This window comes from Vitreoscilla massiliensis (assembly GCF_001457815.1).
GTDB classification, from domain to species: Bacteria; Pseudomonadota; Gammaproteobacteria; order Burkholderiales; family Neisseriaceae; genus Vitreoscilla; species Vitreoscilla massiliensis.
On the sequence record NZ_LN898221.1, the window covers coordinates 568,057 to 625,727 of the forward strand.

Genomic DNA, 57,671 nt, shown 5'->3' on the forward strand with positions numbered 1-57,671 from the left:
TGCGCGTTTGGAGTTTCCGCACAATGATTTGCCCGGCAGCCAATACGTGCCTTTAATCCATCAAACCTACCAGCGCGACACCCAAACCTTGGGCTACGAATACGCACCGGGCAATGATTGGATAGACTTATCGGCCAAAATCTACCGCAGCAAAACCATGTTGGACAATGGCAAAGACCATGCGCGCTTTGTCAACAATCAGTGGCTAAACTGGTTGGCCAAATTGGAAATTGAAACCGTCGGTGCCACCTTGAAGAACACCTCTCATTTCGATACCGGTCGCGCCAACCACGCATTGAACATAGGCTATGAATTTTACGATACTGACAATAGCAAAACCGATGCGCGCACCGGCCAATACAGCCAAGGCGAAAGCGGTCGTCTGCACTCACTGTATGTAGAAGACAAAATTGCCGTCGGCAATTTCAGCCTTACCCCAGGTCTTCGCTACGACCATTACACCTTAGAAAACCCCAGCACAGGCGAAAAAACCTACGACCGCTACAGCAAAGCCTTGGAAGCGGCCTACCAATTCGACAGCGGCTTCAAAGCCTATGTGGCTTACGCCGATTTGTTCCGCGCGCCCGACACCATGAACGCGATGTTCTTGTCTTATGCCAATAACACCAATTTGAATGACTTGCAGCCAGAAACCGGCCATACCAGCGAAATCGGCTTGAGCTATAACCGCAGCGGCTTATTGGGCGACGATGAATTGAACTTGCAAACCAAGTTATTCCGCAGCGATTACGACAATATTATTGCCGTGTCTGGCCCGCAAAACCGCTTGAGCCGCAAAAACATCGGTTCAGGCCGCATAGATGGTTTTGAAGCCAGCGCGCAATATCGCTATCAAAATTTGCGTGCAAACGTGGGCTTTAGTAAATCAGACATTGATTTATATGATATTGACCCTGCTAACAAAGAACCAGGTAACAACACCGCTATTGGCCGTAATATGGGCGCAAAATGGAATCTGTCTTTGGCTTATGATTGGACCGGCACCGGCATCAGCGCGCAATGGGACAGCGTGTTCCAACGCCGCTACACCAGCCACAATGTGGAAAAACCCGGCTATGGCGTCAGCGACATCAGTGTGCACTGGAAACCGCAATCGGGCAGTTTGAAAGGTTTGAAAACCAGTTTCGGTGTTTACAATGTGTTTGACAAATTCTATGTTTCTCAAAGCGCGCGCCAACAAAGTCTTCAAGTACCTATTCCAGATTATGAAATGGGTCGCAATGTCAAAGCGACGGTGGCTTACCGTTTCTAAGCCCTTGTTTGGCAGTTGATTTAGCACAATACAGGCCGCATCAACGCGGCCTGTACTCATTTTAACGCCGATTTTATCTAGGCTAGGTGCATAAGCTGAGTTATAATGATAACGATTATTAATTAGTCACGCTTGCCCTAGCTGGTGGGTGTGGCTCAACGAGCACAAGACATGACAACACTGGGACTGCCCCAATGGTTTTTGTGGGCCAGCGCTTCCGCCGTATTTGCCGCCCTCACCGCCATTTTTGCCAAACTGGGCCTGAAAAACATCGATTCTGATTACGCTACCTTTATCCGCACCGTGGTGATTTTGGTTGCTTTGGCGTGTTTCTTAAGCTATACCGGCAAATGGCAAGATCCCAGTGCCTTATCCGCGCAAAACTGGACGTTTTTGGTGTTGTCCGGTTTGGCCACCGGCGCGTCTTGGTTGGCCTACTTCAAGGCTTTGCAAATCGGCGATGCCTCACAAGTGGCACCGGTCGACAAATTCAGCGTGGTCTTGGTCACGGTGTTTGCGGTGTTGTTCTTAGCTGAGCGCCCGTCTATGCGCGAATGGTTGGGCATAGGTTTGATTTCGCTGGGCGTGCTCACGCTGGCATGGCGACGCTGAGGTACGGGCGCATCATGTTAAAACTGCGTTTTCTGTTTCCGCTTACCCTCATCTTGGCAGTGGTATCCATTTTCATCGGCGTTGGCAATGTCAGCTTGGCTGGCTTGCTCGCTGGTCGCAGCGAAGATTGGCTGCTGTTGGCCAACAGCCGTTTGCCACGCTTGATTTCCATTGTCATCGCCGGCGCCAGCCTCAGCATTTGCGGGCTGATTTTACAATGCTTAAGCCGCAACCGCTTTGTCTCTCCTACCACCGCGGGTTTGGAAGATTCGGCGCGCTTTGGGGTGTTATTGGCCTTGATACTGTTGCCCGCGAGCACAGGCTGGGTGCAAACCTCGTTTGCGGCGCTGACCACGTTTGCCGGCGCCATGTGTTTTATGGCCATACTCAACACCTTAAAACACCGTGATACCGTGTTTGTGCCCCTCGTTGGCATGATGTTTGGCAACATCATCAATTCCATCACTGTGTTTTTTGCGCTGCAATTTGATTTGCTGCAAAACATCAATGCATGGTTGCAAGGCGATTTTTCCAGCGTGCTAAGCGGCCGTTATGAAACGCTGTTCATCAGCATCCCCGCGTTGATTTTGGCCTATGTGTATGCGCAGCGCTTTGTGCTGGCAGGCATGGGCGAAGACTTTGCGGTGAATTTGGGCGTCAATTACAAACGCACCATGGCGCTGGGTTTGGTGTTGGTCGCCATCGTCACCGCCGTGGTCATCGTCACCGTGGGCTCGATTCCGTTTTTAGGCTTAATCGTGCCGAATTTGGTGGCGCTGTATTTGGGCGACAATTTAAAACTCACGCTGCCACACACTGCCGTGGTCGGTGCCTTATTGGTATTGATTTGCGACATTACAGGCCGCATGGTGTTGTATCCGTATGAAATTTCGGTCAGCTTGATCATGGGCATCATCGGCAGTGTGGTGTTCTTAAGCATGTTATTAAAGAGGTACCGTCATGGCTGAGAGCAAGCGCTTGTGGCTGATGTTGGCCGTGACTTTGGCTTTGGTTGGCGTGTATTTTGTGTGGGACAACAGCCAATTCACGCCGTTTGTGAACCTGTTGCGACTCAAGACTTTGGGGGCAATTTTTGTCACCGCCATGGCTTTGGGCAGTGCCACGCTGTTGTTTCATGCCATCTCCAATAACCGCATTGTGACCCCGTCCTCATTGGGACTGGAATTCTTGTATGTGCTCGCCAAAACCAGTTTTGTGTTTTTCTTTGGCAGCGCCGCCTTGATGCACATGAATGTGGTGTGGCAATTTGTGTTTGGCTGCGCCATCTTAATCGGCTTTGCCTTGTTGCTGTACCGCATGTTTTTCCAAAGCGGGCGCGAGAATGTGTTTTATCTGCTGCTCATCGGCATGATATGCATGTCTTTGTTCATGACCACCAACACCTTCTTGGGCATGTTGATGAACCCGAACGAGTTTCAAATCGCCCAAGACGCCGGCTTTGCCACCTTTAACCAAGTCGATGCCACGGTGCTGACTTTAGCGGCCTGTATCGTTATCCCGCTCACGCTGTACAGCTTCAGCCTGTCGCGTCAATTGGATGTGCTCGGTTTGGGGCGCGAAACCGCGATTAATTTGGGCATAGATTACGAGCGCTTTGGCAAACGGGTGATGGTGATTGTGGCGGTATTGATGGCCACCGCCACTTCTTTGGCAGGACCGATGTTTTTCTTTGGCCTGTTGATTCTGAATGTGACGCTGCAATGGCTGCCGACCTTCCGCCACCGTTTGCTGTTTCCCGCCATCATCTTGGTCAGCACCATGGTTCTGGTGCTGGGGCAAACCGTGGTCTTACACCTACTCAATTTTAAAACCGAATTGGACGTCATCATCAATTTTGTTGGTGGCCTGTACTTCTTCTGGTTGCTTTTAAAAGCGAACAAACAATGGCAATAGACATTTCGCATTTGCACAAACGCTATGACAACAAAACCGTGGTCGACGATGTCAGCCTCACCATTCCTAAAGGCCAAATCACCTCGTTTATCGGCCCCAATGGTGCGGGTAAATCGACGGTGCTGTCCATGATCAGCCGCTTATTGCCCATGGATGGCGGCAAAGTCTTGCTCGATGGCGACGACATCAGCGGACTGAAAAGCCGCGACATCGCCCGCCGTTTGGCGATATTAAAACAAAGCAACCATGTCGACTTGCGCTTGAGCGTGGAAGACTTGGTGGCGTTTGGACGCTTTCCGTATTCGCAAGGCGTGCTCACCGCTGAAGACAAACGCTTTATCGACGAAGCCATTGATTACATGGACTTGGGCGATTTGCGCCAACGTTATTTAAACCAATTATCTGGCGGCCAACGCCAACGCGCGTTTATCGCGATGGTATTGGCACAAGACACGGACTACGTGCTGCTGGACGAACCACTGAACAACCTCGACATGAAACATTCAGCACAAATCATGCGTGTGCTGCAGAAACTGTGTCATGACAAAAACAAAACCATCGTCATTGTCATCCACGACATCAATTTCGCCTCGGTCTATTCCGACCACATTTTTGCGATGCAAGATGGGCGTTTGGTGTTTTCTGGTTCACCGACAGACTTGATGCACAGCGAGCGATTGGAAAGCATTTTTGGCTTTCACATGCCGGTGGAGCAAGTCGGTGAACACCGTCTGGGTTTGTATTTTATTGCTTAATAAATGATATGGAGTAAGCACGTGAAAAAATGTCTTCCAACAATTTTGGCCGCCGCATTGGCCTTGGGTTTGGCCGCTTGTGGTCAACAAAGCGACAACAAAACCGCTGCCACCGCCGCCAGCAGCACTACCGCCAGCGCTGACCAAATCAGCAGCAAAGCCGGCAACATCAGCGTGCCGGCCGATTTGAGTAAAATTGCCGTTTTGGACTACACCTCACTCGACACCATCAATGCCTTGGGCGCCACCGACAAAGTCATCGGTTTGCCGTTGTCGTCTGCCGTGCCCACCAGCTTGGCCAGCTTCAAAAGCGACAAATACACCGATTTTGGCGCGGTTAACAATGTCAATTTGGAAAAACTCGCCGCTGCCCAACCACAATTGGTGATTGCCGCCGACCGTTTGCAAAAACAAATGGATGCCCTCAAACAAGTGGCACCTACTTACCACTACAGCATAGACACCGATAACTATTGGAAAAGCTTCCACGAACAAACCATGAATTTGGCCAAAATCGTCGGCAAAACCAGCGAAGCCGAGCAGAAATTAAAAACCTTGGATGAAGAAGCGGCCAAAGTCAGCGAGAAAACCAAGGGCAAATCGGCCTTAATCGTGCTCGTGAACAACGACAAATTGATGGCGTTTGGCCAACACTCGCGTTTTGGTTTAATCCATGACAAATTGGGCTTCACGCCGATAGATGCCAGCATCAAAGTCGGCACCCACGGCCAAAGCATTTCTTACGAATACATTGCCGAGAAAAACCCTGACTACCTGTTCATCATCGACCGTGCCTCTGCTGTCACTGGCAAATCAGGCGGTGCCGAAGCAGCGTTGAACAACGACATCATCAAACAAACCAAAGCCGCCAAAGAACAACACATCGTGTATTTGGATGCCAACAACTGGTATTTGATGAATGGTGGTTTAAATGCCATGCATGAAATGGTGGCTGAAGTGGGCAGTGCAATAAAATAATTTTTAACGCTTGTTTACCAAAACCCACTTATTTTAGTGGGTTTTTTTATTTGCGGCAGCACAAATATATGTCAATTAATTAGCAGTTAAGCCCAAGGGTTTAGAATTTAACCAAATTATTTATTGCATCGCCTGCCCCCTAGCGCGATAATTGTCCGTTTTTTCAAACAACGCAACATTTTATATCAAGAAGGTACACTCTGATGAATTTCGACACTGAAATGATGAACGAGCAACCACCACAGAAGAAGAAACAAAAATTCTACCAAATCCTGTACGTACAAGTGGTGTTCGCCATTGTCGTCGGTATTGTGTTAGGCCATTTCTTCCCTTCTGTCGGTGAAAGCATGAAACCACTGGGCGACGCTTTTATTAAGCTCGTCAAAATGATTATTGCTCCGGTGATATTCTTGACCGTGGTCACCGGTATTGCTGGCATGAGCAATATGAAAACCGTGGGCCGTGTTGCCGGTAAGGCGATGATTTACTTCATCACCTTCTCGACTTTGGCTTTGGTTATTGGTTTGTATGTGGCCAATTTCTTAAAACCGGGCGCCGGCATGAACATCGACCCTGCGACCTTGGACAACAGTAAAGTGGCCGAATACGTGAGCAAAGCGCACGATTCCACCATTACCGGCTTCTTGATGAACATCATTCCCGACACCGTGGTCAGCCCTTTGGTGAACGGCAATATCTTGCAAGTGTTGTTTGTGGCGATTATTTTCGGTATTGCCTTGGCATCCGTGGGCGACCGTGGCCGTCCGGTCTTGAATTTCTTACAAGAATTGTCAGCGCCCGTGTTCAAAATGGTCGCCATCTTGATGAAATTTGCGCCCATCGGTGCGTTTGGTGCGATGGCGTTTACCATTGGTAAATATGGCATCGGCTCGGTTGGCAATTTGATGTATTTGATTGTGTGCTTCTACATCACTGCCTTGTTGTTCGTGCTCATCGTATTGGGCGCAGTGGCCCGCTACAACGGCTTCTCCATCATCAAATTGATACGCTACATCAAAGACGAATTGTGGCTGGTATTGGGCACATCTTCTTCTGAAGCGGCCTTGCCCACTTTGATGAAAAAAATGGAAAAAGTCGGCTGCGAAAAATCCGTGGTCGGTTTGGTGATTCCGATGGGTTATTCGTTTAACTTGGACGGCACCAACATCTACATGACCATGGCGTCTATCTTTATTGCCCAAGCCTGTGGCATCGAATTGACCTTACAACAAGAAATCCTGCTCTTATTGGTGGCGATGATTTCATCCAAAGGTGCTGCTGGTGTGACCGGCGCGGGTTTCATCACCTTGGCCGCCACTTTATCGGTTGTGCCTACCGTACCGGTTGCCGGCATGGCATTGATTTTGGGCATAGACCGCTTTATGTCGGAATGCCGCGCCTTGACCAATTTGGTCGGCAATGCCTGCGCCACTTTGGTGGTTGCACGTTGGGAGAAAAAACTCGACACCGAAAAAATGCATGCCGTATTGGATGGTCACATCACGGTTGACATCGAAGACGACCACCATTAAGCATTAAAGCCTTACTATTGAATATGCGGCCTGTAACTATTTACAGGCCGTGTTTTTATGGATGATAAAAATGAGAAGACTTGGCATTGTTTAAAAACAAGCATTATTTGAACAGACAAACTCAACGCCCCAATGTTATCCGAAAAGATACATGTGGTTTTGAATAAACACATAGCTGTCTACATACACTGCCACAACCATCACAAGCTTAAATAACTTGGTATGCGGCCTGTAAACTGTTTACAGACCGCATTTATATTGGAATAGACAATGAAACCGCTTTGCATTGCTTAAAAACAGAGATTGCCTTGAACTGATACCCTGCAACTGTGCATTGACCTCTGTAGCTGCATGGAGTTTGAATGCCTGTATCGCCGCCGATATTTAAAGCGATAAATCATCATTAAGCAGTAAATGCCTTGATATGCGGCCTGTAAACACTTACAGGCTGCATCTTTTTCAGATTGGATAATAAGGTGGTCTTGAATGGCTTAAGAACAGGCATTATTTGAACAAACAAACTGAACACCTAAACATAGTCCTAAATAATGCATGGGGTTTTGAATCAACATATTGCTGATAACCTACACAACCGCAACCATCACCATGCCTTAAACACCTTGATATGCGGCCTGTAACTGTTTACAGGCCGTGTTTATCTGTGTTTTGATGCTGCATTACCCATCAGGATACATACCATGCCACTGCTTTGGACAGACACACTCAGCGATAGCGACCTTGATGATTTGGCGCATTTGCTGCTCGCCATCATCGCCAGTCCCGCTTCCATAGGCTTTTTGGCCGATACCGATTTCGCTACCGCACGTTCCTATTGGCAAAGCTTGGATTTGCGCCACAAGAAGCTCGCCATTGTGCGCGATGACAGCGGCCACATTGTTGCCACCGTGCAATTGAATTTGGCCACAGCCGGAAACAGCCGCCACCGAGGTGAAATCGCCAAGCTGATGGTGCACCCGCGTTGCCAAGGTCAAGGCTTGGCCACGACACTGCTCAACGCCGCCGTCACCAGCGCCCGTGCTGCCGGCCTGAGCCTGTTGGTGCTCGATACCTTAAGCGACTCCCCTGCCGCACGCCTGTACGCACACTTGGGCTGGCAAGCCGCAGGCAGCATCCCCAATTACGCCAGCATGCCCAATGGCGAATTGGCAGCGACGACGTATTACTATTTGGACATAGCGTAATGCAATCATCAGGACACCAAACATATAAAGCGGCCTGTAAACACTTACAGGCCGCTTTTAAATAATAACAAATCTAAACGCCATTTTTGAACTTATTGTAATTTGTCTCAAATGCATTAAACATAGTCAATGGCTGATTTATTGCATTTCCTAGCACTGGTACGTCAACTAAATCAGTTTCAATGTCACACTGAGCATCGACTCTGTCAACTTATATTAAATTTTGCTATATTACTCTAGCAATGCCATGCCCTCACACTCATCACCCATAACATCAAAATAATACATTAATGGCATTGTTTATTAAGGGAATGCAATGAACAAAATTTACAGATTAAAATGGAGCGAAACCCTTCAGTCTTGGGTATCGGTATCTGAAATAGCCCAAAGTAAAGGAAAGAAAAAAACCATTTTAGCTATGTGTTTATTGGGTCTTAGCCTCAGTTCCACATACGCACAAGCCGCCTCAACCGGTTTATCAATCAATGCAGATGCCCGTTATGATGGCTATGTCGTCAACACTGCTTTTGATGCCTCTCGTATGCTGGGTATTGATGCCACTTATGGGCACCAATTGGAATTTAAAAATGGTCGCATCAATGTCGATATGACCACAGCCACCATAAGCCCGTCGGCTCACAAACCAATCGGCATTGAGCTGTTAAACAACTCACCGTTTACTTCACCCAATATCAATATTGAAAACACCCATATCAATGTTTCTGGAAAACAAGGCGCGGAAGGCATACACAGTTACAGTTTGAGCAGTGCTAACCTCAAAAACAACACCTTCAATATTCAAGGTTTGGATGGCGAAAGCATTGGTTTTATTCAAAGCAATTATGATAATTGTGTGACCAATCAAACCTGTGATCAAGGACAGGTCTTTGTTTCTGGTAACACTGTGATGAATGTTGAAAACGGCAATACCAACACATCGGCCATAGGTTGGAAAAGCACAGCTTCGTCTAACAGCAAGGCCACCTTAAATATCAGTGGTCACTCTGTTACCCACATTAAAACACAAGGCAAAGCCATACCTTATGCTTACTACACTGAGTTCAATGGTCACATTAACTTCAAAGATGCGTCACTGTCTGGTACCACCAATGGCAAAGAAGGTGTGTATATTCGGGCTGGCGGTCAAATTGCTTTTGAAGGCGATACCAAGGCCTTATCACCTATCCACTTAATTGTTGAAAATGGCAATGTGTATTTCGATAAAATCAGCGCTAGTGAATTTTCTGTAGCGGAATTGCGCAGCACCCAAGGCACCAACAACAATACCCATGAATACGATATAGGTGAATATGGAGCATCCATCAGCAATAATGCTACCGTATACCTCGGCGATAAAACCTTAATTGTCACCGGTGAACACCATACCCCAGACCAATACAATGTGCTTCTGTCTCACATAGCGGGCTCTGACAAAAGCAAATTGATTAAGAGAGGCGATAATGTCCTTACCTTGGGACATTCACATAACCAATTTTTGGGAGAATTAATAGTTGAGCAAGGAGGACTGGAGCTGGGGGGTGTAAAATATTTTCCTGTTCCCTATATGACACAGCTTAAGCAGGCCACAATCAAGAATGGGGCCACCTTAAGCAGTGTGGATGGCGCGATTGGCAATACTGTGATTGAAAGAGGGGCCACACTGCAACTCGGGTCTCAGGTAAAACCAGATACGGGTGGCAATTTAGATGTGATGGGCAATCTTCACAATGAAGGTTCGATTAAATTGCATCAAGGCGAAATTTCCAATAATACCTTGTATATCAGTGGCGATTATTTCGGTGCCAATGGCAGTACTTTGGACATGTCGTTTAGCCTGCTCAAAAAAAATCCTAATGACCCGTATGAAAACATCACCGTGCTTTCAGATACATTGCACATTAATGGCAATGCCAGTGGCACCACCAAAGTCAAAGTCTCTAATTTTGGTAACATCGCCAGAGACATCAGCGATTCCAATGGAATCCTTTTAATTAACATTAATGGCAAATCGGATGCAGAATTTGTCCAAGATGGGCGCATTGTTGCTGGGGTTTACGAGTATTTTTTGGTACGTGGCAATGATGCTTATCCAGGCAAAGACCCTGCCCTGAGCAACAAACCTTATGGTGAAGCTGAACCGATTCCAAGCAAAAATTGGTATCTGAATAATTTGCTACCAACCGTGAAACCAACTGTCACCCCTACAGTCGCACCGACCGTCAAACCAACAGTCACCCCTACAGTCGCACCGACGGTTAAACCAACTGTCACACCTACGGTAACCCCAACGGTTAAACCAACTGTCGCACCTACAGTAGCTCCAACCGTGAAACCAACTGTGGCTCCTACGATAGCGCCAACCGTAAAACCAACAGTCACTCCTACAGTCGCACCAACCGTCAAGCCAACAGTTGCGCCTACAGTCGCACCAACCGTGAAACCAACTGTCGCACCTACTGTAGCGCCAACGGTCAAACCAACAGTAACGCCTACCGTTGCCCCAACCCAAGCCCCACAACCCGGCCCCAAAGTTATCCGCCCCGAAGCCGCTTCTTACAACAGCACAGCTTACGCGGCCAACAATATGTTCAAACTGGGCTTACAAGACCGTTTGAATGGTTATGCCGCCAGCGAATATGAAACCGAAGGCGGTGGTTTGGATGGCAGTCCAGAACGTGGCAGCGCTTGGATTAACTATGTTGGTTCCAAGGCCGACTTTAAAGATGGCAGCGGCCAACTCGACAGCGATATGGACAAAAACACCGTCATGATTGGTGCCGACATGGTGGTGCATTCGACCAATGAGCAAAACAAAGTCACCGTCGGGCTGATGGGCGGCTATGGTCGCGCCAAAGGCTCAACTCATAATAACTTATCTGGCCACAACAGCCGCCATGAAACCGATGGCTATGGCATAGGCGTCTACGGTTCTTACCAACAAAACGCCAATGAAGAATCCGGCCTGTACGCAGACAGCTGGATTCTGTGGAACGATTTTGACAATGAGGTCAATGGCGATGGTTTGCCTAAGGTCAAATACGATTCCAAAGGCATCACCGCGGCGGTAGAACTGGGTTACAACTGGAAAGTCGCCGAGAAAAACAATGTGCGCTATGTGTTGCAACCGCATGCACAACTGATGTACCAAAACGTACAGGCCGATGATTTTACCGAAGCCAATGGCACCAAAGTGCGTTTCGATGATGGTTCAGGTTTGCAAACCACTGTCGGCTTGCGCGCCTCCGCCCACATCCAAACCTCAGAGCAAACCGCGATCACCCCGTATGTCGAAGCCAATTGGGTACACAATAACAAGGATTACCGCGTGTACATGAACGATGTCGCCTCCGATTTGCAGCATAAAGGCGGCGCGGGCGAATTGAAACTCGGCGTCCAAGGCGACATTACCCGCAATCTCAGCGTCAAAGCCGAAGCCAATTATCTCGGCGGTAGCAATGACTACAAAGAAGTCGGTGGCAGTGTCGGCGTGAAATACCGGTTCTAAGCCATCAGTAATAACAAGCGGCCTGTAAGTATTTACAGGCCGCTTGTTATTGTTTAAACAACTTACACCTTAGCATCCAAGCGGTAAGACGTCATGGTCAATGAACCCATGACTGCTTTATCGTTAAAGAACGTCAATTCATCGCTCGATTCTTGCAAGCCCATGCTGTACATCATTGGGTAATAATGGTCAGGGGTTGGGATGGCCAAGCGGAAGGCCTCACCTTGGTTTTGCCAATCAATTAAACTGTTATGGTTGCGCTGGTTCAGCATGGTTTTGAAGCTATCATTGGCTTCCAGCGCCCAATCAAAGCCAAACGCCTCATCCACCGGTTTTTGCCACGACACCATGCGCAAATTGTGCACCATATTGCCACTGGCGACGATGAGCACGCCTTTGCGACGCAGCGCTGCCAATTGCTGCCCCAAACGGTAGTGGTAGTCTGCACCTTGGCTGTAGTCTATGCTCATTTGCACGATGGGCACATTCGCTTGTGGGAACACGTGTTTGAGCACGCTCCAAGTGCCGTGGTCCAATCCCCATTCCATGTCTTCATGCACATGTGTCATCGTTACTGTGTCGATGACGGTGTGCGCCAAGGCGGGGCTGCCGGCGGCTGGGTATTGCACCTCAAACAGCGCTTGTGGAAAACCGCCAAAATCATGGATGGTGCGCGGCTGTGCCATTGCCGTCACTGCGGTGCCACCTTGGGTCAGCCAATGCGCTGAAATGGCCAATATCGCTGTTGGCGTGGGCAAGTTTTCGCCGATTTGTTGCCACGTTTGGGTGAATTCATTGGCCTCGATGGCATTCATAGGCGAACCATGTCCGAAGAAAAATACCGGCATGGTGTCGGTGTTGCTGAAATCGCGGCTTTGGGCATAGAGTTGATTAAGGTTGGTCATGGTGTGCACCTGTTGTTGTTATTGAATGACTGAATTGTAAACACAAGCTGCTGGCAAATAAATGCGCCTTGACAACAGAATTCTTTTCGCCATAAGAAACCATATTGGCAATACTTAACGATGACTCAAAAAAGCGGCCTGTAAACCGATTAAAAAGGTTTACAGGCCACTTTTAAACACAGGCATCACATGCGATCGAGCATGATGCGGTGGTGTTCGGTCTTGTTGGCGGCGGCTTTGTCAAACCACGCATTGGAAACATGAATATTGGTTTTCACGCCCAGCTGCCCCTTGGCATAGGCCAAACCCAAGCGACTTTGTGCATTAGGATAGTTTTGGTTGGCACTTTTTTGATACCACTGCAAGGCCACGGTGTCGTTTTTGCCCACGCCCATACCGTACTCATACGCCACCGCCAAACTGTATTGCGCATCGGCTTTGCCCGCTTGCGCTGCTTGTTTGTATTCGGCAAATTTGCGGCTGTATTCTTGCGAAATGCCCTCTCGTTCACCAACATAAGAAATGCCGATGCCACTGCTGGCCGTGTGCAAAGGCACGCTGGTATTCAAATGTGGAAAGCTTAAATCGGTTAACTTGGGTAAGGTCAAAGCAGGAGACGACATCAGCAGCGAAAACGCCACTGCACACATAAAGAAACAATTATTTAAATTCACGACAATCTCAGTATTTTTTAACGATAAAAATCAAGCCGTTCATACTAATTTTGGCCGATTTTTGATTTTATTCACATAAACATGATTATAATCAAATTCGACTTGAATAAGCCACCTAAGTGCTTAAAAACAAGGACTTGTGCGGCACAATTCCAACACTTGTTTTAAATAGACAAAAACCACGTGATAAAGGGGCTGCATGATTGATGTTTACGCCACATTCCGCACCCTAGCTCGCTCGTAAAACTGAGTACGCCTGCAGTCTGTGCTACCGTCAGTAGCAGCAAGATATGCCTTAACCGAATGGCACTTGCTTAGCGCGCATAAATCATTATGATGGAGGCACGCGTTCACCTCAGGAGCCACAGCATGAAAACCCTCTTAACTTCTCTTTGCGCGGCAGCGGTGTTGTTGTGCAGCAGCGCCGCTTGGGCCCAATACGACCCACAATGTGCGAGCAAGGCGCAATATGCGCAAGACGGCCAACAATGTGACCGCGAGCGCACCCAACATTTCGACAAAATCTTAAACCAGTCTTACCAAGCACTGATGAAGCAACAAAGCCAAGCGGGCAAAAACCGTTTGCGCAGCATGCAACGCTTGTGGATGCGTGAACGCGATGATGAATGCCGCGCACAAGCGGCCAATACCGCGGTGGGCGCGGGTGTGGTGGGCGATGCGTGTTTGGCGGACTATACCGAAGACCGCGCCCAAGCCATGCGCTTGTGGTTGCAACAAGGCAAACGCTTTTAAGGCTTTAAATCCCCATACAAAAGCGGCCTGTAACTGTTTACAGGCCGCTTTTCCATGTGCATCCGCAGCAAATGCAGATTACATCACTGCTTAAATTACATCATTTGCAATACATCTATGCCGAGCAAATCCAAACCTTGTTTTAAGGTATTACCAGTCAGCGTCGCCAAAGACAAACGCGAAGCCATCACCGCAGGCTCGGCTTTCAAAATCGGACATTGTTCGTAGAAACGGCTGAACAACGTTGCCACATGGTATAAATACGCCGCCAAATGGTGTGGGTAAGCGCTGTCGGCCACTTGGGTTAACACGTCTTCAAACTGCAATAAGGCCAAAGCCAATTGCTGTTCGGCCGCCTCAGTGACGTGGATGTCACCGGCGAGCACGTTTTGCTCAGCTGCTTTGCGCAGCACGCTTTGTACGCGCGTGTACGCGTATTGCAAATACGGGGCGGTATTGCCTTCAAACGACAACATCGTCGCCCAGTTGAAGATGTAATCTGAAGTGCGCGATTTGGCCAAGTCGGCGTATTTGACCGCGCCTATGCCCACGGTGTGGCCAATGTGAACGGCTTCGTCTTGCGCCAAATCCGCGTTTTTCGATTGCACCAAAGTCGTAGCACGCTCTTCCGCTTCTTTGAGCAAGTCCATCAATTTGACCGTACCGCCATCGCGGGTTTTGAACGGTTTGCCGTCTTCGCCCATCATGGTGCCAAAGGCGATGTGTTCGGCCGTCACGTTTGCTGGCAAATAGCCGGCTTTGCGTGCGGTGGTGAACAATTGTTGGAAATGCAAGGCTTGGCGCGCATCGACGACGTACAACAAACGGTCGGCCTTAAAGCCTTCGACCGAATGGCGGATGGCGGCCAAGTCGGTGGTGGAATACAAATAGCCACCGTCGGCTTTTTGAATGATGTAGGCGGCGTCTTCGCCTTCTTTGTTTTTGAACTCAGGCAAGAACACCACTTTGGCGCCGTTAGACTCCACTGCCAAACCGCGTGCCATCAAATCATCGACCACCGGTTGCAAATCGTCGTTGTAAAACGACTCACCGATGACATCGTCAGGCGTAAGCAACACGCCCAAACGCGCATACACTTCTTCGGCGTGTTGCATAGACGAGGCGACAAAATGGCGCCACAAATCCAAAACTTGCTCATCGCCGCTTTGCAATTTCACTACGTAATCACGAGCGGTATCGGCAAATTCAGCGTCTTCATCAAAACGCACTTTGGCATTGCGATAGAATTCTTCCAAATCGCTCAACGCCATGTCGGCATCGCCGGTTTTTTGTTGCTCAACCAAGTAAGCGACCAACATGCCAAACTGCGTGCCCCAATCGCCAACGTGGTTTTGCGCGATGACTTTGTGCCCCAAATAGCTCAACACGCGGTTCAAACTGTCGCCGATGATGGTCGAGCGCAAATGGCCCACGTGCATTTCTTTGGCCAAATTGGGCGAAGAATAGTCGATGACGATGGTTTGTGGCGCGGCGACGGTGGCAATGCCCAAATGTTCATCCGCCAATGCGGCCTGTAAATGCTGATTTAAAAATGCAGCGTTCAAACGTAAATTGATGAAGCCCGGGCCTGCCACTTCGGCAGACGCAATGACATCTGTGTTCTCTTGCAACAAGGCAGTGACTTGTACTGCCAATTCGCGTGGGTTGGTTTTGCGGCGTTTGGCCGCACCCATCACGCCATTGACTTGGTAATCACCGAATTCAGGCTTGCCAGCAGGCTGGAGTAAAATCGCGTCGTTGTCTAAGCCGGCCTGTAAAAATGCCGCTTCAACCACTTGTGCTACGGTTTGGTGTAATTTCATGTTGTGCTGTTTCACTGCGGGCAAACATGCCCATCAAAAAAGAAGCTATTGTAAAGGAAAATGCGCGGCCACACTAACGCGGCCGCAACATATTTGCGCGCACTGCTGGTGCAAACACAGCATATGCTGCTCACACCGAGTTTACAGGCCGCTTAATGGTGGTCTTGGCTCAGGTTCACGTCTTTGAGCGCAATCAAGCGGGTTTTGTAACGCAGCTTGTGGTACAGGTAAAAGCCCAAGAAAATCGGCACGCCCATATAGGTGATGGTAATCGCATTCCAATCCACTTCCCCGTGCAGTATCAAATCGGTGTCTTGACCGATGATGACCAACACACACAAGACCAAGGCCAAAATCGGGCCGAAGGGAAACCATTTGGCGCGGTACACCAATTGGTTCAAATCGCGCCCTTGCGCCACATAAGCACGGCGGAAACGGTAATGGCTGAGCGCTATGCCCAACCATGCGATAAAGCCAGTCAAACCTGAAGCGGCGATGATGTATTGGTAGGCCTGCTCATTGCCCATTTCCAAGCCAAAAATCGCCAACACGATGACGCTGGTCAAGGCCAAAGACAATAAAGGATTGCCCGAGACATTGGTGCGTGCAAACGCTTTGTAAGCCAAACCGTCTTTGCCCATTGCATACAACATGCGCGTAGACGCGTACATGCCAGAGTTCCCCGCCGATAAAATCGAGGTCAAAATCACCGCATTCATCACCGCTGCCGCAAACACCCAACCGGCTTTTTCAAACACCAAGGTAAATGGTGATTTGGCGATTTCATTGACATCGGCACCCAATAATTGTGGGCTGGTGTATGGAATCAGCAAACCGATGACCGCAATGGCCAAAATGTAAAAAATCAAGATGCGCCAAAACACTTGTTTAATCGCTTTGGGAATGTTTTTTTGTGGGTCTTCCGACTCGCCTGCGGCCACACCGATTAACTCTGTGCCTTGGAATGAGAAACCGGCTATCAAGAACACGCCCAAAGCGGTGAGGAATTGGCCAGTAAAGCCATCGCCCAAAAACGGTGCATCGCCTACGGTGAGGTTTTTAAAGCCCACGTATTCACCGCCCAAAATGCCAAAAATGGTGAGCACACCCACGGCCAAGAACACCACCACCGTAATCACCTTGATGATGGCAAACCAAAATTCCGATTCGCCGTACACGCGCACCGACAACATGTTCAGGCCGATGATCAAGGCCAAAAACAGCAAACTCCAGCCCCAATGTGGCAAGAATTGCAGCGGCTCCCAATACGACACCACCAAAGCGGCAATGGAGATGTCGGCCGCCACGGTAATCACCCAGTTAAACCAATAATTCCAGCCCAAGGCAAAGCCCAAAGAAGGGTCAACAAAACGGCTGGCATAGGTGCTGAAAGAACCAGCCACCGGCAAATACGTCGCCATTTCACCCAAAGAAGTCATCAAGAAATACACCATCAAACCAATGGCGGCATAAGCCAGCAAAGCACCACCGGGGCCGGCGCTGTGTATCGCTTCACCGCTGGCCATGAACAAACCGGTGCCGATGCAGCCACCGATGGCGATCATGGACAAATGGCGGGCTTTAAGATGTCGTTTTAATTCTGTGTTGTTGTGTGTAGATTGCATGGTATTAAAATAAAACAGGCTGCCGAGCATCTCGACAGCCTGTTCAAAAATCCTTACTTAAGACGGAATAATGCGAGCAATCAAGGCTTTGTCTTTGCCTTGCATGTGAGGGATTTGCACTTGGATGCCATTGCCTGGGGCAACATCAACGCGTTCACCCTTGCGGATGATGGCTTCCAAAGTAATGGTTTGGTTGCCTTGTGGGTGGATGATTTCGATTTGGTCACCGACAGAGAATTTGTTTTTCACTTCGATGGTGGCCCAACCTTCGGCGTCCACGTCCAACACATGACCGACATACTGGCTTTGTTTGGCCAAAGAATGGCCGCTCAAATAGTTTTGGTATTCTTGGGTTTGATGACGTTCCAAGAAGCCTGGGGTGTAACCACGGTTGGCCAAACCATCAAGCTCTGCCAACAAACCAAAGTCAAACGGACGACCGGCGACCGCATCATCAATCGCTTTGCGGTAAGACTGCGCCACGCGTGCAACGTAATACATCGATTTGGTGCGGCCTTCCACTTTCAAAGAATCCACGCCGATTTCGGCCAATTTGCGCACTTGTTCAATCGCACGCAAGTCTTTGGAATTCATGATGTAAGTGCCGTGTTCGTCTTCCATAATCGGCATCATTTCGCCGGGACGGTTGGCTTCTTCAATCAAATACACTTTGTCGGCGGCAGGATGGCGCACTTGGCCATTGATGCCTTGGAAAGCACTGTCGGCTTCTTCTTTGGCAGTGTGGAAATTAAAGCCATCCAAACGCGCCACATCACCGGCATCATCGACGTTGGTGTCATGCACTTTGTAATCCCAACGGCACGCATTGGTGCAAGTGCCTTGGTTAGGATCACGGTGGTTGAAATAGCCAGACAACAAGCAGCGGCCTGAATAGGCGATGCACAAAGCACCGTGCACAAACACTTCCAATTCCATGTCTGGGCATTGTTGGCGGATTTCAGCGATTTCGTCCATGGACAATTCACGCGACAAAATGATGCGCTCGACGCCGATTTTTTCCCAGAATTGCACGCCCCAGTAATTGGTGGTATTGGCTTGCACCGACAAATGGATCACCGCCTCTGGCCAACGCTCTTTCACCTTCATGATCAGACCCGGATCGGCCATGATTAAGGCATCAGGATTCATTTCCATGATGGGCGCCATGTCGTCCAAATACGTTTTCAATTTGGAATTGTGCGGCAAAATATTGCTGGCCAAGAAGAATTTTTTACCGCGCGCATGCGCTTCTTCTATGCCAGTTTGCAATTCAGATAATTTGGCAAACTCGTTATTGCGCGCGCGCAAGCTGTAACGTGGCTGACCGGCATACACTGCATCGGCACCGTAATCAAATGCGGTGCGCATGCGTTCCAAACCGCCAGCAGGCAACAGTAATTCAGGTGATTTCATGGGTTTTGTGTCTTGATCGTGTGTCGGCGCCGACTGTGCGTTTGCAATCGAGCGCTCAAATAAATAAAGCCCCTAAGGGCACTGCATGGGCGCAATTATGTGCTTTTTTGGGTCTTAGGTCAATTTCAGGCCGCATCATTGCGCCGGTTTTTACTCTTAATTCAAATACCTATAAAAACAAATTAAATTCATGCCCGTCGCAACAGCGTCACACCGCTCACCGATTTCGCAGATTTATGGGACACAAAGCCGGTAAACCGTGCTTTAATGTGCGTACTTTAATACGCCATGACAGTGTGAAAGACATGAATCCACGTCCTGTAATCATACAATCCCTGCTTGATACCGATTTGTACAAATTTACGATGTTGCAAACGGTCTTACACCAGTTCCCGCAAACCCACAGTGTCTACCATTTTCGCTGCCGCAATCTGGACAATATTGCCTACCCTTTGGTCGAGATTAAGGACGAATTGGATGCCGAATTGGATGTGTTGTGTGATTTGAAATTCCAAGCCGACGAATTGGATTACCTGCGCTCGATGCGCTTCATCAAAAGCGATTTTGTTGATTACATGGAAATGTTTCAGCTCAAACGCCGCTTCATCAAAACCACCATAGATGCCGAAGGACGTTTGGACATCGTGGTTGAAGGCCCAATGATACAGGCGATGTTTTTTGAGATTTTTGTGCTCGCCATCGTCAATGAATTGTACTTCCGCCGCTTGGAAACGCCGGCAGTCTTGGCCGAAGGCGAACGCCGCTTGCAGGCCAAAGCACAATTGTTGCGTGAATACGATGCGCAACAAGGCAATGACGAGCCACCGTTTGTGGTGTCTGATTTCGGCACCCGCCGCCGCTACAGCTACGCATGGCAAAAACACGTCATCGAAACCTTACATGCCGCCGCGCCGCGCATCATCCGCGGTACTTCCAATGTGTACATCGCCAAGCAATTGGGGCTAATTCCCATCGGCACCATGGCACATGAATTCATGCAGGCCTTCCAAGCCTTGAACGTGCGTTTGCGCGATTTTCAAAAAGCCGCTTTGGAAAGCTGGGTACACGAATACCGTGGCGACTTGGGCATCGCCCTCACCGATGTGGTGGGCATGGACGCGTTTTTAAACGACTTCGATTTGTATTTTGCCAAACTGTTTGACGGCTTGCGCCACGACTCGGGCGACCCATACGCATGGGGCGACAAGGCTTACGCGCATTACCAAAAACTGCGCATCAATTCCCACACCAAAATGCTCACTTTCAGCGATGGTTTGGACTTGGAAAAATCGTGGGCTTTGCACCAGTATTTCAAAGACAGATTCAAAACCAGTTTTGGCATCGGCACCAACCTCACCAATGACATGGGCCATGTCACCCTAAATATCGTATTGAAACTGGTGCAGTGCAATGGCCAATCGGTGGCGAAAATTTCCGACACCCCTGGCAAAACCATGACTGACAACGATACCTTCTTGGCCTATCTGCGTCAGGTGTTTGGTTTGCCTGCCGAAGTCTAGCCCCACATCAGGTGTGTCAGCGACACACCTGTTTTTTTGTCACTGAGGAATGCCATGGTAAAGCAAGGTGTGAGCGTGATGGTTGCTGTGTTGATGACCGTGGCCTTAAGCGCTTGCCAAACCCAACAAACCCCTAACGATAATGTCCAGCCTGAGCTGCCGCTGGCACAGATTGCGGCCAAAGGCGAATGGTCGCTGTATGCCTTGAGCGCACCGAACCGCTTTGACACCAGCCAATTGCGTTACCGCATCAGCTTGCGCATCCAAACGCAAGAATTCAGTGTGGCGGCGCCGTGCGCGCGCCTATTGGGACACTACCGCGCTACTGCGCAAGATTTGCGTTTTCGCCGCATCGAAATTCGTGATATGACCTGCCTCGAAGCCGATGACGCTTCTTTGTTGCAACACGCCTTGCAGCAAACCCGTTTTTACCGTTTACAGGCCGACCAAATGCTGTGGTTAGACCAAAACCACGATTTGGTGGCGATTTGGGACCGTATTTATTTGTGATTCCGATTTGAGGAAATGCCATGCGATTGCTTCCATTTGCTGTGCTGCTCGCGGCCATGTTGCCATTGAGCGCCCACGCCATTACCGTTAAAACCATACCGCCTTATTCCAAGCCGGCCTGTAACAGCCAAGCGGCAACGCAAATCGACTTGGTGTTCGTGCTCGACACCACCGGCTCTATGGGCGGCTTGATTCAAGGCGCGAAAACCAAAATCTGGCGCATCGTCAACGATGTGATGCAAAACCAGCGCTGCGGTGCCGATGTGCGCGTGGGCTTGCTCGGTTACCGCGATAAAGAAGACGAGTATGTGACGCGCAAAGTGGGTTTGAACCAAGATTTGGACGAGGTTTATGCCGAATTGATGGCATTCAAAGCCGCAGGCGGAGGCGACGAACCCGAGCACGTGCGCTTGGCCTTGCACGAAGCAGTCAATCAAATGAATTGGCGCGCCAACAGCAAAAAAGTCTTGTTCTTGGTCGGCGATGCACCACCGAAAGACAGCTATATCGAAGTACCCAGCGTCAGCCACACCGCGCAAAAAGCCAAACAAAAAGGCATCATCATCAACACCTTATTGGCCGGTGACAGCAAAACCACCGCACGCGTGTGGCAAAGCGTGGCCCAATATGGCGGCGGCGAGTATTTCACCATTCCACAAGACGGCGGCAGTGTCACCGTGACCACGCCATATGACGATACTTTGTCGTCATTAAGCACGCGTTTAGACAGCGTCTACCTGCCGTATGGCAAAGAACCGCTGCGGCGCTCAGCAGCAGCCAAAAGCGTGAGCAAATTGTCGGCCATCGCCGCCGCACCCAAAGAAGCGCAAGCGGAACGCTCCATCAACAAATCCATCAATAAACAGGCGTACAGCCAAGACGATTTGGTGCAGGCAATAGAAAACGGCAAGGTCAAATTGGAACAAGTCGACAGCAAAGACTTGCCCGACCAAATGCAAACCATGTCCAGCAGCGAGCGCAGCGCTTATGTCAACGCGCAAATTCAGCAGCGAGCACAGTTAAAACAAGAAATTGCCAAGGTATCCAAACAGCGTGAAGACTATTTACAGGCCAATCGCGACCAAGCTACCGGCAGCGGCGACAGCTTTGACAGCGCCGTCAGTCGCGCTTTGGGCAAGCAATTGCAATGATGTGAGCGTGCGATACGGCACAAATCGAGGAGAAACGACATGAAGCATAGCTTATGGTTATTGTCGCTGTTACCGAGTTTGGTACTGGCGTCACCGCTGGGTGCCATCAGTGACATCACCATTCAGGCGCCAGATACCAAGGTGGCGCCCGAATGTGCTTATTTCAAACCCAGCCGCGCCGACGTACAAGCGTTTTTCAAACGCGCGGTGTTGATTACGTCGCGGCAAGAGCACGATTATTTTTTGCATGGCCCATGCACGGCCGATGGCACGTTTAAAACGCGCTATGGGCAATGGGAATGGCGGATGCGCAATATGGGCACGGCTTATGTGGTGGACACACTCGGCAATGCCTATATTTTCGCCGACCCCAAGCAAGAATCGAGCTTGGCCGATGATTGACAAGGTCTGATACCAAAATGGTTTCAAACGCTTACAGGCCGCTTATTTAAACATGCCCAGAATTCTGGGTGTGTATCCAATAAGCGGCCTGTAACTACGCTAGCTAGGACTGCGTCTATCAAACATCCATCAATGTGTATGACATCTTGCCTAGCCTAACGCATGGAAACGAAGCCTATTTTAAGTCATCTCATTCATTACCATTTAAATCATTCATAACACCTATTCGGTAAAATACTCTGTTCATCAGGGCATTGAAAATGTTAATATCTGTACTTTAGCCCTAAGCTTTCATGTCTGTTACCTCCCCACTTCTGCCATCACTGTTGTCCACGCTCGAACGCTGCGGCTTTGACCGCCCGCGCCTGCGCTTTGCGTTGCAAACCGCCATCGTTGCTTTTATCGCCATCGTCATCGCCCAAGCACTGGGTTTGGAACACCCACAATGGTCGGCCATGACCGTCTGGGCCACTGCGCAACCGATGCGTGAACACTTATTGGAAAAAGGGCTGTGGCGTTTGCTCGGCACCGTCAGCGGCATCATCGTCGGCGTGGCCTTGATGTATGCCTCGCAATGGCATCCGTTGGTTTTGGTATTGGGTTTGGCTTTGTGGGTGGGCGTGTGCAGCGGCATAGGCATGTTGCAACGCGGCATGGTCGCTTACGGCACCATCTTGGCCGGCTATTCCGCCGCCATGGTGGCCTTATTGTCGACCGCCCACCCTGAGCGCGTGTTGCTCTTGGGTTTGGACCGCTTTTTGACCATCGCCGTGGGCGTGGTATTGGCGATGGTCTTGTGTTACTACTTCACCCCCAAACGCCCACACACCTTGCTGCAACAATTGCGCACCAGCAGCGCCGATTGCATCCACACCTTGCTTCAACACGCCACTCCAACAGATATCCCCACGCAAGCCCATACCAGCCATTTGCTGCAAAAAATCGCCTTATTGGACGAGGGCTTGGACATGCACGCCATCGGTTCGCTGCAAGCGCGCCAACGGGTGCAGCAAGCGCGGCAGGTGTTGTTGGCACAGCTCAATCTGAGCTTATTTTTGCAACAATACCTCGTGTTGGATTTAAACCCTGATTTACAGGCCGCATTGAGGGCATTATTGCCCGCATTGCAAGAAGACAAGGCAGCCATTCCAGTATTAAATCACCTTGATGGCAAGACATTGTCCACTGAGCAACAAAGCCTGCTGAGCTTGTTAAACGCCTTATTAAACGCTTTGCACAGCTTCGCCCACGGCCGTGAGCAGCGTGAGGTGTCCCATCACCACCACCCTCACCCCGTGCGTTTGCACCGCAATTGGCTCGGTGCCCTGCACACGTTTGTGCGCTCGTTCAGCGTGTTGAGTGTGGTGGGTTTGTTGTGGTTGTACACCGGTTGGGGCTTTATGCCGTTTATGCTGCTGGGCTTATCGGTAATGCTGTCGATATTTGCCTCGTTTGAAAATCCGGCGTGGTTTATGCGCTTTGTCACTTGGGGACAAGCGATGGGCGCGTGTGCCGCCTTGGTTTGCATGTGGTTGGCATGGCCGCTGGCGCACAGCAGTTGGCAAATGGTGTGGTGGATGTTGCCATTTATGGCCAGTTGCGTGCTGATGTATGCGTACAAACGCACCATGCTCGCCTCTTTCGATTACATCATGGTGATGCTGATTTTGTTGCAACCGAGCTTTCCCGTGCACATCAGCTTTGCGCAAAGTGTCGGCAATGCGCTGTCGGTGGTGATGGGGCCTGCCATTGCCTTATTGGCTTACCGCTTCATCTTCCCTGCCCATCCTGCCAAGCGTTTGCAACACTTGTTGACCATGGTGCGCTATGAAACCCGCCGTTTGTGTGTGCCCGCCGCGGCCAACAGCGATTTATTGGCCAAGCGCAACCGCCTCATCCACAGCTTGCTGCGCGCGCAGCGCCTCAATGACAAACACGCGCAGTCCAATCCCGTCTTGGCCGACGAAATCCTCAACCATTTGGGCAAAATCGAGTTGATTGTGTGCTTGCAACAAAGCCTGCAAGATGATACCGCCTTGTCCAGCTCCACCCGCCGCTTGATGCGCGCCTTGTTGCAATCATGGCAAGGCACGGCCAACAAACCAGCACGCACCATGCGTGTGATGCAGGTATTGCAACAGCGTTTTGCCGAGCAACATCCGCTGCATGTGTTATTGGGGATGGTGAACAAAAGCGCTTAAACCATGATAACAAGCGGCCTGTAAACCCCTAACAAGGTTTACAGGCCGCAGTGTTATCTACGATGCCCATCAGGAATGCGGTTTTTCACACGCTTGGTAAATGACATGGCACGCCGCACCTTGGTTATAGCCTTGACACGCCTTATTGCCCTCGCGCGCCGCCACCTCTAAAGTGTCAGCAGGCATGATTGAAAAATCATAGCTGCGCATGGCCGGGTCGGCCGGTTTGGATACCACCACACACGCATATTGGTGTTGCATCAAAAAGCCACAGTTTTGCCCACCTTTGCGCTGGCATTCGGCCATGGCACGCGACATTGCCGCGCCTTTGGTGTTTTGATTGAACACATGGGCAATGACCATGCTGTCTTCGTCTATCGACACCGCACCCCACGGATGATTGGGGTCGGGCGTGGTCGGTTTGGCAGGCATGGTCACATCGCGCAAAGTCGGCGCGGTATAATCGTCACTGTAACCACCCGAGCCACCATAGCCCGGTATCGGCGCACAACCGACCACGCCTTGCCCACCCACAGGGTATTGCCCCGGCGGACACACCCCTTCCGCCGCCGCCAATGGCCCACACAACCATACCCACACCGCCCACACACACGCCATCCAAATTGGTTTCATCGCCGTCTCCTGAGCACCCAGCCAATACGCTCATCATAAACGCACTTATGCTGATAAAACAATGGTTTCAATATGAGTCAGATGATAAACAGCGGCCTGTAAACACTTACAGGCCGTATTTAACTGCGCATCACACCTACTCAAGATTTGAGTTGCACTTGTATCATTTCACGCAGTTTGAATCTCGGTACTTTGACTCACTAATGCCATTGCTTGGGCACACAGTCAGCAATGGCTTACAGACTGATTTAAGCCATCATTTCTATCTGACTCACCCATAAAAATGCGGCCTGTAAACATTTACAGGCCGCATTGAAACGACACACACCACGCAATTAAGATTTGATTTGCTCTTGCATCATTTCGCGCATTTTGAATTTCTGCACCTTGCCACTGCCGGTCATCGGGAATTCGGTCACGAATTTGATGTAGCGTGGGATTTTTTGGCGCGAGATTTCACCGTCGCAGAAATTGCGAATGTCTTGTTCGCTGACTTCTTTGCCCGGGCGCAAGATGATCCATGCACACAATTCCTCGCCGTATTTGTCGTCGGGCACGCCGATGACTTGCACGTCCATGATTTCAGGATGAGTGTACAAAAATTCCTCGATCTCGCGCGGGAACAGGTTTTCACCGCCACGGATGACCAAGTCTTTGATGCGACCGCTGATTTGCACAAAGCCCTCATCGTCCATAATGGCCAAGTCGCCGGTGTGCATCCAGCCTGCGGCATCAATAGACTCGCGCGTTTTGGCCTCGTCTTCCCAATAACCAAGCATTACTGAGTAACCACGGGTGCACAATTCACCCGACTCACCACGCGGCACGATGGCGCCGAATGGGTCGACAATTTTCACTTCCAAATGCGGGTGGATGCGGCCAACAGTGTTCACTTTCTTGTCAAACGCATCGTCGGTATGCGATTGCAGCGACACTGGCGAAGTTTCGGTCATGCCATAGCATATGGTCACTTCGCTCATGTTCATCTTGCTCATCACCTGCTTCATCACCTCGGCTGGGCAAGTGGTGCCTGCCATCACGCCGGTGCGCAAGTGCGACATGTCAAAATCGGCGAATTGCGGGTGTTCTAACATGGCGATGAACATGGTCGGCACGCCATAAGCGGCGGTGCATTTCTCATTGTGTATCGCTTGCAAGCTCTCAAGCGGATTGAACACCAACGATGGATAGACCATGGTCGAGCCGTGGGTCACACAGGCCAAATTGCCGATGACCATGCCAAAACAGTGGAACAAAGGCACGGAGATGCACACCTTGTCTTGCTCGGTAAACTTCATCGTTTCACCGATGAAATAGCCATTGTTCAAGATGTTGTGGTGGGTCAGCATCGTGCCTTTGGGATTGCCGGTGGTGCCTGAGGTAAATTGGATGTTCACCGGTTGGTCAAATTGCAATTCGGCACCGATTTCTTCCAAACGCACCAATTCGGTCAGCGTAGGCTCTACCAACAAATCGGCAAAACCCAACATGCCACGGCTGGCGGGGCCATCGATGCGAATCACATGGCGCAAACTCGGCGCACGAGCGGCCTGTAATTCCTCACCTTGGGTATGATTGGCCAATTCCGGCACCAAATCACCCAACATCGCTTCGTAATCGCTGTCTTTAAAGCTGGTGGCCATAATCAAACCGCGGCACGACACTTTGTTGACTGCATAATCCAATTCGGTGCGGCGGTAAGATGGGTTCATGTTCACCAAGATGATGCCGGTCTTGTGGGCGGCAAATTGGGTCAACGTCCATTCGGCGCAATTGGGCGACCAGATGCCCAAGCGATCGCCGGTTTTAAAACCCAAACGCAATAAAGAACAGGCCACAGCATTCACTTGTTGCTGCATTTGCGCGTAGGTCAAACGTATGCCTTGCGCACACGACACCAAAGCATCGCGCTCGCCATATTGGGCACAGGCTTGGTCGAATTGTTGACCCAAAGTCAGGCCGATTAAGGGTTTCTCACTGGCTCCACTTACATAACTCAATGCGGTCATGTTGATTCCTTTGTATGTCTGTTTCGTTGTTATTTTTACAGGTGGATGGGTTTCAGGCCGCAATCGCTTTGGCCACATTGGAAGCAGGACTGCGACCGAGTTGGTCGCTGATCCAATGCGCAGTGGCCACCAATGACTGCAAATTCACTTCGGTTTCGATACCCATGCCATGCAGCAAATACACCACGTCTTCGGTGGCAACATTGCCGCTGGCGCCTTGGGCATAAGGACAACCGCCCAAGCCCGACACTGACGCATCAAACACGCTCATGCCCAATTGCAAGGCCGCGAAAATATTGGCGATGGCCATGCCATAGGTATTGTGAAAATGGCCAGCAAGGTGTTCCATCGGCACCGCCGCCGCCACCACTTCCAACATGGCTTGGGTTTTCAGCGGCGTGCCCACACCGATGGTGTCGCCCAAAGAAATCTCGTAACAGCCCAAGTCATACAAAGTCTGCGCCACTTGTGCCACTTTTTCAGGCGGCACCTCGCCTTGGTACGGGCAACCCAATACCGTCGACACATAGCCACGCACTTGCACACCGTGCTCTCGCGCGGTTTCAATGACTGGCACAAAGCGTTCAATCGACTCTTCTATGCTGCAATTGATGTTTTTCTGTGAAAACGCTTCCGAAGCCGCGGCAAACACCGCCACTTCAGTCACGCCCACTTCCAAAGCCGCCTCCAAACCTTTCATGTTAGGCGTAAGCACCGGATAGTGGATGCCAGCAATGCGCTCGATTTGGCGCATCACCTCACTGTTGTCGGCCATTTGCGGCACCCATTTCGGCGACACAAACGCGGTCGCTTCGATGGTTTTCAGGCCGCTTGCGCCCAAACGCGCAATCAATTCCACCTTGGTGGCGGTGTCTATCGCTTGTTTTTCGTTTTGCAAACCATCGCGCGGGCCCACTTCAACGATGCGCACTTTTTGAGGATAATTCATCGTCGTCCTTTCACTCTGCCGCTTCGAGTTTCAACAACTCATCGCCATCGCCCACTTGGTCTGCCACGCCAAACAACACTTCTTTGACCACGCCATCGTTAGGCGCAGTAATGGTGTGTTCCATTTTCATCGCTTCCAAAATCAGCAAGGCTTGGCCTTTTTTGACGCTTTGACCGGCTTCCACCATCACTTGCACCACCGTACCTGGCATCGGTGCACGCAATTGGCCGCCTTCGTCGCCGCTGCTCACTTCTGACACATACGGGTTCACATACTCAAACGTGTAAGTGTCACCATCGACAAACAAAGACAATTGGTTGTTGGCAAACACATGGCGCACTTGGGTTTGGTAGCCATCAATGGCCACGCGCAAGCGGCCTGTATCCAATAAAGCCACTTTGGCCACATGCTCTTGCCCTTGGTAAGCCAATTTGTAGCCCACATCACCGGCAAATTCCACCGCCACGCTGTGCTCTTGCCCGGCGTGTTTGACATTCAGAATTTGGCGACCGGCCGCGTTCAAACGCCAGCCATCGGTTTTGTACCATGGTGAATGCGGCTCGGCGCTGCTGCTGCTGTGCTCGCTGCTGGCTTGTTTGCCTTCCAAAGACAAGGCCAAAGCCGCCATCAACACAATATTGGCCGGCACAGGCGCTGGCGCTGGGAACAGCAAATCGTGTTGTTTTTCTATCAAACCGGTATCGAGTTCGGTATTGGCAAAAGCAGGATTGCTGGCCAAGCGGCGCAAGAAACCGACATTATTGCCCAAGCCCAACACATTGAATTCGCCCAAAGCATCGTACATGCGTTGCAAAGCGGTAGCGCGGTCTTCGCCCCAAACAATCAGTTTGGCAATCATCGGGTCGTAATACGAGCTGATGGTGTCGCCCATGATCACGCCGCTGTCGACACGTACCACTGCCGAGGTTTGCGGTTGGTGCATGTAGGCGATTTTGCCGATAGAAGGCAAAAAGCCTTTGTCTGGGTCTTCGGCATAGATGCGCGCTTCCATTGCATGGCCGTGCACCGCCAATTCGTGTTGTTGCTTGGGCAAGGCTTCACCAGAGGCGACGCGCAATTGCCATTCCACCAAGTCTTGACCGGTAATCATCTCGGTCACAGGGTGTTCCACTTGCAAACGCGTGTTCATTTCCATGAAGTAGAATTCGCCGCTTTGTTGGGCAATGAATTCCACCGTACCGGCACCGACATAACCTACCGCACGCGCTGCATTGATGGCCGCTTCGCGCATTTGGGTCAAATAATGCTCAGGCACGTTTGGCGCTGGCGCTTCTTCCAAAACTTTTTGGTGGCGGCGCTGTACCGAACAATCGCGTTCAAACAAATGCACGTAATTGCCGTGGGTGTCACCAAACACCTGCACTTCCACATGGCGTGGACGGGTGATGTATTTTTCGATTAACACATCGTCGTTGCCAAAGCTGGACTTGGCTTCGCGTTTGCATGAGGCCAACGAGGCTTGGAAATCCTCGCTTTTCTCCACCAAACTCATGCCCTTACCACCACCGCCGGCGCTGGCTTTAATCAACACTGGATAACCGATTTTGTCGGCTTCTTGGTGTAAGAATGCTGGGTCTTGGTTGTCGCCATGGTAGCCAGGGGTCAACGGCACTGCCGCTTTTTCCATCAAGGCTTTGGACGTGGCTTTCAAACCCATCGCACGGATGGCTTCCACTGGCGGGCCAATAAACACAATGTTGTTGGCACGACAGGCTTCGGCAAAACCTTCATTCTCAGACAAGAATCCATAACCCGGATGCACCGCTTGTGCACCGGTTTGTTTACAGGCCGCGATGATCTTATCGGCCTGTAAATAGCTTTCACGCGCCGGTGCAGCACCGATGTACACAGCTTCATCGGCCTGTAACACGTGTTGCGCATTGGCATCGGCATCGGAATACACCGCCACGGTTTTCACCCCGAGTTTTTTGGCGGTACGAATCACGCGGCAAGCAATCTCACCACGATTGGCAATCAAAATCTTTTGAAACATGGCATATCCTTCGTGGTTAAGATGAGGTAGCGGTTGAGCACCAAGCGGCGGCGCGTTTTTCCAAAAACGCGCTCAAACCTTCTTTGGCTTCTTGTCCGGCGCGCACGCTGGCAATGTGGGCAGCGGTTTCGCTGCGCAGCTCAGGCGTGTTGTCGCGTTTGGCTACCAAAGCAATCAATTCTTTTGACGCTTGTTGCGCCGTAGGACCACCCAATAACAAGGCAGCGACGATTTCTGCAACTTTCGCATCCAAATCGTCCATGCCCACCACCTCATGCGCCAAACCGATTTCTACCGCTTTGGCAGCGCTGATGCGCTCGGCAGTCAAGAAATAACGCTGCGCTTGGCGCTCGCCTATGGCACGGATCACATACGGGCTAATGGTCGACGGTGCCAAACCCAAACGCACTTCCGAAGTGGCAAACATGGCTTTGTCGCCAGCGATGCAAATGTCACACGTCGCTGCCAAACCCATGCCGCCGCCCATCGCCGCACCTTGCACGCGGGCTATCGTTGGCTGTTTCAAGGTGGCCAAGGCATACAACATGTCGGCCAATTGTTGCGCATCGGCTTGGTTTTCTGCTTCTGAGGCCGCGCCGGCTGCTTTCATCCAATTCAAGTCGGCGCCAGCGGAAAAACTCTTGCCGCGCCCTGCCAACACCACCACGCGCACATCGTCACGTTGGTTCAGGCCGATAAAACACTGTTTCAATTGTTCAATTAAGGCCGCATTAAAAGCATTGTGCACTTCAGGCCGCTCTAGCCACACCGTGGCCACCGCGCCTTGTTGCTCCACACTGATGTAAGTTTCACTCATGATGTTCTCCTTTATTGTGCTTCACTTACATGCGGAACACGCCAAAATGCGTGGCTTCGGTTGGTGCATTCAAGGCTGCCGACAGGCTCAAACCCAAAACGCGACGGCTTTGTGCTGGGTCGATGACGCCATCGTCCCACAAGCGTGCCGATGCATAATAAGGATGGCCTTGGCGCTCGTATTGTTCGCGTATCGGTTGTTTGAATGCGTCTTCTTCTTCTGCGCTCCATTCGCCGCCTTTGGCCTCGATGCCATCGCGTTTCAAGGTCGACAACACGCTTGCCGCTTGTTCGCCGCCCATCACCGAAATGCGTGAGTTAGGCCATGTCCACAAGAAGCGTGGCGAATAAGCGCGGCCACACATGCCATAGTTACCCGCGCCAAACGAACCACCGATAACCAAGGTAATCTTAGGCACTTTGGCTGTCGCCACCGCCATCACCAATTTGGCGCCATTGCGGGCGATGCCTTCGTTTTCGTATTTGCGACCGACCATAAAGCCAGTGATGTTTTGCAAGAACAAAATCGGGATATTGCGTTGGCAGCACAATTCAATGAAATGCGCGCCTTTTTGCGCCGATTCTGAGAACAAAATGCCATTGTTGGCGATGATGCCAACCGGCATGCCGTACAAACGCGCAAAACCACAAATCAAAGTCGTGCCAAAACGGGCTTTAAATTCGTCAAATTTGGAACCATCGACGATGCGGGCGATGATTTCGCGCACATCATATGGTTTGCGCGTGTCGGTTGGCACGATGCCATACAATTCTTCGGCAGCGTAAACCGGCTCTTCGACCTCGGTTAAAGTCACATCGACTTGTTTTTTGCGATTGAGGTTGCTGACGATGTTGCGGGCCAAACCCAAGGCATGGCGGTCGTTTTCGGCCAAATAATCGGCCACACCGGAAATGCGCGTGTGCACATCGCCACCGCCCAAATCTTCTGCCGACACCACTTCACCGGTTGCCGCTTTCACCAATGGTGGGCCACCCAAGAAAATGGTGCCTTGGTTGCGCACAATCACGGTTTCGTCCGACATCGCCGGCACATACGCACCACCAGCAGTACAACTGCCCATCACCACCGCCACTTGCGGAATGCCTTTGGCCGACATTTGTGCTTGGTTGTAAAAAATGCGGCCAAAATGGTCGCGGTCTGGGAAGACCTCGTCCTGTAACGGCAAGAATGCACCGCCTGAATCAACCAAATACACGCATGGTAAATGGTTTTGCTCGGCAATTTCTTGTGCACGCAGGTGTTTTTTCACCGTCATCGGGTAATACGTGCCGCCTTTAACGGTGGCATCGTTGGCCACGATCACGCATTGTTGGCCTTGAATTTGGCCTATGCCCGTGACCACGCCAGCGGATGCGATGTCGCCGCTGTACATATTCCACGCCGCCAATTGGCCAATTTCCAAGAAATTGCTGCCACGGTCGATGAGGCTGTCGATGCGATCGCGGGCAAACAATTTGCCACGGCCTTCGTGTTTGGCGCGGGCCGCCTCACCACCACCTTGATGGATGGTATCGGTCACCTGATGCAAATCGGCCAATTGCGCTTGCATGGACGCGGCATTTTGTTTGAACTCTTCGCTGCGGGTATTGATTTTTGAAATGATTTGCGTCATGTGTGTGGCTCCCAATTACGCGGTTTCGTTGAACAACTCGCGACCAATCAACATGCGGCGGATTTCAGAAGTGCCGGCGCCGATTTCATACAATTTGGCATCGCGCCACAAGCGGCCTGTAGGGAATTCATTGATGTAACCGTTGCCACCCAAGGTTTGTATCGCTTCGCCTGCCATCCAAGTGGCTTTTTCTGCTGCGTACAAAATGGCGCTGGCGGCGTCTTTGCGCAATGAACGCGCATGATCGGCTTGGTCACACGCCTTGCCCACGGTGTAAACCAAGGCTTTACAGGCCAACCAAGTAGAATACATGTCTGCCAATTTGCCTTGCATCAATTGGAATTCACCGATGGCTTGACCAAATTGTTTGCGGTCGTGCAAATACGGCACCACCACGTCCATACACGCATCCATGATGCCCAAAGGACCGGCACTCAATACCGCACGTTCATAATCCAAACCCGACATCAATACTTTCACACCATTGCCAACGCCGCCCATGATGTTTTCTTCTGGCACTTCCACATCGTCAAAGAAAATCGGGTAGGTATTGGAGCCGCGCATGCCCAATTTGTCCAAATGGTTGCCGTGGCCAAAGCCTTTCATGCCTTTTTCCACCAAGAATGCGGTAATGCCTTTCGGGCCGGCTGCAGGGTCGGTTTTGGCATACACCACCATCACATCGGCATCACCACCATTGGTAATCCACATTTTTGAACCATTGAGCACATAACGGTCGCCTTTTTTCTCGGCTTTCAATTGCATGCTCACCACATCAGAACCGGCATTAGGCTCAGACATGGCCAAAGCACCGACAAATTCACCGGATACCAATTTAGGCAAGAAGCGTTGTTTTTGTTCGGCATTGCCATTGCGGTTGATTTGGTTCACACACAAATTGGAATGGGCACCGTAAGACAAACCCACAGACGCCGACGCACGCGAAATCTCTTCCATCGCCACCATGTGTGCCACATAGCCCATATTGCTGCCGCCGTATTCTTCGCCCACAGTCACACCGAGCAAACCCATGTCGCCAAATTTGCGCCACAAATCGGCTGGGAATTCGTTTTCTTCATCTATTTTGGCTGCGCGTGGCGCGATTTCATTGCTGGCGAAATCTTGCACCGCATCGCGCAACATGTTGATGTCTTCACCTAAGCCGAAGTCTATGGTTTGTATGTTCATGGGGTTCTCTCCTAGATTGCTCTGATTTTATGTGGTTCTTGGGTTTGCCAAACTCGTTTACAATGGACTATACAACGATTTTTTTAAAAAGTGAACAATAATTCATAAAATGATTTAAAATTCACAAAGCAACCCAATACGACGTATTACTGAAAGTTTGAAACCATGGCCACCACTTACAAACGCTCAACGATGATGCAAGCTCGGATGGAGCAAAACCGACACACCATTTTTCAAGCAGCGCGCAGTCTGATTGCTGCTGGGGGATTTAAAGAAGCGCAAATGGTCACCATCGCCGAGGCCGCAGGTGTTTCTACTGGCTTGATTTACCGCTATTTTTCCAATAAAACCCAATTGATGGTGGAGATTCTAACCGATGCGGTCAGCAATGAAATCATTATTTTGCATGCCATCGCCCAGCGGCCTGAAAGCGCGCAAGACAATTTGCACGCGGCAGTCACAGCCTTCGTGCGCCGTGCTTTAACCGGGCCACAATTGGCGTATGCGTTTATGGCCGAACCGGTAGACCCACAAGTCGAAGCCGAGCGCATATTGTGCAAACAGCGCTTTGCCAACGTGTTTAAAGACATTTTGAATACCGGCGTAGCGAATCAGGAATTTGAAATTGAGGATGTGGAAACGGCGGCGGCCTGTGTGGTCGGCGCGATGACCGAAGCCGTCATCAGCCCAATTGCCCCGACCACGCCAACCACGCATGACAAACACCGCGTGGCCACCACCATCGCCGATTTTTGTGTGCGTGCGGTGTGCAAATAGTCTGCTTACACTGTTGATACAAGCCAGCCATGTTTACAGGCCGCATTGGAGAGATACCATGCGGCCTGTAACATTGATAACGATGCTCAGTACTTAAAACTCATTCAAAACAACGCTGCATGCCATCGCGTGCCAACACAAATGGCGCCACCACCTCAGCACTGTGTTGCTCCGCCCACGCATCCATCTCGTGGCCGATGTGGGTAAGAATAACCTCATCGCAGCGCAGCAAACCGACCAAATAGCGCACCAAATTGAAATCATTGTGGTTGCGCGGTGTTTCGGTTTGCGGCGGATGAGCGCAGTCAATGATGAGGCAATTCAAACGCAGCCCCGCCAAATAAGCCAAACTCGCATCGGGCAAGCCCACCGTATCGGTCAAATATGCCACCCGTGATTTTTCAGTGGCAAACACATAGCCCAAAGTCGGCTTGGAATGGTTCAAACTCAAAGCGGTAATGCTGATACCTTGCCATTGCCATGTATCACCGTGTGCTAGCGTGTGCGAAAAATCAAAAATGCCTGGGTGTTTGAACAAGTCGGCAAAGCCGTGCTCGTCTTTGGGGCCGCTAACGGGTATGGTCGCGCCCTTGCCCCAACGCAGATGCAACAAGCCTTGCACATGGTCGGCGTGGTAATGCGTTTGCAACACATGGTCTATGCTGCCAGCGGGAAAGCGCTCGGCCAAATCGGCAATGCCGCTGTCGATGAGCATTTTTTTGCTGCCCATTTCCAATACTGCCGAACAAGGCAGACGCCGAAACGCAGTGCTGGCGCGGGCATGGGTGCAGACGCTGCAATCGCAGCCATACACCGGAATTTGCGCCGCATCGCCCGTGCCCAATAAAGTCAGTTGCATGCCCACTTCAGCTGCTCCGTTTGCCACACTTGTTGTTTGAAATCCGCATACACTTGCTCCAAAGCCTGTTCGGCATTGAGCTTGATGCAGCCCGCTGGCAAGGCTTGCGCCAAGGCCTGCGAACGCGCGACCCGTTCTGCCACTTGTTCGCTGTTTTCGCGCCCCCGTTGCAATAAGCGTTGGGTTTGCACCTCGCTGCCCACATGCAAATACACCGGTATGGATGCGGCCTGTAAACCTTCTGGCAAGGCTTTGTAATGCGCGCGTGAACCGTTAACCAACACCATCTTACCCTGCTCCAAACCCGCATACACCTCTTGGCCCAAGCCGTAAGCCAGCCCATTGGCATACCAAGCGCAGGCAAATTCGCCTGCTGCTTCGGCTGCCGCAAACGCCTCCGGCGCCACATACACATGTTGTTCCAATTCTGTAGCGTCCACGGGTCGGGTGATGTAGCGCGTGGGCAACAGCAAAGGCAGCTCGGCCTTGTGCTTAATCAAGGCAATCAAACTGTCTTTGCCGGCCCCCGAAGGCCCCATTAAATAAATCAAGCGGCCTGTAAACATCAAAATACCCGCTTTCCTTGCTTCCACACTTGCTGCACCATCGGCAAGACGCTGTGTTTGACCTGCACCAAATCGGCGATTTTGCCGATGGCGATTTCGCCACGGTCGTGCAAATGCACCGATTCGGCCGGATTCTTGCTGACGGTGCGGATGGCTTGCGGCAAGCTATAGCCTATGTGTTCTTGCGTGAGCATGAAAGCGGCCTGTAACAAGCTGCTTGGGTAGTAATCACTGGACAAAATATCCAACAAACCCAATTGTGCCAAGAAATGCGCCGAGATATTGCCCGAATGGGAACCGCCGCGCACCACATTCGGTGCGCCCATCAACACTTTCAAGCCTTTTTGGTGCGACAAACGCGCCGCTTCTTCGGTGGTAGGAAATTCGGCAATCTCCATGCCCAAAGCGTGCGATTCGTCCACATGCGCAGCAGTGGCATCGTCGTGGCTGGCCAAGGCCAAGCCCTTATTGCGGCAATGCTCGCTAATCGACAGGCGATTGGGTTGGCTGTAAGTCTCGGCATGGCGGATTTGCTTTTCGGCAAATTCGTCCATTTGTGCCGCATTCATGCCGTATTTGCCTTGGTAATACTCGCGGTATTTGTCCAATTGCGCGAACTGACGTTGCCCTGGTGAATGGTCCATGATGGACACCAAACCGACAAACTCATTGTCATTCAGCTCCATAAAGCGCTCATGCGTTTTCGGGTGCGCCACTTCGCAGCGCAAATGCACTTTGTGCTCGGCGCGGGTCAGACCTTGTTGTTGGCTGTGGGTAATGGCATCGAGCATGGGCAGTAAATTGGCCAAGCGGTCGCCTTTGGGACTGATGTCGCCCACCGACAAGGCATCAAACACGGTGGTGATGCCTGAGGAAATGACTTGGTTGTCGTGACCGACGATCGCCGACATAGACGGCCAATCCACACCGGGGCGCGGGTTCATGAATTTTTCCAAATTGTCGGTGTGCAATTCCACCAGCCCCGGTATCAGATAATCGCCGTATAAATCTTGCGCTTGCGGCAAAGTCGATGCTTGCGTGTCCATAGACTTAATCACACCATCAGCAATCAACATCGATCCCAACACCACCTCATCGGCAGTGACCATGCGCACATTGTTCAAAATGATTTCATTGGACATGATTCGATACCTCATTGGCACTGACATTGAATTGTTTGTCGCCGATTTTTTGGCGCACTTCGGCATCGTGGAAGATGCCCACCATCGCCGCACCAGCGGCTTTGGCTTCTTGCATCAATTCCACCACCACGGCGCGGTTGGTTTCGTCCAAAGAGGCGGTCGGTTCGTCTAATAACAGCACCGGCCATGCCACCATAAAGCCACGGGCAATGTTGACGCGCTGTTGTTCGCCGCCTGAGAAGGTACTCGGCGCCAAATGCCACAAGCGCTCAGGGATGTTCAAACGGCTGAGCAATTCTTCGGCACGTGCTCGTGCTTGCTCTGCGCTCCAACCACGTTCCAACGCCGGCTCCATCACCAAATTCAAGGTCGACACACGCGGAATGGTTTTCAAAAACTGGCTGACATAGCCGATACTGTGGCGGCGCAATTCCACCACGCTGCGCGGTGCGGCAGCGACCATTTCCACCCACTCATCGCCATGTTTGACCTGCAATGAGCCGGAAGTGGCCAAGTAATTGCCGTATATCATTTTCAATAAAGTCGATTTGCCACTGCCTGAGCGGCCTGAAAAAATCAAACACTCGCCGCTTTGGGCATCAAAATTCAAATCGGTTAACACATCCAATTGCACCCCGTTTTGGTGGTGCAAGGTAAATTGCTTGTTCAAGCTGCGAGCTTGTATGCGTGTGGCAGTCATCATCACTCTCTCGTTTTAAGCCTGTAATATCGAAGAAACCAATAATTGTGTGTACGGGTGTTGCGGGTCGTCGAGGATTTGGTCGGTGAGGCCGCTTTCAACCACGTGCGAGCGCTGCATCACCAACAAACGGTCGGCAAGCAAACGCGCCACCGCCAAATCGTGCGTGACCAAGATGATGGACAATTGGTATTTGCGCACCAAAGAACGAATCAAATCCAGTAATTTGGCCTGTACCGACACATCCAAAGAACTGGTCGGTTCATCCATAAACACCAAACGCGGCTTGGAAATCAGGTTGCGGGCGATTTGCAAGCGTTGCTGCATGCCGCCTGAAAACGTGCGCGGCAAATCGTTGATGCGACTGGCGTCGATTTCCACTTGCGTCAGCCACTCGGCGGCGCTGTCGTGCAAATAGCCATAATGGCGCACACCTTGTGCCATCAAGCGTTCGGCAATGTTCGCCCCTGCCGACACATCCATGCGCAAGCCATCGCGGGCGTGTTGCTCGACAAACCCCCATTCGGTGCGCAGCAATTGGCGGCGCTCGGCCTCGCTGCTGTCGTAGACTTCGACTTGTTCACCATCGCCGCGGATGTAAATCAACTCGCCACCATCGGGCAAGACGCGGCCTGAAAGCAAAGACAATAAGGTCGATTTGCCCGAACCAGATTCGCCGACAATGCCCAACACCTCGCCGGGATACAAATCAAAATCGACTTTTTGGCAGCCTTGCTCGGGGCCGTACAATTTGGTCAGGCCGCGCACTTGCAATAAGGGCTGAATGTCGGCCAGTTTTTGTGCCCAAGGTGCGCTTGGGCTGTGCTTCATGCTGTCCACACTGATGTTCATGCTGTTTCTTTCTGTTGTAACTGTGATTCGCAGTAATCGGTGTCGGAACATACAAACATGCGTTGACCGGCGTCATCTATCACCACTTCGTCCAAATAAGTGTGGTCGGCGCCACACAACATGCAACACGCATCCCAGCGCTGCACATCAAACGGATGGTCTTCAAAATCCAAGCTCACCACCTCGGTAAACGGCGGCAAGGCGTACAAACGCTTCTCACGGCCGGCACCAAACAGCATCAAAGCTGGGCTTTGGTTGAGTTTGGGATTGTCGAATTTCGGTATCGGTGACGGATCCATGATGTAATGCTCGTTCACACGCACCGGATAGGCATAACTGGTGGCGATGTGACCAAAACGGGCGATGTCTTCATACAGCTTGATGTTGATGACGCCATAGTCTTTTAAGGCGTGCATGGTTTGCGTTTCCGTTTCCGATGGCTCGATAAAGCGCAGCGGCTCAGGAATCGGCACTTGATACACCATGATTTGGCCGGCCGTCAGCGGCTGCTCAGGAATGCGGTGACGAGTTTGTATCACCGTCGCTTCACTGGTATGCGTGGTGGTGGCGACGTTGGCAGTCTTGGCAAAAAACTGGCGGATGGACACGGCATTGGTGGTGTCGTCGGCGCCTTGGTCTATCACCTTGAGCACATCGTCTGCACCCAAAATGCTGGCGGTCACTTGGATGCCACCAGTACCCCAACCATAAGGCAGCGGCATTTCACGGCCGCCAAACGGCACTTGGTAACCGGGGATGGCGACGGCTTTGAGCAAGCCGCGGCGGATCATGCGTTTGGTTTGTTCATCCAAATAGGCGAAGTTATAGTCTTGTCTGTTTGTGTGGGCATTCATGCAGGTTCTACCTCGTTGGCGTCTTCATCAGCGTGGCTTACGCCCGCTTGGTCACGGCGGATTTTGCGTATCAATTCCAATTCGGATTGGAAATCGACGTAATGCGGCAATTTCAGATGTGACACAAAGCCTGCGGCCTCGACATTGTCACAATGCGCCAATACAAATTCTTGCTGTTGCGCCGGTGAGGTGATTTCTTCACCATACTCATCGGCACACAAAGCCCGGTCCATCAAGGCCATGGCCATGGTTTTGCGCTCGGCCTGACCAAAAGCCAAACCATAACCGCGCGTAAACACCACCTCGTCTTGCCCTGCTTCTTCGACAAACTGCGTCACCATCTCGCACTCGCTCACCTCTATGCCACCGAGCACGATTTCAAAGCCCAATTCTGGTGGTGTGAACGCCACTTCCACCTCACCAATGCGGATTTCGCCGACAAACGGGTGGTTGCGACCATAGCCGCGCTGGGTGGAATAAGCCAAAGACAATAAGAAACCCTCATCGCCGCGCGCCAACAATTGCAAGCGCTCTGAGCGGCCAGTTGGAAATTGCACCGCGGCGCGGGTGATGTCGCTGTGGCTGCCATCGTGAGATTCAGGCGGCGTCATCAAGCCTTCTTGTTCCAAGATGCGCATCACATGTGGACAAGCCTCGTTTTGGCGCTGTTCCAAGTTTACAGGCCGCTTGTCTATGCCTGTTTCACCCTCTGCCAACAAGGCAAAATCCAATAAACGGTGGGTGTAATCGAAGGTAGGGCCTAACAATTGTCCGCCCGGCAAGTCTTTGTAGATGGCGGAAATGCGGCGGCTGAGCAACATTTCGGCGGTATCCAATGGTTCGGCATCGCCAAAGCGTGGCAAGGTGGTGCGGTAAGCGCGCAATAAGAAGATGGCTTCGGTGATGTCACCGGCGGCTTGTTTCACCGCCAATGCGGCCAATTCTTCATCGTAAAGCGAGCCTTCGCTCATCACCCGTGCCAAGGCCAACGGCATTTGTTGCTGGATTTGCGCCACACTGATGTCGGCAATCGCGGTGTCGCCACGGCGGTATTCGGCCAATAATTGGTGGGCATTGCGTATGGCTTGTTCGCCACCTTTGACGGCTACATACATGAGGCCGCTCCTTGTTCGGTTACAGGTTCAAATTGCACTTGGGTGGTGCGTGGCAAGCCGATGATTTCTTGCCCTGCCACCAACATCACATCCACACCCAAAGGAAACGCCAAGGCCGCAGCGCGTTTGAGCCAAAAAGCCTTGCTTAAAGAAGTGTGCATTGGGCGTTGTCCGTCTATGCCCGGCCCTTGCCACACACTGGCGGCGCTGCCAGCCAAGTCATCCAATTGGATGATTAATGTCGTAGCCAACTCAGGCGAACGCTCGGTGCCGCGTTTCAAGGCGCGCCAATCCCATTGCAAAGCGCTGTCCAAATCACAAACGATGAAATCGGCTTGGGTTTTGTCGCTGATAATCGCAGCTCCAGTGTGAAACACCACATTGCTGTGCACGGCCTCGTTTAAATACGCTTCAATGATGTGAACGCTGACATCGGCATCGAGCAAGGTTTGCAGCAAAGACCAAGTAGCGGCCTGTAAACCCTCTAGTGGCTGTAGAAATGGCAAGGTTTGCGGCAAACCCGGTTCGCTCATCGCGCTCAAAGCAGCGCGAAACACAGTTTGGGCATCGGCCACTGGCTGTTGAAAACCTGCTATCAATTGGTTTTGCATCAGTCTTATCCTCTGACCATGGTGAAGAAATCGACACGGCTAGACGCCACTTTGGCGCTGTGATCGGCCTGCGCTTGTTTCCACGCTTGTGCCAAGGGCTTAATAATGTGTTCCAACCAATAGTCTTGCTGTTCGGTTTGCAAATGGGCATCGGCCAAGGCGATCAACTCGGCCTGTAATTTGTTGCGACCCAACACATAGCCAAAACCGGTTTCGCCGCTTTTCAGGCGCAACACACAGCGGCTAACGGTGGTCTCGCCCATGGCAAACGGCGTGCCGCTGCCCTCAGTGCGACCGTGCACCATCACCATGCCCACTTCGGGGCGGCGTATCCATTCGTACTCGGTTTGTTGCAGTTGGGTTTGGTAGGCACCAAGCTCGCCCGCTTGGTGGGCCAATACTTGTAAACACATTTGGCGCAATGCGGTGGCATCACTTGGCCACACCATGTTTTCAGATAAATACATGACACTCTTTCAAATAAAACGCTTGCGTAAGATTTGCGACAAGGCATCAATCACAGTGACTGTGACGATGATGATTAACATGATGGCGCAGGTTGCAGGGAAGTCGAAACCGCGGATGCTTTCCCACAACAACACACCGATACCACCCGCACCGACCATGCCCACCACCGTGGCAGAGCGTACATTCGATTCAAAGCGGTACAAAGAATAGGAAATCCACAAAGGCAAGACCTGTGGGATGACCCCGTATAAAATTTCACCGATTTTGTCGGCGCCAGTGGCGCGCACACCTTCTACAGGCCCTGGTTCTATCGCCTCTACCGCCTCGGCAAACAGCTTCGCCAAACAGCCGGTACTGTGTAAGAACAAGGCCAACACCCCCGGAAACGGCCCCAAACCCACGGCGGCAACGAAAATCATCGCGAACACCATTTCATTGATGGAACGCAGCGCATCCATGCAGCGTTTGGTGATGATTTGCATCCATTTCGGTGCAATGTTCTCAGCACACATCAAACCCAAGGGAATGGCACAGACAATCGCCAGTAAAGTGCCCCAAATGCCGATGTAAATGGTGATCAGCATCTCGTCCAGATAACTGCGCCACTCTTTAAAATCGGGAGGGAAAAAGTCGGTAATCAGCGTCCACATATTGCCGGAGTCACGCACCAACTTTATCGGTGCCATTTCACTGCCTTGCCATGCCAACGACAACACCGCCAGCAACAGCCCCCACCCCATCAGGTTTAACCATTTTTTCAATCCGCCGCTGCGCGGCGGGACATACACTTGATTCATCAATAATGCGTCCTGTAAACAAACACGAAGTGTTTATGCGGCTTTGGCAGCGGCTTGTTTCTTGAAGTCTTCCAATTCACGTATCGGTTTCAATTGATCATTGTTCGATTCGCGGAATTTGCTCCAACCCAAGGCATCCAACACCGCTTTTTCTTCCGGCGTGCTGCCATACGTCATCAAGAAGGTTTTGATTTTTTGCTTGCTGGCATCGTCCAAGTCTTTGCGCCATACCAATGGATCGGATGGGATTTCTGGCGATTGCCACACGATTTTGAGTTTTTTGATGATTTCAGGATTTTTCTTTTCCATCATCGCCCAGTTCTCGGTATTGAACGTGCCCACATCCACTTGTTTGTTCGCCACCGCCATCGCATTGCTTTCGTGGTTGGCATTCAAGGTGCGTTTGAAGATTTTGTTGGCATCGACATTGTTTTTGGCAAACACGTAATAGCCCGGCACCAAATTGCCCGAAGTCGAATTCGGATCGCCATTGGCAAAAGTCAATTTGCCCGCGTCTTTCAACACATCTTGTTCGGTGTTGTATGGGCTGTCGGCGTTGACAATCATCAAGCTGTAATAGCCGGTGGTGCCATCGTTGTTAATGGTTTGCGCGAATACCTCACCGTCGGCGCGGTCTACCGCCTCCATCGCCGATTTGTTGCCATACCAAGCCAAATCCACTTTTTTAAAGCGCATCGCCTGGATCACGCCGGCGTAATCGGAAGCAAAGAAAGGCTTGATGTTCAGGCCGGTTTTCTTGGACATGTCAGCCAAGAATGGGTCCCAATTGGTTTTAAGGTTTTGCGACGACTCGGTATTGATGATGCCGAAATTGATGGTTTGCGCCTCATTGCTGGCGGTGTTTTCTACACCCGCCGTGGCCTTATTGTCTGAAGCAGCGGCGCTTTTGCTGTCCGCACCGCCACCGGAACACGCGACCAAACCCATGCTGGCGATAGACACACACGCCCATTTTTTAAGACTGTGAAAACCATTGAAATCCATGTTGCTTCCTTGAAAGTAAGAATGACATCTGTTTAATGCGTAGTTAAAACTGGTTATTGGGTAACGGCTGCCAGCGTCGGATTCAACACTGGTGTCACCGATGTCACCACCGTGTCTTCAGGCCGCAATTCGCTGCCATACAACTGGTTTAAAAAACCATCGCTCAAAGTGCTGGTGGCACCATCAAATTGCACCACGCCTTGCTTCAAAGCCACGGTACGCGGGCAATAGCGGCGGGCATAATCGACTTGGTGCAAGGTGACGATGACGGTTTTGCCATCTTGTTGGTGGATGCTTTGTAAGGTGTTCATCACGCTTTTGGCCGACTCTGGGTCTAGTGACGCAATCGGTTCGTCCGCCAAGATGATGTCGGCTTGCTGCATCAAGATTTTGGCGATGGCCACGCGCTGTTGTTGGCCACCCGACAGTTGTGAGGCGCGTTGGTGCACAAACTCGCTCAAACCCACGCGTGCCAAGCAATCAAATGCCTGTTGCTTTTCTTCTTGGGTGAAATGGCGCAAATAAGCGCGCCACTTGGGGATGCGCCCCAAAGCACCAATCAAGACGTTGTCGAGCACGCTTAAGCGGTTGACCAAATTGAATTGTTGGAAGATGTAGCCTATTTTGCTGCGCTGGGCACGCACTTGGCGGTTTAAACGGCCTTGTTGAAATAAGGGCTCGCCATTGATGTGGATTTCACCGCTTGCGGCCACGTTCAAACCATTGATGTGACGCAGCAGGGTCGATTTTCCTGAACCAGATGGGCCGATTAAAGCGACCATTTGCGCTTGTGGGAAGTCCAAAGCGATGTCGAATAAGACTTGTTTGCGGCCGTAAAATTTGTTTAAACCGCGAATGTGTATTGCCTGCATACTGAGCTGCCTGTGGGTATCGAATACGGCGCAGAATAAGCAAACTTTATGACAGTGCTATGTAAGTTATTTGAAGTTTATATGACAGAATATTGCTCTACAGAAACATTTGAATGAATGTAGCACTGGCCAAACATACAATCCAATTAAAAATGGTATTTTTGAATCAAGACATTAGCAAGACAAACATGCGGCCTGTAAATCTTACTGTGCGCAAGATTAAGCCAACAACAGCTGTACTTGCTCATGATCAACATTTTAAAAAGATTTGTTCAAATCATCTTAAAAACCGCATTACCCAGCTGTAAATCAACAGCTGATTCACATTAAAACGAGATTTTTTAATCCATATCCATACACAGACGGTACAAAGATTGCTTGGCTGTGCCTATGTTTGTATGAATGAAGGCATCATGGTGAAAACCTCTGCATGGGTATTGGTCAACTTGCTGACGCTGTCTGCCTTGGCGCAGGCTGAGGAGCTTGTTGAAGCCGGCAATACCGTCGTCCCGGTGAATCAGCCTGAACAAGTCTCAGCCGAACATGTGGTTGAGCCCATCGTCATCCCTGCGACCACGGTCGCGGGCATGTATGCGCAAGAAAATTACATAGGCATCAGTGACCAAGCCGCACGCAGTGCCATCAAGGCGTTTACCCCACAAGAATGGCAATACATCGCCAAAGCCGCACGCAATATAGGCCAATACGAGCAAGCACAGACGTATTACCAAGCCTTAAGCACGACCAAAACCCGCGCCAGCCAACAAGATGGCCGATTGGGTTTGTGGCTGACAGCGATAGACCAACGTGCGCAAGACAGCGCTCTTACTCAAGGCCATGCCTATCTCAAGCAATTTGGCAACGATGCCTCTGCGCAAGACGCACAACAGTATTACCGCCAAGTGTTTAAACGCGATTTTAACAATGCGTCCGTTGTGTCTGATAATGAGCGCATCAAAGCCGATTACCGCGCTGCCGCCAAGCAAAAACGCTTCGCCAAACAGCGCGAATTGTTACAACAATACCCACAATTGTTTGGTGGCAACGATGCGCTGTGGCTGGATTTGGCCGAGCAACAAGAAATCATCGCCACCACCCAAACCACCACTGCCGACAATACCCAAAACTTAAACACCGCCAATGAGCGTTTGCTGGCCTTGCTCGCCGCCCATCCTGACAATGTGGAATTGCAAAAGTCAGGTCTGGCCTCACAATTGGATGCGGCCGTGCGTTTGAATCGCCCACAAGACGGCATCGCTGCCTACCAGCAATTGCAAACCCTAGAGCCCAATATCGCGGTGGAAACCAAGGCCATGTATGCCGATGCCTTGCTCAGCAACAAACAGCCCAAAGCCGCATTAGCAGTGCTCGCCAGCATCCCAACCGAGCAATTAACGGATGAGATGCACGACAACATCATTTCGGCCTATTCCGACATGGGCTATATGAGCAAAGCCCAAGCCTCGCGGCAAAACTGGAGCATCGCGCCCAAGCGCAACGACTTCACCCACAATTACCGCATCCCCAATGCTTACGCCACCGAGCGCGAATTTTGGGACATCCGTTTAAACGATTGGGATGGCCACCACCGCAAGGCCAATCGCATGGTCAAAGCGCGTTTGGATGTGGCACCGGCGGACACCAATGCGCTGCGTTTAAAAGGCGATTTGCGTCGCTGGCAAGGTTTTCCTGATGATGCGTTGGCAGCTTATGATGAGGCGGCGTATTACATCCACCCCGATGAACGTGTTGGCCTACAAGTGAACCGTGCCACGGTGTTTCTCGACCAAGGCGATTACCGCAGTGCCCATGCCAGCATAGACTTATTGCCCGATTACTCGGCCAGCAAGCAAGATTTGCTCAAGCGTTTGGATTTACAGGCCGCTCCTCAATTGAATGTGCAAAGCAGCTGGTCAGACACCACCTCGCCGCCTCAGCAACAACATGAGTGGAGCATCAACAGCCAATTGTTCAGCGCGCGCAGCCAAGACGGTCACCGCGCTTATGTCGAACATGAAGTCGAAACCTCACCGTATGGCAAAGACACTTTGCGCATGCAACGTGTCGGTGTCGGTGCTGAATTGAATTTCTACCCCACACAAGTCGACATCGCTGCCGGTCATGGCACTGAATTGAATCAAAAACCGTATCTGCATGCGTCGGTGAACCACCAGTTTAACCAATGGTTTAAAGCCGGCTTGGAAGTGCAAAAAAACAGTGAAACCACACCATTGCGCGCCTTGGAAAAAGACGTATATGCCGATGCGGCCATTGCCAATGCCAATTTCCACCTCAGCGCCGATGTTGATGCTGGGCTCGGTGTGTCGGTCAATGATTTGGACGATGGCAATTTGCGCCGCGAAGCCTATGCCTATGTCAGCAGCACGCTGTGGCAGCGCGACCGTTTCAGCCTCAAAAACTACAGCCGCATCGATTGGCAAAAAAACCGCCCTACCGCTTCGGCCGCGTATTACAACCCCGAGCAAGCGCATTCTTTCTCTACCGAATTCACGGCGCAATACCGCCATTTTCTCGATCACGATGTGCAGTTCACGCAGCAATTGACCGCAGGCATAGGCCGCTATTACCAGAAAAATCAAGCCGCCGAAGACACATGGTTGCTGCGCTATGGCCATAACTGGGACATCCATGACGCCTATGGCATCGGCTATTCGGTAGGACGCAAACGCTCTATCTACGATGGCAATCCTGAATACAGCAATTTTATTGGCCTCAATGCCAGCATTAAATTTTAAGTGAGTCTGCCATGACCATAACCATAAAGTCTGTACCCATAGTCCATCGCCTTTGCCACCTACTGCTATTGAGCCTCTTGGTGGTGTGTGCACCGCTGACGTGGGCAAAAAACAACCAATACGGCACTTTGGCCTACCACGATGTGGTCGATGAAAACGGCCCCATGTACCGTCAGGTCAAAAGCGACCCAAAAACCGTTAAAAGCGAGATTCTAAAGACGTATTATCCACAAACCATATCCAAAAAAACGCTGATTTCGCATTTCAATTGGTTGCGCAACAATGGTTACAGCGTGGTCAGTTGGCAAGACATCATCGATTCACAAACAGGTAAAAAGACTTTGCCAGACAAGGCGGTATTGCTGACTTTCGACGATGGTTATGAGAGCTTTTACCGCATCGTCTATCCTTTGCTGCAGGAATACCACTACCCTGCGGTCTTTGCTGTGGTCACGTCCTTAATAGACCAAGCACCGAACAGCATGGTGGTGTTTGGTGACAGCAGCATCGCCCGCAATGCTTTTGTGACTTGGCCACAAATCAAGGAAATGAGTGACAGCGGTTTGGTGGAAATCGCCTCTCACACCCACAATATGCACCGCGCCATCAAGGCCAACCCCGGTGGCAGCCTCTATCCAGCGGTGTTTTCAGCGCAATACCAAAACGGTCAATACGAAAGCCCCAGTAGCTATAACCAACGTTTACAGGCCGACTTTAAGCTTTCAGGTGAACGCATCCAGCAACACACCGGCAAATTCCCTGATATTTTGGTGTGGCCATATGGGCAATTCAACGACCACGCTTGGCAAATCGCCCACCGCTTAGGCTATAACCACCATTTCACCTTGCACGATGAGCGCGTCAATCCCAAATTGACCTCAGATGAGGTTGGGCGCTTTTTGATCGAAGAAGAAACCTATTTGGAAACCCTGTCTGAATATTTGGGTGGGCGTTTGCGCAATAAAAACATTGAGCGTGTGATGCATGTGGACTTGGACTATGTCTACGACAGCGATGCCAAACAAATGGCCAAAAACATCGACACCTTAATCGAACGCGTCTACCAATCGGGCGCCACCACCGTGTATTTGCAGGCTTATGCCGATGAAGATGGCAATGGTGTGGCTGAAAAGCTGTATTTCCCTAACCGCCATTTGCCGGTCAAAAAGGACTTGTTTGGTCAAATCGCGTGGCAATTGATGACGCGCGCCAATGTGAAGGTATTTGCATGGATGCCAGTGATGGCGTTTGACTTGGGGCCCAATGCCGACTACGTCAAAGATGTGCGCACGGGCAAAGCCAATGCCGAGCACTATTTGCGCCTCAATCCATACAACCCCACCAACCAGAAAATCATTGAAGATATTTATGCCGATTTGAGTTTTCACAGCAAATTCAATGGCATTTTATTTCACGACGATGCGTTTTTGACCGATTACGAAGGCCCCATCAGCGGCAAACGCGATGATGCCACTTTGGACCAAGAAGCCGAGGCCAAAAGCCAATACTTGATGCAGTTCACCAAACACTTGGAAAAAACCATTTCCGAATACAGCTACCGCGGCAATGCCAAATTGATGACGGCGCGCAATATTTACGCCCAAGTCATCCTCAATCCCAAAGCCAAACAGTGGTTTGCGCAAGATTACACCACGTTCTTGGCGCATTACGACCGCACCGCCATCATGGCCATGCCGTATATGGAAGCGGAGCACAACATCGATGCCAAAGCCGCACAAGCATGGCTACAACAATTGCTGCAAAAAGCCGATGTTGCCAAAAACAACCCCAAATTGGTATTTGAATTGCAATCACGCAATTGGAAGACCCAACAAGCGATACCCGAAACCGAGCTTAACCAGTGGTTTGATTTGTTGCGCCGCCAAGGGGTGTACCACTTTGGCTATTACCCCGACGATTTGGCCAAACAACAACCAAACATGCCATTAATCAGGCCGCATTTTTCCGCGGCCGCGGCACCCAAAAACTGATATGAACCAATTGATTGATTACCTCGGCCTATTTGTCTTCCTCTACCCCGCCGTCATGGCGGTGTATTGGGGCAGCACCGGTTTGGTGTATTTTCTGAAGCAAGAAAAACTCAGCCGTGGCAGCAAATATGCCGATTATCCCAATTACAAATACCGCACCAACCCACCGTTGGTGAGTTTGCTCGTGCCTTGCTATAACGAGGCCGACAACATCGACGAGTCGTTGCCGTTTCTGCTCAAAAGCAATTATCCCAATTTGGAAATCATTTTGGTCAACGATGGCAGCAAAGACGACACCGCCAAATACATCAAACGCTGGTCGCAAGCGCACAACAATATTTACGCTTACTACCAAAAAAACAGCGGCAAAGCCACGGCACTGAATCAGGTGTTGAAATACGCGCGCGGCAAATACGTGGTGTGCATCGATGGCGATTCGATTTTGGACATGGATGCCATCGATTATTTGGTGCATGCACTGGAACACAACCCTGAATTTGTGGCGGTAACCGGCAATCCCCGCGTGCGCAACCGCTCTACCTTGCTTGGTCGTTTGCAAGTGGCCGAATTCAGTTCCATCATCGGCTTGATCAAACGCTCACAATCGACCTTGGGCTCGATTTTCACCGTCTCGGGCGTGGTGTGTGCGTTTCGGCGCGATGCCTTATTGCAAGTTGGTGGTTGGAGCAAAGACATGATTACCGAAGACATAGACATCAGCTGGAAGCTACAAGTCCAAGGCAATCGCATCGGTTACGAGCCGCGCGCCTTGTGTTGGGTATTGATGCCAGAAACCGTACGCGGCCTGTACAAACAGCGTTTGCGCTGGGCACAAGGCGGCGCCGAAGTGTTCATCAAATACTTCCGCCAAGTCTTCACTTGGAACAACCGCAAGATGTGGCATTTGTACATCGAGTACATTATTTCGGCCTTGTGGGCGTACTCTTTGGCTTTATTGACCATCTTAGCAGGCATCAGCTTGGTACAAGACTATGGCAATTACTACCCGTTTTTGGTCTTGAGCAGCTTTTTCCTGATTGCCATCTTCTGTTTGCAAATGGCGGTGAGCCTGTACATAGACAGCCATTACGAACACCATTTAAAGCGTTATTTCATTTCCAGCATTTGGTATCCGTACATTTATTGGGTGTTGAATGCCTTAACGCTGATTTTGGGCATCCCCAAAGCCATCACGCGTGACAAAGACAAATTGGCGGTGTGGACCAGCCCCGATCGGGGGATACGCTGATGCGCAGCCGCTCAAAACGACGCATCACGCGGCTGCACACCATTAAGCGCCGTTCTTGGGAAGACAAAATGGTCATCAATAAGATTTCCATTTTGCCCACACGCATGAAATTCAAAGAGTTGTTTTTGGTGTTGTGTACGTGGTGTTTGTGGATAGCCACCATTGCGGTGCTGGCCACCGAAGGCGTTGCCATCTTGTATGAGCCGATTAAATTCGGTTGGACGGGCATGGAATTGTTGCAATTGCTCGCCATCATCTTCCTAATCCAAATCCTCATCAGCTGTATTTGGGCATGGTTTATCTTGCCCAAAGAACGCGAAAAATGATTTACAGGCCGCTTGTTTGCGTGCGGGTAATGTGGATGCCCACTTCGCGCACACCTGGCAATATGCCCGGTTTCATCACTTTGATGCTCACTTGCAACACCCCTGCTTGCTGCAATAACACTTGCGCAATGTGCTCGCCGACGCTTTCCAATAGTTGAAACGATTGTGCCGCCATCTCGGTGCGCACTATCTGCGCTATGTCGGCATACGACAGCGTTCGGCTCAAATCATCGTTGCGTTGGCTGTTGGCGGCGATGCCCACTTGCAAATCCAAATACAGGGTTTGGCTGTGTTGGCGCTCCCAGTCGTACACACCCACCAAGGTTTCCACTGCCATGCCATTTAAAAAGATGATATCCATTGTGCCCAGCACTTTCTCCGCGTAAAATTTTCGTTTTGGCATTTTAATGAAAAAGCGATGGGTATAGTAGATATTTTGGTGGTCGTGGTGGCTTATTTGCTGGGTTCACTGTCTTTTGCGGTGATTGTCTCCAAAGCCATGGGCATGGCCGATCCGCGCAGTTACGGCTCTGGCAACCCCGGTGCCACCAATGTGTTGCGCAGTGGTAAAAAGAAAGCCGCAATCTTGACGCTCTTGGGCGATGCCTTAAAAGGCTTGGTGGCGGTGCTGATTGCCAAATGCTTATTAGACGCGGGCAACATCACCGAGGTGACTGTAGCTTGGGTGGCAGTGGCGGTATTGGTCGGCCACATGTGGCCGGTGTTTTTCGGCTTCAAAGGCGGTAAAGGCGTGGCCACGGCGGTGGGCGTGTTGTTTGCCTTGTCTTGGCCAGTGGCTTTGATTTGTACTATCGTCTGGCTCATCATGGCTTTTGGTTTGAAAATCTCGTCTTTGGCCGCTTTGGTCGCCACGGTATTAAGCCCTGTGTTGGCTTGGTATTTCATCGATGAAGCCAGTTGGTGTTGGGCGGTCTTGGTGATTTCCATTTTGGTGTTGTACCGCCACAAAAGCAATATCCAAAACCTGCTGTCAGGCAAAGAAAGCAAAATTGGCGGCTCATCCAAGTAGCCACCTCTCTCAATCTAAGCGGCCTGTAAACCATTCAGGCCGCTTTTTTGTGCAATTGCTAGCTGTATTGCGACTCAAAAGCTGCGATAATTCGCCACGTTAAAATTTCTTAACTCTTTTACGCTACATTGTTTTACATTTTCCATTAAGGACTCGTCGTCATGCATCAGCTCAAATTGGCTGTTTCAGGCGCACAAATATTATTTGTCGCCTTCGGCGCCTTGGTCTTGGTTCCCTTACTCACGGGTTTGAATCCAGCCATGGCTTTACTCGGTGCCGGTGTCGGTACTTTGTTGTTTCAATTGGTTACCAAACAACAAGTACCGGTTTTTTTGGGCTCATCGTTCGCCTTTATCGCTCCCATCATCTATGCCAACCAAACTTGGGGTATGGGCGCGACCATGTTCGGTCTGTTTTGTGCCGGTTTTATGTATTTTGTGTTTGCTTTGATGATTCGTTTTGGCGGCATTGAAGCGGTAAACAAATTGTTGCCACCGGTGGTCATCGGCCCAGTCATCATGGTGATTGGTTTGTCTGTGGCAGTGGTTGCTTGCCAAATGGCCATGGGCCAAGCCGGTGGCCAGCAAGTGATGGATTATCCAAAATCGTTGATTTTGGCCGGCTTCACCTTTTTCGTCACCATGATGGTGACGGTGTTTGCCAAAGGCATGATGCGTTTGGTGCCGATTTTAATCGGCGTGGCCGCAGGTTATGTGTTGGCCTTGATGATGGGTTTGGTCGATACCGCCAAATTGATTAATGCACCCTTGTTTGCCATTCCGCAATTTCACACCCCAGAAATCAATTGGCACGCGGCTTTGTTCATGTTGCCAGTGGCGATTGCCCCTGCGATTGAACACATCGGCGGCATCATGGCCATAGGCAAAGTCACCGGTAAAGACTATACCCAAACCCCAGGTTTGCACAAAACCTTGGCCGGCGACGGCTTGGGTGTGTGTTTCGCTGGTTTGATTGGTGGCCCACCAGTGACCACTTATGGTGAAGTGACTGGTGCGGTGATGATTACCAAAAACGGCAATCCTGTCATCATGACTTGGGCAGCGATTTTTGCCATTTTCATGGCCTTTTTTGGCAAATTCAATGCCTTACTGGGCTCGATTCCGATGCCAGTAATGGGTGGCATCATGATTTTGCTGTTTGGTACGATTGCATCTTTGGGCTTGAAAACCTTGATTGATGCCAAAGTCGACTTGATGAACCCGAAAAATCTGGTCATCGTCAGCACCGTGTTGACCACAGGTGTGGGCGGTATGTTGGTGAAAATCGGCAGCTTCAGCTTTGCCGGTGTCGGTTTGTGCGCAGTATTAGCCATCATCTTGAACCTCATCATTCCCAATCGCGAACACAGTGAGTCAGTCAGTTCGTAAACATCTGGCAGCGTTATTAAAATTACAGGCCGCTATTCTTGATTGAATAGCGGTTTTTTAATGTTTTCAATGCAATTCAACCTTGCATAATAAAAGTTGCCTCATGATGCAGTTTTGCATAGAGTCACATTGGTATTGCAACCAAGCACATACCACAAAAACAAAAAAGCCCCTCCATGAGGGGCTGAGTATGGCTTCATCTTAACTTAGAAAATTTCTCGCCAAGACAGGCGTTTGTAAGCCCTGCTGTCCAGCTTAATGCAACTATTGCCGGTTTCTACTTTCTTGATTTGATTGCCAGAGCTGACCACATACATCCATTCCTTGCCATCAATACAAATGTTATTTTGAGAAAGCTTGATAGTGCCGCAGCCTTGTTCCCCATCACAGATTAATTTGTTACCACCGCCACCAATCGCATCAAATTCACCATTGGTGATATTGCCGTGGATGCTGGTATTCAGCCCAGTAATATTGCTAACGGCCAATCCTGATGCAATGCCAGACATCGAGAATGAAGAATACAAATTGTCACTGCCAATTTGCGTGGCAAAGAAGCTGTTGCCTTTATCATTTGCAGGCGCTTTTCCGGAAACCGCATTAAACCCATTCACAAAACTGTTGCCTGAAGCCGATGTGGATTGGCACACAGCTTTGGTATCCGCCGCTGATTTATTGTAAATCCTACTGGTAAAATACACATTAAAGCCACGGATTACCGCCTGATTAATGACTCTCTCCCCAGTCAAAGCCCCACCTGCGTGCAAATTGATGTACCAGCCCGCATGTTGGGCATCATCAAAAGCATGAGACGATGAGTAACGCAATGTGTCACCATTGACATTCTTAGTGGTTTCAAATTTTTGTTCCAGTAAATTTGCCTTGGTCTTCGCGTTGGTGATGGTGCGCTGATTGTCATTGATGTCATCGTATACCGCAATAAATGACTGTGTGGTTTTGTTATCCAAATCGGCATTAAACACATCTGTTCCTGTCCCAACCATCACCACCAAACGGTTATTGGAAATTCGGTACACCACCGGCTTGGCAATGATGGGTTGACTGGCCGAACCACGGTAGAGCAATTGTGCATTCCATTGATTCGGCGTCCCCCTGAAATCAAAACGGTACAGATTGCCATCCATATCGCCTGCATAAGCCATATCGGTAATGCCATCTAAATTACTGTCGACTGCTAAGGGCGAAGATAAACCTTTTCTACTGGCGCCATTGTCCCAACTGCCCCCAGTATAGGAAATGACTTGCTGCAATTTGCCTATATTAGCAGCATTAAAACCCATGTCATTTGAGCTTAAATCAATGCCACGCGCGACGTCTTGGCCCAAGACATCGTACACATACAACGACGGTTTGTAATTGTTGCGTGGGATGGCACTGCTCTCCATGCCATCTGGTACCAAACTGGCATAAATGACATTGTTGGCGATACTGATTTCTTGCTTACCAGTGACCGCATCCACCACATTATAGACTTTCGCCAATCTGGCAATCGCAGGACCTTCACCCACGAGATAACCCAAATCAGATGAGCCATTTTTCGCATTCCCTACTGTACTATTATTGGTTTCCCATAAAGGCACCTCTTCCATCCATTTGTTTTGATTGTCGTGTTCCAACGCAATGTCATCCCCTGAAGAACGCTTTTGCCCGCCTACGTTGAATGCATACGCACCACGGCTGCCCTGTCCCAAACTGCCCACGGCAAAAATCTGTTGGCCATTTTTTCTGCCTTTATCGGTAATCGCGTATTGCATGCCACCATTAATCAAATACTGGTGCGGGTGATCATTGTCTTTACCGTACGATGGGTTCATGGTTAAGCGGATTTTCTTCAGCAAAGTATCCGATACCCCATCATTTGAGTCGGCTTCAAACGCGCCTGGTAAGTAATTCAATTTTAATTCATACGGAATAAATGAGGCTGCACTGGCATCAGCGCCATTAGCTTGGCTTTTGGCCTTGAAAAAATGGAACATGCCATCGTTGGCTGCAGCAACCATAAACTTTTCACGATTGCCAATTGCAGCGACTTTAGGCCCCATATTGACTATGGAACCACCTAAAATATCGCCCATAAAGCGCTCACTGGCATCTTGCGCATCCTCCAAGCGGTCACGATAACTTAAACCATAAGTGGCACTGCCCAAAGTATTGATGGCGGCATCGGTTTGGCTGCTAGAACGTATCAACCACGGCATATACGTCTTTTTCCAAGCATTGGCTTTTTGACTGGCAATGGGGACAATGTTCAATACAGCATTCAATTGATCAATATTTGGAATCAAACCTGACAAACCCGATTCATTGTCAAAATAAGTCCGGCCTTCTTTGGTGGTCAACAATAAACGACGACCGTTATTGCCCGGCTGTAATGCTGGAACACTGACCGATTGATAAACAGTATTACCGGATGCATCGGTCTTAGGATTGCCATTACTGTCTAAAACCGCCAATCGAATTTGGCTACTCCAGTTGGCCGTGTTTAAAGTGGCATATGTCAACGAAGTGGCGCTGCTAGAAACCGCAGGTGTGGTCGTCGATAAGCCTTTGCTCGAGTCAATGCCAGTGAAAATTTTGTTAAACGCATTTTTTAATTCGGCCTCATTATTGGCCTGAAAATACTCAGCACCATCGCCTTGAGCACCATTGCGCAAATAGGCTTCGATGTCGTTTGAGCCCGAATTTTGCAGACCAAAGTTCACCGTGAATGTGGTAATGCTTTGCTTTCCCTCATTAAATTTCGGGTCATTCCAACTGCCGCCCTCATTGTCCACGCCTGAAGTTTTCAAATCGGTACTGGCAAATTGGCTAGACAGATAGCCCAAGCCGTAAGGCCCACTAAAATTACTGGCCCATTGATTGTAAGTTACGTTGGTACCATTCACATTCGCCGTATTTCTAAAAGTGGCAGGCAAATTAGAGGCATTCATGGAGCCATTCGGTTCACCGTCCGACAAAGCAATGACATAGTTTTTCTGACACCGATATTGTATGGCATTGCCATTAATGTAATTGGCCAGAACGATATTTTTAAAGCGCTCTGTGTACGGAGTACCATCCCCAGGAGCCACGCCGACATTATTGAAGTTAAAGTCTTGCCAACTGGCCAGTGAGGTTGCGGTAGGCGTATAGTTCAGGTTGTATGAACGTGTACCGATAGAAGCCAATACTGCATTGGCAGTGTTATCTCCGACATTGACATCAACCGCTTGGTTTCTAAAATACGTTGGCCCACCCGAAATGAATTGTGTCGTTGGCGAGGTGGCACTTGAATATTGTCTGTATTTGTTAATATTGCTCCAAGAATTATAGTTCAAGTAACTGATGCCCCAACGCATCGAATCTTTGATATTGGGATCAGAAACGATATTGGTAATGACATTTTTGACCATGTCCATACGACTGCGCGGTTGTGACGATCGACACGTATGGGTAGCCGGTAAACTTGATAATTGGGCTGCGGTCAAACCTTCACAAAATTGTCTGCAAATGGAACTGTTTGTAGTTCCGTACAAAGCCGCTTGGGCAATGTAGTCAAAGCGATTGGCACACATATAACTGTAAGAACCGGTGGTTGGGCTTTCTGGTATTGCCCACATACTGCCCGAATTATCAATGACAAATAAGACATTGGGCTTGGCCTTGCTTTCATTGGAATTCAAAACCTGAAACGGAATCGGTGTAAACGTGGTATTGGCCAAGCTGCTGGTCGCTGTAAATACCATCAATACGGACAGTGATGTGATGGAAAGAGTGTAAATTTTGTTCATGACTTTCCTTCGCCATTTATTCAATATGGCATATGGTTTTATTGATTATTGAGCAGGTAAAACTGAAAATTTTGATGCCGATGTATACTTTTTATTTAGAGTATATCTATTGCGAACATTAACTCGACATGACTTAAATCAAGCTCTGGGATTTCAACACTGATTCATCCGACTAACGGCAGTTTTTTGAGTTAATCGTCAGGAAATTCAAAGGCGAATTAGCGGTGATTGGAATACATTGACAGAGAGGAGGGTTAACAAATGAACATAATCAGCATTTGCTGTGGATGGGTTGTACACAATGTGATGCACACTTGATCATTCAAAACATGTCTACAAAAAAACATCCACCGCCCAAGCAGTGGATGTTTTTGATGGTAGCTTAGGCACTTAAGCAGACACTCACCAATCTCAAATGCGCTAATCAACAAGATCAGTGATTCATATGGTGCTCTTGTTCACCCACGCCATTGTTAACGGTGGCGGTGATTTTTTGGGTTTTACCCGATTGGTATTTCAAGGTCACAGGGA

Annotated in this window: 50 protein-coding genes (2 of these 50 only partly in view); 23 read left to right on the top strand and 27 right to left on the bottom strand. The window is 50.3% G+C overall.

Annotated elements, in window-relative coordinates; all coding sequences use genetic code 11:
• From BN3003_RS14340 to BN3003_RS14380, 9 genes are all read left to right on the top strand, one after another.
• A protein-coding gene (locus BN3003_RS14340; RefSeq protein ID WP_058357329.1) for a TonB-dependent receptor domain-containing protein crosses the window boundary here: on the top strand, positions 1-1,273 show its 3' portion. It extends 746 nt beyond the left edge of the window; the window shows 1,273 of its 2,019 coding nt (coding positions 747-2,019); its start codon lies off the left edge, out of view; it ends in the stop codon at positions 1,271-1,273.
• Between the two features lie 171 nt (positions 1,274-1,444).
• Positions 1,445-1,885, top strand: a complete 441-nt coding sequence (locus BN3003_RS14345; RefSeq protein ID WP_058357330.1) for an EamA family transporter — start codon at positions 1,445-1,447, stop codon at positions 1,883-1,885.
• A 14-nt stretch (positions 1,886-1,899) separates the two neighbouring features.
• On the top strand, positions 1,900-2,853 hold the full coding sequence (locus tag BN3003_RS14350; RefSeq protein WP_058357331.1) for an ABC transporter permease: 954 nt from the start codon (positions 1,900-1,902) through the stop codon (positions 2,851-2,853).
• On the top strand, positions 2,846-3,799 hold the full coding sequence (locus BN3003_RS14355; protein WP_058357332.1) for an iron chelate uptake ABC transporter family permease subunit: 954 nt from the start codon (positions 2,846-2,848) through the stop codon (positions 3,797-3,799). The genes BN3003_RS14350 and BN3003_RS14355 overlap by 8 nt, the downstream gene beginning before the upstream one ends.
• Positions 3,790-4,554, top strand: a complete 765-nt coding sequence (locus BN3003_RS14360) for an iron ABC transporter ATP-binding protein (protein ID WP_058357333.1) — start codon at positions 3,790-3,792, stop codon at positions 4,552-4,554. The genes BN3003_RS14355 and BN3003_RS14360 overlap by 10 nt, the downstream gene beginning before the upstream one ends.
• Positions 4,555-4,575: 21 nt before the next feature.
• Complete coding sequence (locus BN3003_RS14365) at positions 4,576-5,532, top strand: siderophore ABC transporter substrate-binding protein (RefSeq protein ID WP_199822600.1); 957 nt, start codon at positions 4,576-4,578, stop codon at positions 5,530-5,532.
• Positions 5,533-5,735: 203 nt separating this feature from the next.
• A complete protein-coding gene (locus BN3003_RS14370) occupies positions 5,736-7,064 on the top strand; it encodes a dicarboxylate/amino acid:cation symporter (RefSeq protein ID WP_058357335.1) in 1,329 nt (442 codons plus the stop codon).
• A gap of 698 nt (positions 7,065-7,762) precedes the next feature.
• On the top strand, positions 7,763-8,266 hold the full coding sequence (locus tag BN3003_RS14375; RefSeq protein ID WP_058357336.1) for a GNAT family N-acetyltransferase: 504 nt from the start codon (positions 7,763-7,765) through the stop codon (positions 8,264-8,266).
• A gap of 316 nt (positions 8,267-8,582) precedes the next feature.
• Positions 8,583-11,771: an autotransporter outer membrane beta-barrel domain-containing protein gene (locus BN3003_RS14380; protein ID WP_082625680.1), complete on the top strand. Its 3,189-nt coding sequence runs from the start codon at positions 8,583-8,585 to the stop codon at positions 11,769-11,771.
• A 62-nt stretch (positions 11,772-11,833) separates the two neighbouring features.
• On the opposite strand, the gene ygiD is transcribed toward BN3003_RS14380, so the two are convergent.
• Both ygiD and BN3003_RS14390 read right to left on the bottom strand, forming a co-directional pair.
• The gene (gene ygiD / locus BN3003_RS14385; protein WP_058357338.1) at positions 11,834-12,676 is read right to left on the bottom strand and encodes a 4,5-DOPA-extradiol-dioxygenase; all 843 of its coding nucleotides are present in this window, start codon (positions 12,674-12,676) and stop codon (positions 11,834-11,836) included.
• Positions 12,677-12,861: 185 nt separating this feature from the next.
• Positions 12,862-13,350, bottom strand: a complete 489-nt coding sequence (locus BN3003_RS14390; RefSeq protein WP_147645449.1) for a tetratricopeptide repeat protein — start codon at positions 13,348-13,350, stop codon at positions 12,862-12,864.
• A gap of 369 nt (positions 13,351-13,719) precedes the next feature.
• Here BN3003_RS14390 and BN3003_RS14395 point away from each other — a divergent pair, with 369 nt between their 5' ends.
• Complete coding sequence (locus tag BN3003_RS14395; RefSeq protein ID WP_058357340.1) at positions 13,720-14,103, top strand: lysozyme inhibitor LprI family protein; 384 nt, start codon at positions 13,720-13,722, stop codon at positions 14,101-14,103.
• Positions 14,104-14,198: 95 nt separating this feature from the next.
• Here BN3003_RS14395 and argS read toward each other — a convergent pair whose 3' ends face one another.
• The 3 genes from argS to trhP all read right to left on the bottom strand — a co-directional run bounded on the left by argS (position 14,199) and on the right by trhP (position 18,964).
• A complete protein-coding gene (gene argS / locus BN3003_RS14400; RefSeq protein ID WP_058357341.1) occupies positions 14,199-15,926 on the bottom strand; it encodes an arginine--tRNA ligase in 1,728 nt (575 codons plus the stop codon).
• Positions 15,927-16,078: 152 nt separating this feature from the next.
• Complete coding sequence (locus tag BN3003_RS14405) at positions 16,079-17,491, bottom strand: amino acid permease (RefSeq protein WP_108721559.1); 1,413 nt, start codon at positions 17,489-17,491, stop codon at positions 16,079-16,081.
• 117 nt (positions 17,492-17,608) lie between these two features.
• The gene (trhP, locus tag BN3003_RS14410; protein WP_058357342.1) at positions 17,609-18,964 is read right to left on the bottom strand and encodes a prephenate-dependent tRNA uridine(34) hydroxylase TrhP; all 1,356 of its coding nucleotides are present in this window, start codon (positions 18,962-18,964) and stop codon (positions 17,609-17,611) included.
• A gap of 305 nt (positions 18,965-19,269) precedes the next feature.
• On the opposite strand from trhP, the gene pncB reads away from it, so the two are divergent.
• The 5 genes from pncB to BN3003_RS14435 all read left to right on the top strand — a co-directional run bounded on the left by pncB (position 19,270) and on the right by BN3003_RS14435 (position 24,748).
• Positions 19,270-20,484, top strand: a complete 1,215-nt coding sequence (gene pncB, locus BN3003_RS14415; RefSeq protein ID WP_058358066.1) for a nicotinate phosphoribosyltransferase — start codon at positions 19,270-19,272, stop codon at positions 20,482-20,484.
• A 54-nt stretch (positions 20,485-20,538) separates the two neighbouring features.
• Positions 20,539-20,994: an META domain-containing protein gene (locus tag BN3003_RS14420; RefSeq protein ID WP_058357343.1), complete on the top strand. Its 456-nt coding sequence runs from the start codon at positions 20,539-20,541 to the stop codon at positions 20,992-20,994.
• 20 nt (positions 20,995-21,014) lie between these two features.
• Positions 21,015-22,145: a vWA domain-containing protein gene (locus BN3003_RS14425; RefSeq protein WP_058357344.1), complete on the top strand. Its 1,131-nt coding sequence runs from the start codon at positions 21,015-21,017 to the stop codon at positions 22,143-22,145.
• Positions 22,146-22,184: 39 nt separating this feature from the next.
• Positions 22,185-22,547, top strand: a complete 363-nt coding sequence (locus BN3003_RS14430) for a hypothetical protein (RefSeq protein ID WP_058357345.1) — start codon at positions 22,185-22,187, stop codon at positions 22,545-22,547.
• Between the two features lie 326 nt (positions 22,548-22,873).
• A complete protein-coding gene (locus tag BN3003_RS14435; protein WP_058357346.1) occupies positions 22,874-24,748 on the top strand; it encodes an FUSC family protein in 1,875 nt (624 codons plus the stop codon).
• A 69-nt stretch (positions 24,749-24,817) separates the two neighbouring features.
• On the opposite strand, the gene BN3003_RS14440 is transcribed toward BN3003_RS14435, so the two are convergent.
• From BN3003_RS14440 to BN3003_RS14470, 7 genes are all read right to left on the bottom strand, one after another.
• Positions 24,818-25,381, bottom strand: coding sequence for a DUF4189 domain-containing protein (locus BN3003_RS14440; RefSeq protein ID WP_058357347.1), 564 nt, complete (start codon positions 25,379-25,381; stop codon positions 24,818-24,820).
• A 335-nt stretch (positions 25,382-25,716) separates the two neighbouring features.
• Positions 25,717-27,390, bottom strand: coding sequence for an AMP-binding protein (locus BN3003_RS14445; protein WP_058357348.1), 1,674 nt, complete (start codon positions 27,388-27,390; stop codon positions 25,717-25,719).
• Between the two features lie 52 nt (positions 27,391-27,442).
• Positions 27,443-28,339 (bottom strand): hydroxymethylglutaryl-CoA lyase, encoded by an 897-nt coding sequence (locus tag BN3003_RS14450; RefSeq protein ID WP_058357349.1) that lies wholly within the window; start codon positions 28,337-28,339, stop codon positions 27,443-27,445.
• A gap of 10 nt (positions 28,340-28,349) precedes the next feature.
• Positions 28,350-30,353 carry an acetyl/propionyl/methylcrotonyl-CoA carboxylase subunit alpha gene (locus BN3003_RS14455; RefSeq protein ID WP_058357350.1) on the bottom strand — a complete coding sequence of 668 codons (2,004 nt, stop codon included), beginning with the start codon at positions 30,351-30,353 and terminating at the stop codon, positions 28,350-28,352.
• A 16-nt stretch (positions 30,354-30,369) separates the two neighbouring features.
• Positions 30,370-31,170, bottom strand: a complete 801-nt coding sequence (locus tag BN3003_RS14460) for an enoyl-CoA hydratase/isomerase family protein (protein ID WP_058357351.1) — start codon at positions 31,168-31,170, stop codon at positions 30,370-30,372.
• Positions 31,171-31,195: 25 nt separating this feature from the next.
• Complete coding sequence (locus BN3003_RS14465; RefSeq protein WP_058357352.1) at positions 31,196-32,803, bottom strand: carboxyl transferase domain-containing protein; 1,608 nt, start codon at positions 32,801-32,803, stop codon at positions 31,196-31,198.
• Between the two features lie 15 nt (positions 32,804-32,818).
• Entirely contained in the window at positions 32,819-33,991 is a 1,173-nt protein-coding gene (locus BN3003_RS14470) for an isovaleryl-CoA dehydrogenase (RefSeq protein ID WP_058357353.1), read from the bottom strand.
• Between the two features lie 165 nt (positions 33,992-34,156).
• On the opposite strand from BN3003_RS14470, the gene BN3003_RS14475 reads away from it, so the two are divergent.
• Positions 34,157-34,768 carry a TetR/AcrR family transcriptional regulator gene (locus BN3003_RS14475; RefSeq protein ID WP_058357354.1) on the top strand — a complete coding sequence of 204 codons (612 nt, stop codon included), beginning with the start codon at positions 34,157-34,159 and terminating at the stop codon, positions 34,766-34,768.
• Between the two features lie 100 nt (positions 34,769-34,868).
• Here the strand turns inward: BN3003_RS14475 and phnP are convergent, their stop codons facing one another.
• The 12 genes from phnP to phnC are packed head-to-tail and all read right to left on the bottom strand — an operon-like array spanning position 34,869 to position 44,609.
• The gene (gene phnP / locus BN3003_RS14480; protein WP_234333094.1) at positions 34,869-35,654 is read right to left on the bottom strand and encodes a phosphonate metabolism protein PhnP; all 786 of its coding nucleotides are present in this window, start codon (positions 35,652-35,654) and stop codon (positions 34,869-34,871) included.
• Entirely contained in the window at positions 35,618-36,220 is a 603-nt protein-coding gene (locus tag BN3003_RS14485) for a nucleoside/nucleotide kinase family protein (protein WP_147645450.1), read from the bottom strand. The genes phnP and BN3003_RS14485 overlap by 37 nt, the downstream gene beginning before the upstream one ends.
• Positions 36,193-37,335 (bottom strand): alpha-D-ribose 1-methylphosphonate 5-triphosphate diphosphatase, encoded by a 1,143-nt coding sequence (gene phnM / locus BN3003_RS14490; protein WP_058357357.1) that lies wholly within the window; start codon positions 37,333-37,335, stop codon positions 36,193-36,195. Before phnM ends, BN3003_RS14485 begins: the two co-directional genes overlap by 28 nt.
• Positions 37,325-38,038, bottom strand: a complete 714-nt coding sequence (gene phnL / locus BN3003_RS14495) for a phosphonate C-P lyase system protein PhnL (RefSeq protein ID WP_234333096.1) — start codon at positions 38,036-38,038, stop codon at positions 37,325-37,327. The genes phnM and phnL overlap by 11 nt, the downstream gene beginning before the upstream one ends.
• 12 nt (positions 38,039-38,050) lie before the next feature.
• Positions 38,051-38,887, bottom strand: coding sequence for a phosphonate C-P lyase system protein PhnK (phnK, locus tag BN3003_RS14500; protein WP_082625683.1), 837 nt, complete (start codon positions 38,885-38,887; stop codon positions 38,051-38,053).
• Entirely contained in the window at positions 38,884-39,741 is an 858-nt protein-coding gene (locus tag BN3003_RS14505) for an alpha-D-ribose 1-methylphosphonate 5-phosphate C-P-lyase PhnJ (protein ID WP_058357358.1), read from the bottom strand. Before BN3003_RS14505 ends, phnK begins: the two co-directional genes overlap by 4 nt.
• Positions 39,738-40,856: a carbon-phosphorus lyase complex subunit gene (locus BN3003_RS14510; protein WP_058357359.1), complete on the bottom strand. Its 1,119-nt coding sequence runs from the start codon at positions 40,854-40,856 to the stop codon at positions 39,738-39,740. The genes BN3003_RS14505 and BN3003_RS14510 overlap by 4 nt, the downstream gene beginning before the upstream one ends.
• Positions 40,847-41,467, bottom strand: a complete 621-nt coding sequence (gene phnH / locus BN3003_RS14515; protein WP_058357360.1) for a phosphonate C-P lyase system protein PhnH — start codon at positions 41,465-41,467, stop codon at positions 40,847-40,849. The genes BN3003_RS14510 and phnH overlap by 10 nt, the downstream gene beginning before the upstream one ends.
• A 5-nt stretch (positions 41,468-41,472) precedes the next feature.
• Entirely contained in the window at positions 41,473-41,934 is a 462-nt protein-coding gene (phnG, locus tag BN3003_RS14520) for a phosphonate C-P lyase system protein PhnG (protein WP_058357361.1), read from the bottom strand.
• Between the two features lie 9 nt (positions 41,935-41,943).
• Positions 41,944-42,732, bottom strand: a complete 789-nt coding sequence (gene phnE, locus BN3003_RS14525; RefSeq protein ID WP_058357362.1) for a phosphonate ABC transporter, permease protein PhnE — start codon at positions 42,730-42,732, stop codon at positions 41,944-41,946.
• Between the two features lie 33 nt (positions 42,733-42,765).
• Positions 42,766-43,737, bottom strand: a complete 972-nt coding sequence (phnD, locus tag BN3003_RS14530) for a phosphonate ABC transporter substrate-binding protein (RefSeq protein ID WP_058357363.1) — start codon at positions 43,735-43,737, stop codon at positions 42,766-42,768.
• Positions 43,738-43,790: 53 nt separating this feature from the next.
• Entirely contained in the window at positions 43,791-44,609 is an 819-nt protein-coding gene (phnC, locus tag BN3003_RS14535) for a phosphonate ABC transporter ATP-binding protein (protein WP_058357364.1), read from the bottom strand.
• A gap of 113 nt (positions 44,610-44,722) precedes the next feature.
• On the opposite strand from phnC, the gene BN3003_RS18915 reads away from it, so the two are divergent.
• The 5 genes from BN3003_RS18915 (at position 44,723) to BN3003_RS14555 (ending at position 50,931) form a co-directional block, all read left to right on the top strand.
• Positions 44,723-44,917: a hypothetical protein gene (locus BN3003_RS18915; RefSeq protein ID WP_147645451.1), complete on the top strand. Its 195-nt coding sequence runs from the start codon at positions 44,723-44,725 to the stop codon at positions 44,915-44,917.
• Positions 44,918-45,022: 105 nt separating this feature from the next.
• Positions 45,023-47,365 (top strand): poly-beta-1,6 N-acetyl-D-glucosamine export porin PgaA, encoded by a 2,343-nt coding sequence (gene pgaA, locus BN3003_RS14540; protein ID WP_159061466.1) that lies wholly within the window; start codon positions 45,023-45,025, stop codon positions 47,363-47,365.
• 11 nt (positions 47,366-47,376) lie between these two features.
• The gene (gene pgaB / locus BN3003_RS14545) at positions 47,377-49,356 is read left to right on the top strand and encodes a poly-beta-1,6-N-acetyl-D-glucosamine N-deacetylase PgaB (protein WP_082625684.1); all 1,980 of its coding nucleotides are present in this window, start codon (positions 47,377-47,379) and stop codon (positions 49,354-49,356) included.
• Between the two features lies 1 nt (position 49,357).
• Positions 49,358-50,605, top strand: a complete 1,248-nt coding sequence (gene pgaC, locus BN3003_RS14550; protein WP_058357366.1) for a poly-beta-1,6-N-acetyl-D-glucosamine synthase — start codon at positions 49,358-49,360, stop codon at positions 50,603-50,605.
• Entirely contained in the window at positions 50,605-50,931 is a 327-nt protein-coding gene (locus BN3003_RS14555) for a hypothetical protein (protein ID WP_058357367.1), read from the top strand. Before pgaC ends, BN3003_RS14555 begins: the two co-directional genes overlap by 1 nt.
• 1 nt (position 50,932) lies before the next feature.
• Here BN3003_RS14555 and BN3003_RS14560 read toward each other — a convergent pair whose 3' ends face one another.
• Positions 50,933-51,292 carry a dihydroneopterin aldolase gene (locus tag BN3003_RS14560; RefSeq protein ID WP_058357368.1) on the bottom strand — a complete coding sequence of 120 codons (360 nt, stop codon included), beginning with the start codon at positions 51,290-51,292 and terminating at the stop codon, positions 50,933-50,935.
• Positions 51,293-51,355: 63 nt separating this feature from the next.
• On the opposite strand from BN3003_RS14560, the gene plsY reads away from it, so the two are divergent.
• Positions 51,356-51,961, top strand: a complete 606-nt coding sequence (gene plsY, locus BN3003_RS14565; protein ID WP_058358070.1) for a glycerol-3-phosphate 1-O-acyltransferase PlsY — start codon at positions 51,356-51,358, stop codon at positions 51,959-51,961.
• A gap of 161 nt (positions 51,962-52,122) precedes the next feature.
• A complete protein-coding gene (locus tag BN3003_RS14570; protein WP_058357369.1) occupies positions 52,123-53,349 on the top strand; it encodes a uracil-xanthine permease family protein in 1,227 nt (408 codons plus the stop codon).
• Positions 53,350-53,555: 206 nt separating this feature from the next.
• Here the strand turns inward: BN3003_RS14570 and BN3003_RS14575 are convergent, their stop codons facing one another.
• Positions 53,556-57,140, bottom strand: a complete 3,585-nt coding sequence (locus BN3003_RS14575; RefSeq protein WP_058357370.1) for a pilus assembly protein — start codon at positions 57,138-57,140, stop codon at positions 53,556-53,558.
• A gap of 433 nt (positions 57,141-57,573) precedes the next feature.
• Positions 57,574-57,671, bottom strand: partial view of a copper chaperone PCu(A)C gene (locus tag BN3003_RS14580; RefSeq protein WP_058357371.1) — the 3' end only. 349 nt of this gene lie beyond the right edge of the window; 98 of the gene's 447 nt are visible here — the last part of the coding sequence; the start codon falls outside the window, past its right edge — the gene reads right to left on this strand; its stop codon occupies positions 57,574-57,576.

What these genes read in the sequence shown, in the direction of transcription:
- BN3003_RS14345 (WP_058357330.1), top strand. Translation starts at nt 1,445, where the DNA reads ATGACAACACTGGGACTGCCCCAATGGTTTTTGTGGGCCAGCGCTTCC.
- BN3003_RS14350 (WP_058357331.1), top strand. Translation starts at nt 1,900, where the DNA reads ATGTTAAAACTGCGTTTTCTGTTTCCGCTTACCCTCATCTTGGCAGTG.
- BN3003_RS14355 (WP_058357332.1), top strand. Translation starts at nt 2,846, where the DNA reads ATGGCTGAGAGCAAGCGCTTGTGGCTGATGTTGGCCGTGACTTTGGCT.
- BN3003_RS14360 (WP_058357333.1), top strand. Translation starts at nt 3,790, where the DNA reads ATGGCAATAGACATTTCGCATTTGCACAAACGCTATGACAACAAAACC.
- BN3003_RS14370 (WP_058357335.1), top strand. Translation starts at nt 5,736, where the DNA reads ATGAATTTCGACACTGAAATGATGAACGAGCAACCACCACAGAAGAAG.
- BN3003_RS14375 (WP_058357336.1), top strand. Translation starts at nt 7,763, where the DNA reads ATGCCACTGCTTTGGACAGACACACTCAGCGATAGCGACCTTGATGAT.
- BN3003_RS14380 (WP_082625680.1), top strand. Translation starts at nt 8,583, where the DNA reads ATGAACAAAATTTACAGATTAAAATGGAGCGAAACCCTTCAGTCTTGG.
- ygiD (WP_058357338.1), bottom strand. Translation starts at nt 12,676, where the DNA reads ATGACCAACCTTAATCAACTCTATGCCCAAAGCCGCGATTTCAGCAAC.
- BN3003_RS14395 (WP_058357340.1), top strand. Translation starts at nt 13,720, where the DNA reads ATGAAAACCCTCTTAACTTCTCTTTGCGCGGCAGCGGTGTTGTTGTGC.
- argS (WP_058357341.1), bottom strand. Translation starts at nt 15,926, where the DNA reads ATGAAATTACACCAAACCGTAGCACAAGTGGTTGAAGCGGCATTTTTA.
- BN3003_RS14405 (WP_108721559.1), bottom strand. Translation starts at nt 17,491, where the DNA reads ATGATCGCCATCGGTGGCTGCATCGGCACCGGTTTGTTCATGGCCAGC.
- trhP (WP_058357342.1), bottom strand. Translation starts at nt 18,964, where the DNA reads ATGAAATCACCTGAATTACTGTTGCCTGCTGGCGGTTTGGAACGCATG.
- pncB (WP_058358066.1), top strand. Translation starts at nt 19,270, where the DNA reads ATGAATCCACGTCCTGTAATCATACAATCCCTGCTTGATACCGATTTG.
- BN3003_RS14420 (WP_058357343.1), top strand. Translation starts at nt 20,539, where the DNA reads ATGGTAAAGCAAGGTGTGAGCGTGATGGTTGCTGTGTTGATGACCGTG.
- BN3003_RS14425 (WP_058357344.1), top strand. Translation starts at nt 21,015, where the DNA reads ATGCGATTGCTTCCATTTGCTGTGCTGCTCGCGGCCATGTTGCCATTG.
- BN3003_RS14430 (WP_058357345.1), top strand. Translation starts at nt 22,185, where the DNA reads ATGAAGCATAGCTTATGGTTATTGTCGCTGTTACCGAGTTTGGTACTG.
- BN3003_RS14440 (WP_058357347.1), bottom strand. Translation starts at nt 25,381, where the DNA reads ATGAAACCAATTTGGATGGCGTGTGTGTGGGCGGTGTGGGTATGGTTG.
- BN3003_RS14445 (WP_058357348.1), bottom strand. Translation starts at nt 27,390, where the DNA reads ATGACCGCATTGAGTTATGTAAGTGGAGCCAGTGAGAAACCCTTAATC.
- BN3003_RS14450 (WP_058357349.1), bottom strand. Translation starts at nt 28,339, where the DNA reads ATGAATTATCCTCAAAAAGTGCGCATCGTTGAAGTGGGCCCGCGCGAT.
- BN3003_RS14455 (WP_058357350.1), bottom strand. Translation starts at nt 30,353, where the DNA reads ATGTTTCAAAAGATTTTGATTGCCAATCGTGGTGAGATTGCTTGCCGC.
- BN3003_RS14460 (WP_058357351.1), bottom strand. Translation starts at nt 31,170, where the DNA reads ATGAGTGAAACTTACATCAGTGTGGAGCAACAAGGCGCGGTGGCCACG.
- BN3003_RS14465 (WP_058357352.1), bottom strand. Translation starts at nt 32,803, where the DNA reads ATGACGCAAATCATTTCAAAAATCAATACCCGCAGCGAAGAGTTCAAA.
- BN3003_RS14470 (WP_058357353.1), bottom strand. Translation starts at nt 33,991, where the DNA reads ATGAACATACAAACCATAGACTTCGGCTTAGGTGAAGACATCAACATG.
- BN3003_RS14475 (WP_058357354.1), top strand. Translation starts at nt 34,157, where the DNA reads ATGGCCACCACTTACAAACGCTCAACGATGATGCAAGCTCGGATGGAG.
- phnM (WP_058357357.1), bottom strand. Translation starts at nt 37,335, where the DNA reads ATGTCCAATGAAATCATTTTGAACAATGTGCGCATGGTCACTGCCGAT.
- phnL (WP_234333096.1), bottom strand. Translation starts at nt 38,038, where the DNA reads ATGATGACTGCCACACGCATACAAGCTCGCAGCTTGAACAAGCAATTT.
- phnK (WP_082625683.1), bottom strand. Translation starts at nt 38,887, where the DNA reads ATGAACATCAGTGTGGACAGCATGAAGCACAGCCCAAGCGCACCTTGG.
- BN3003_RS14505 (WP_058357358.1), bottom strand. Translation starts at nt 39,741, where the DNA reads ATGAATGCCCACACAAACAGACAAGACTATAACTTCGCCTATTTGGAT.
- BN3003_RS14510 (WP_058357359.1), bottom strand. Translation starts at nt 40,856, where the DNA reads ATGTATGTAGCCGTCAAAGGTGGCGAACAAGCCATACGCAATGCCCAC.
- phnH (WP_058357360.1), bottom strand. Translation starts at nt 41,467, where the DNA reads ATGCAAAACCAATTGATAGCAGGTTTTCAACAGCCAGTGGCCGATGCC.
- phnG (WP_058357361.1), bottom strand. Translation starts at nt 41,934, where the DNA reads ATGTATTTATCTGAAAACATGGTGTGGCCAAGTGATGCCACCGCATTG.
- phnE (WP_058357362.1), bottom strand. Translation starts at nt 42,732, where the DNA reads ATGAATCAAGTGTATGTCCCGCCGCGCAGCGGCGGATTGAAAAAATGG.
- phnD (WP_058357363.1), bottom strand. Translation starts at nt 43,737, where the DNA reads ATGGATTTCAATGGTTTTCACAGTCTTAAAAAATGGGCGTGTGTGTCT.
- phnC (WP_058357364.1), bottom strand. Translation starts at nt 44,609, where the DNA reads ATGCAGGCAATACACATTCGCGGTTTAAACAAATTTTACGGCCGCAAA.
- BN3003_RS18915 (WP_147645451.1), top strand. Translation starts at nt 44,723, where the DNA reads ATGAATGTAGCACTGGCCAAACATACAATCCAATTAAAAATGGTATTT.
- pgaA (WP_159061466.1), top strand. Translation starts at nt 45,023, where the DNA reads ATGGTGAAAACCTCTGCATGGGTATTGGTCAACTTGCTGACGCTGTCT.
- pgaB (WP_082625684.1), top strand. Translation starts at nt 47,377, where the DNA reads ATGACCATAACCATAAAGTCTGTACCCATAGTCCATCGCCTTTGCCAC.
- pgaC (WP_058357366.1), top strand. Translation starts at nt 49,358, where the DNA reads ATGAACCAATTGATTGATTACCTCGGCCTATTTGTCTTCCTCTACCCC.
- BN3003_RS14555 (WP_058357367.1), top strand. Translation starts at nt 50,605, where the DNA reads ATGCGCAGCCGCTCAAAACGACGCATCACGCGGCTGCACACCATTAAG.
- BN3003_RS14560 (WP_058357368.1), bottom strand. Translation starts at nt 51,292, where the DNA reads ATGGATATCATCTTTTTAAATGGCATGGCAGTGGAAACCTTGGTGGGT.
- BN3003_RS14570 (WP_058357369.1), top strand. Translation starts at nt 52,123, where the DNA reads ATGCATCAGCTCAAATTGGCTGTTTCAGGCGCACAAATATTATTTGTC.
- BN3003_RS14575 (WP_058357370.1), bottom strand. Translation starts at nt 57,140, where the DNA reads ATGAACAAAATTTACACTCTTTCCATCACATCACTGTCCGTATTGATG.